The sequence below is a fragment of the Marinobacter sp. genome (assembly GCF_035268745.1).
In the GTDB taxonomy this organism is placed as follows: Bacteria; Pseudomonadota; Gammaproteobacteria; order Pseudomonadales; family Oleiphilaceae; genus Marinobacter.
Genome location: NZ_DATFKH010000057.1, coordinates 57,672 through 114,481 on the forward strand (window position 1 = coordinate 57,672; position 56,810 = coordinate 114,481).

Consider the following 56,810-nt stretch of genomic DNA (forward strand, 5'->3'; position numbering starts at 1 on the left):
CGGTCGCTACGGGCCATATCACGCAGGCGGCGGATCTGGTGTTCAAGCAACTGCTTCTGTTCCATGGAATACTGCAGGATTGGCAGCATGGCTTCGGACGGCCAGCGCTCAACCTCCGCGCGTACCCGCTGATTCAGGGTGCGGGCCTCACTGACGATGACATTGAAGAAGCGCTTGACCAGCGCGGACTGCTCCGTCAGCAGATTGGTGGGGCTGATACGGAAGCGCCGGGCTTTTTTGCGTAGTTCACGAATGGCAACAATGTGGCGACCTGTGCGTAAAGGGGTAGCCTCCAGGTGGCGCGTGCGATTGTCCTCGTTATAACGGCGATAGATGGCGTTGACCATTTTTTCGGCCAGCCTGCCCTCATTCATCAGGTGGTTGAGGTCAACTTCAAGAAGCTCGAAAAAATCCTCCATGCTGCGGTTCATGCCGGCGGTGGTCCAGCTGCTGGCCATCTGGCTGCGAATGGTCTGGGCGTGGTTTTCAAATCGTTCTGCGCTGACGAACTGCTTCAGAGGCTCGCCCTGGGATTCCATCAGGCGGCGGCTGGAGCGCAGGGTGATAAGCTTTCTGCAGTAGTAGTCGTAATCTTTCTGGGCACGATCGGCCAGCCGTTTCAGGGCCTTTTTATCAACGGTGGTGCCGGAACAGGCCTGTACTTCTTCCTTCAGGGAATCCAGCCGGGTTCTCATGGCCGCCTGACTATTCTGGAGCATGCCCAACAGATCATTGATCAGGCTCTGGGTAATCAGTTGTTCCTTGTGGGTCAGAATTCGCCTGATAATCAGTTGTTCAAGCTGGGCCAGGTTGGAGCGCTCGAGCAGTCCGTCGTCTTTTCTGACCCGGGCGGTCAGGCCCTGCTTGGCGGACAGAGGGATTACGTCTCTTTCACTTATGCCCAGGTGGTCGGCGGTATAGTTGCGGATCCGGCTGATGGCGTCACTGGTGTATTTCTCGCCCTGGAGGTCGTCCCACAGCACATCAATCTTGTTCAGCACTGCAAAGCGACCGGCACGGTGGTCGGCATGTTCGGTGTCGATGTGTTCCGTCCAGATCGTCATGTCGCTGGCGGTCACACCGGTGTCCGCACTGAGCAGAAATACAATGGCGTGAGCGCGTGGCAGCAGGCTGATGGTGAGTTCCGGTTCAGAACCCAGGGCGTTCAGGCCCGGGGTATCCAGAATGCGCAGGCCGCGCTCGAACATCGGGTGACGGATACTGATCCGGGCGTTGCGCCAGGCTGGAACCAGCACATGGCCGGGGCGGGAGCGATCGCTCTCCAGCATGTCCTCGGCAAAGCCGAGGTCGTTGGCTTCAGCGGTGGATATGCTCTTGACTCTTGCAACTTCTGCCAGTACCTCGCGCATGACATCCGGATCATGCTCGTCCAGTTCATGCCTGATCCATTGCTCGGACTGTTTGCCGAGCTGTTGCAGAGAAAGCCCGCTGGTGCGGGTTTCAATCGGCAGAAGTAGCAGATAATTCTGGTGGGTGTTGCGGTCAAAAAACAGCTCAGTCGGGCACATGGTGGTGCGCCCCGCACGGGATGGCAGCATCCGCTGGCCATATTCCGCGAAGAAAAGCGCGTTGATCAGTTCGGTTTTGCCCCGGGAATATTCGCCCACAAAGGCAATGGTGAGCTCGTCTTCAACCAGCAGCTCCAGACCATGGCGGATACGTTTGCTGACATCATCTGAAAACAGGTTATTGTCCTGAAGCCACAGGCGATAACGGCCAATCTGCCGGATCAGTTCCTTTTTCCAACTGTGGTAGGCCTCAACCTGCTGTGAAAGAGTGCCCTGGAGAGAACTCTGGTTTTTCATCTGAGAATCCCTCTGCGCGACTAGCGGGCGACGACAACGATCCTGGAATCTGTGACCGGTTAAAAGAGTGTTTTAAATATAGTCAGAGTTACGGATTTTTCATCAAAAGTCTGTAATCCTTCTGTAAATCCGCAATTCCGGGATAGTGGCTGGCTGATAATAAAAAATGCGGCCAATTCAATAAGATAAATTGGCCGCTTTGAATTCTGGCTGCTCAGGCTGGCAATGTAACAAAGCGTATTTCCGGGCGTTTTACGATCTTTTACATACCTGCAAGGGCGCCCATGCCCGCGCTGCGCTGCAGATTGTCGATTACCACCTGAAGCACGTTGAGGATCAGGAAGACGATAATCGGTGACAGATCAAGGCCGCCCAGGGATGGTATCAGGTTACGGACCGGTCGCATGACCGGCTCGGTGATCTGGGCGACCAGCTGGATCGCCGGATGGTTGCTGCCCGGGGCAATCCAGCTCACTATGACCACGGCAATGACGGACCAGAAATAGATGGTCACAATCAGGTCCAGCACGTTGAGCACTGACCATGTCAGCAATGTGAGCGGATTGAGGCTGGGCACGCCGCCATTCAGTGCGATCAGAATCAGGAAGAAGGTGATGGCCTGAATGATAACGGCAAGCACCAGCGATGCCCCATCCACGCTGCGCCATCCCGGAATGATCTGCCGGATCGGTCGCAGTAACGGATTTGTTGCCTTGACCGCGAACTGGGTGATCGGATTGTAGAAGTCCGCCCGGGCCAGTTGCAGCAGAAACCTCAACAGTACGATGGTCAGGTAAAAGCTGGAGGCAATAAGCAGGATGGTAATCAGAATGTCGGCCAGCATGAAGCTGTGTCTCCCGTTACGTTGTGACTGTTTTGGCTACAAGGCTACTGTTTGGCTGCCAGTTCTTTCGACATCTCGCCGGAGCGGTCATAGGCCGCGGAATAGGCCTTTTTCACCAATTCGCGCAGGCCGCCATCTTCAAAAGTATGGATTGCCTGCTCGGTGGTGCCTCCCGGTGACATCACATTGCGCTTCAACTGGCCGGGATCGTGCTCGCTGCGACCCGCCATTTCGGCGGCACCGGCCATCGTCTGAATGGCAAGTTTTCTGGCGGTCTCAGCAGGCAGGCCTGCACCGGTAGCGGCTTCCTCCAGCGCCTCCAGCATCAGGAAGAAATAGGCCGGGCCGCTACCCGAAAGCGCGGTGACCGCGTGCAGAAGCGATTCGTCCTCGACCCAGAGCGCTGATCCAATGCTGCTGAACACCGATTCCACCATGGTTTTCTGTTTGTCCTTGACCTGATCATTGGCATAAAGGCCGGCTGCGCCTTTGCCCACCAGCGATGGCGTATTCGGCATCACCCGGACCATCGGCATGCCGCCGCCCAGCCATTGGTCCAGCGTGGTAGCGGCAAGCCCTGCTGCGATCGATACCATCAAGGGCCGGGTGTTCTGCACAACCGGGGCAATGTCCACACACACGTTCCGCATGACCTGGGGTTTGACCGCAAGTATGACCATGTCTGCCTGCTGGGCGCAGTGGCGATTGTCGGTGGTGACGCTGACTCCGAATTTTTTGCGGATTGACTGCAGATGGCCGTCATCAGGCGCACTGACCCAGATCTTACCTGCCTCAAAGCCGCTCTCCAGCATGCCACCGATGATGGCGCTTGCCATATTGCCCGCACCGATGAATGAAATGGTTGGTGATGTGCTCAAGGTATACTCCCGCTGGTGACTGATGGCGGCCGATAGCCGCACTGAATTGGATAATAGCAGGAACTGTTCCTGTGGGCTTCCGCTTAGCCCGCGGGACACTAGTCCCTGGCGCCGAAAATCGCTGTACCGACTCTGACCCAGGTTGCCCCGGCTTCAATTGCCAGCTCCAGATCAGCCGACATGCCTATGGACAGAGTGTCCAGAGCGGTATCCGGTGTTTTGCCATGGTATTCGTTCTGCTGCAGCGCCTGCAGGGCATCTGCCAGTTTCCGGAAACTGGCCCTCAGGTCAGCCTCTGGCTGGTCCGGATCGGGAATCGCCATTAACCCCCGCAGGGATATATTTGGCAGTGTCATGACCTCCCGGGCGAGGGCTGGCAAGTCGCCAAGCAAGCAGCCTGCCTTGCTGTCCTCTTCGTTGATATTGACCTGAAGGCATACATTCAGTGGCGATCCCGACCCGCCACGCTGCTCGCTGAGCCTGCGGGCTATTTTCAGGCGATCAACACTGTGGACCCAGTCGAAGGCCTCCGCAAGCTGTCGGGTTTTATTGGACTGGATGGGACCAATAAAGTGCCATTCAATCTCGGACAGGTCGGCCAGGGCGTCAATTTTTGTCAGTGCTTCCTGCAGATAATTCTCACCAAACGCTTTCTGGCCAGCCTCGTAAGCTGCCCGCAAATCGCTGGCTTGGCGGGTCTTGCTCACCGCCATAAGCTGCACAGAGCCGGGCGCCCGGCCTGCTTTCAATGTTGCTTTTTGTATGCGTCGGGTTACGGTTCCCAGGTTGTCTGCTATGCTGCTCATAGTGCAATTCCGCCAATGCCGGTCCGCCTCAGATACGGTGACACATTACCCGTAGGTTACTGAAATGCCAAGTGAAGGCAGTAAGGGCTAGAACTCGTCGCGGGCGGAAATCAGAACCAAAGCAAACCGCCTTCCGAGGACCTCTATGGATATTACTGAACTGCTTGCCTTCTCAGCGAAGCAGGGTGCGTCTGACTTGCACCTGTCTGCCGGCCTCCCTCCCATGATACGGGTTGATGGTGATGTCCGACGCATCAATCTGCCACCGGTGGAGCACAAGGAAGTTCATGGTCTGATTTACGACATCATGAACGACAAGCAGCGCAAGGACTACGAGGAATTTCTGGAGACAGACTTCTCATTTGAAGTGCCGGGCGTTGCCCGCTTCCGTGTCAACGCGTTCAACCAGAACCGGGGTTCGGGCGCGGTTTTCCGTACCATCCCGTCCAAGGTTCTGACCATGGAAGACCTGGGTATGGGACAGGTGTTCAAGGATGTTTCCTCGGTGGCTCGCGGGCTGGTGCTGGTCACCGGGCCCACCGGCTCCGGTAAATCCACGACACTGGCGGCGATGATCGATTACATAAACGACACCCGGTACGAGCATATTCTCACCATTGAAGACCCGATAGAATTTGTTCATGAATCCAAAAAGTGCCTGCTGAACCAGCGGGAAGTCCATCGCGATACCCTGGGTTTCAGCGAAGCGTTGCGGTCGGCACTGCGGGAAGACCCGGATATCATTCTGGTGGGCGAACTTCGTGACCTTGAAACCATTCGACTGGCACTGACCGCGGCCGAGACCGGTCACCTGGTGTTCGGCACCCTGCACACCACCTCGGCGGCCAAAACCATCGACCGGGTGGTGGATGTGTTCCCGGCGCAGGAGAAGTCCATGGTTCGCTCGATGCTGTCCGAATCCCTGCAGGCCGTTATCTCCCAGACACTGATGAAAAAAATGGGTGGCGGCCGGATTGCCGCCCATGAAATCATGATCGGTACCGCTGCCATCCGGAACCTGATCCGCGAGGATAAAATCGCGCAGATGTACTCCGCCATACAGACCGGTGGCTCTCTGGGCATGCAGACGCTGGATCAGTGTCTGGAAAAGCTGCTCAAGAAGGGTCTGATTTCCCGCGATGCAGCCCGCGCCAAAGCAAAAATACCGGATAATTTCTGAACCGGATGTGTTTTAGGGGCTTGCAACACACTGGGAGGGAGTCGGGCATGGCTGCCCGGGGACGTCAAAAACATGGATGTTTTTGTCGAGCGTACATGGACGTATTTACAGCGTGCCCCGGGCAGCCATGCCCGACTCCCAGACACCGATAGTCAGCTACACGGGTGAAAAGATGGAATTTGACAAGTTATTGCGTTTGATGGTTGAAAAAGGCGGTTCGGATCTGTTCATTACCGCCGGTGTGCCACCCTCCATGAAACTGAATGGCAGAGTGCACCCGGTGACCAAGAATGCCCTGACCCCGGAACAGACCCGGGAGTTCGTATACGGTTCGATGACCGAGAAGCAGCAGCAGGAGTTCGAGGAAAGTCACGAGTGTAACTTTGCTATCAGTGCCCGGGGCATTGGCCGTTTCCGCGTCAGCGCATTTTTTCAGCGCAATATTTGCGGCATGGTGCTGCGCCGGATCGAGGTCAAGATTCCCCAGATTGATGAGCTCAATCTGCCAGGAGTGATCAAGGATCTGGCGATGACCAAACGTGGTCTGATCATGTTCGTCGGGGGTACCGGAACCGGTAAATCCACATCGCTGGCGGCAATGCTGGGGCACCGTAACAGGAACAGTCGCGGCCATATTATTTCCATTGAAGACCCGATTGAATTCGTGCATCAGCATCAGGGCTGTATCGTGACCCAGCGCGAAGTGGGTATCGATACCGAGAGCTTCGAGGTGGCACTGAAAAACACCCTGCGCCAGGCGCCGGACGTAATTCTGATCGGTGAGGTCCGTACCCGTCAGACCATGGAATACTCCATGCAGTTTGCTGAAACCGGTCACCTTTGTCTTGCAACTCTGCACGCCAACAACGCCAACCAGGCGCTGGACCGCATTATCCAGTTCTTCCCGCCGGAGCAGCACAACCAGATCTGGATGGACCTGTCCCTGAACCTCAGGGCGATGGTGGCCCAGCAGTTGATTCCAACCCCGGACGGGCAGGGCCGAAAGGCCGTCATCGAAGTGCTGCTCAATACACCACTGGTTGCGGACCTGATCCGCAAGGGTGAGGTTCACCGGCTCAAGGAGCTGATGGCCAAGTCCCGGGAGTCAGGTATGCAGACATTTGACCAGGCGCTTTATGACCTTTATGCCGAAGGTTCGATTACCTACGAAGACGCTCTGGCCCATGCTGACTCTGCCAATGACCTGCGTTTGATGATCAAGCTGGGAACCGACTCACAGGGTGCCGACAAACTGAGTTCGAGTGTCGATAAACTGTCTATTCAGAATGACTGACGTCCAATCAGATTACCAAGCTCCCTGCTAGCAGGCTTTTTGCCAGAGGGGCTGGTTGATTGATGCCCGCGGTTCGGCCTGTCTACACTTGCCGGTTTTTATGGAGAATATGGAATGCAGCAAAGGAAAAGCAGCTTCGCAAGCAGACTCGGTTTTTTTGCGGCAGCGATGCTGGTTCTGACCCCGGCCACCCTGGTGGCTGGAGGCTACGGTCTCAATGAGCAGGGCGCCAGCGCGTCCGGAGTTGCCAATGCCGGTGCCGTAGCCAATCCCGAGAACGCCTCGACCGTCTATTTCAACCCTGCAGGCATGACCAGACTGGAGGGCACTCAAGTGTCTTTTGGTGCCGCCGTGCTGGATGTCACTGGTGACTTCGAGGGAAGTGCAGTCCGGGACAACGGTACCCCAGTGTCCGGCAGTGACGGCGGCAACTTTTTGCCCACGGCAGTGGTCCCCAATTTTTACATCACCCACAAGCTCAATGAAACTGCCTCCGTTGGCATCGGCATCAATGCGCCTTATGGCTTGGCAGCGGATTACGACGACGATTTCGTCGGCCGGTTCTTCGCGGATGAAACCGATCTTCAGGTGCTGGGTTTCAGTCCGGCTGTGGCTTTCTCCAGCGACAGTGGCCTCGCGATTGGTGCCAGCGTCAATCTGCTTTATGGCGAAGGTACATTGACCAAGTTCCAGGACTTGCGCTCACTGGGTTTGCCCGAGGATGGCTATTTTGAAGTGGAAGGTGATGACCTGGCAATAAATTATACCCTTGGAATCCAGCTGCAGCCGACAGAATCCACCCGCCTGGGCATGGTGTTCCGGACCGGCACCGAGCTTGAGCTGGAAGGGCGCGCCCGGCTCACTAACGCTCCGGTATTCGGTCCGGCCGGGCCCACCGGTCAGACCCGGACCCTGACGGAAAACACCGTTGTGAAACTGGAGATTCCGGATCAGCTCAGCTTTGGTATCAGTCACAGAGTGGTGGATACGGTTACCCTTCTGGTGAGTGCCACCTGGACCAAGTGGAGCCGGTTTGAGTCACTGGATGTGCGCAGCACCCAGGCAAACGCAGGTACCCCGAATGAGACCATTTCCTTTCTTGGCGAGAATAAATACGGAGAGCCGGGGGTGATCGGGCATGTGCCGGAGAACTGGAAGGATACATGGTCGGCTGCGGCCGGTGTTTCCTGGCAGGCTACGCCAGCGGTTGCCCTGAAAGCCGGCTACGCCTTTGACTCGTCGCCGATAAATGCAAGCTTCCGCACGGCCCGCGTGCCTTCTTCAGATCGTCAATGGCTGACCCTGGGTGGTCAGTACGCCCACACCAGCTCGGGCTGGACGATGGATCTGGCAGCGGGCTACCTGATTATCGAGGATCCGACAGTGGATGAACAGGAATACACTTCTGATGGCCAGCCCACACCTGGTGGCGCACGATTGACCGGTAAATATGACATAGATGCCTGGGGCGCTGCTGTCCAGCTCAGCAAGACATTCTGATAACGGCAACGGATGGCTGCGCCTGGTTACTGCTCGACAATCTGGCCCCGGTAGATGAGTTTCTTCCGCTGTTCCGGGTTGTTTCTGCCGGGCGCAACATCCTCAGCAGTGGGTTGCCCCCGGTACATCCGCTTTGACCGGTCCGCTGAGTTTCGGTGCCCATCGTCTTCCTCGGCCGCCATCTCCAGGGTGGGGATCTGCGGTTTCAGAGCCTCCCAGATTTTTGCCAGTTGGGAAGAGCGGGTCTTGCCCGCATATTCTGCCAGTCGATGCTCCAGTTCCTCGTCCGTGGTGCGGAGTTTGACTCCGAATTCTGACTGGATCAGCCGCCGACACTGATTAAACAGTTTCAAAGCGCCAGGATTCAACAGCCAACTGCGATCGGATGCCATAGTGGACATGTTAGGCGCCTCGATAGTAGGGGTGTTCCAAAGTGGCCCCTGAACCGGGAGATAAAAGGGCCGACCAATTGCCGTGCGAAATTCATGCCGGCCCGCGAATTCCCGGCGCATGCCCGACTGGCAAGGCCCCAAGCTCGAATGGCCGGGTCTACGACAGGGCCGGGCGGCACAATTTATGGGCACGACTCCATCTTATGCACCAAAAAGGTGCGTTTATGGCGCCGCGGTCATTCGTCAAGGACGCGGTCAGTGCGCCTGGTCCCAGTTATCGCCCACGCCTGTTTCCACCAATAGCGGGACGTCCAGACTGGCGGCGGCAGACATCCTGGATTCCAGCCCCGGGCAGATGGCAGCCAGCGCGCTTTCCTTTACCTCCAGTATCAGCTCGTCATGGACCTGCATGATCATTCGGGCTTCGTCCGCATGATCATGTAACAGCCAGTCTTCCACGCTGAGCATGGCGAGCTTGATGATATCGGCGGCGCTGCCCTGCATGGGTGCGTTGATCGCAGTGCGCTCGGCAGCCTGCTGGAACTGCTTGTTGCGGGCGTTGATTTCCGGCAGATACAGGCGTCTGCCAAAGAGGGTTTCGACGTAGCCGTCGTCGTGGGCCTGCTTGCGGATGTTGTCCATGTACCTCAGGACGCCCGGGTAACGTTCGAAGTAACGGTCAATGTAGGCCTGAGCCTGGTTCCGCCCGACATCAAGCTGGCGGGACAGGCCGAATGCAGACATGCCGTAAATCAGACCAAAGTTAATGGCTTTGGCGCTGCGGCGCTGGTCGGCGGAGACGTCGCCAGGACTGATACCGAAAACCTCCGCTGCCGTGGCTTTGTGAATATCCTCACCATTTTCAAAAGCGGTCAGTAAGCCCTTGTCCCCGGAGAGATGCGCCATGATGCGCAGCTCGATCTGTGAGTAATCCGCCGCCACCAGCTTGTAGCCCCGGGGCGCCACAAACGCCTGCCGGATGCGCCGCCCCTGCTCACTGCGGACGGGAATATTCTGCAGGTTGGGCTCGGACGAAGACAGACGCCCGGTGGCGGTTACTGCCTGATGGTAAGACGTGTGAATCCGCCCGGTACGGTGATGAATCAGCTCTGGCAGGGTGTCGGTGTAGGTGGATTTCAACTTGCTGAGGCTTCGATGCTCCAGGATAAGGTGGGGCAGCCGGTGGTCGTGGGCGAGTTCCTGGAGCACGGGCTCTGCGGTGGACGGCGCGCCTTTCGGAGTCTTCTTGACCACGGGTAGCTTCATCTTTTCATAGAAGATGACCTGAAGCTGTTTTGGTGATCCCAGGTTGAAGGCTTCACCGGCTTCCTCGTGGGCTTCCTTTTCCAGCTCCGCCATACGTTCTGCCAGCTCGTGGCTGTGCTGGCGCAAGGTGCTGGCGCTGATCATCGCGCCCCGCTGTTCCATCCTCGAAAGCACCGGAACCAGCGGCAGATCGATTTTTTCATAGACGTCCCTGAGACGCCCGGTTTCGGCAAGCCTGGGCCGCAGCACCTGATGCAGTCGCAGTGTTATATCCGCATCTTCGGCGGCGTAGGGGCCGGCCTGCTCCAGGTCAATCTGGTTAAAGGTAAGTTGTTTGGCATTCTTGCCCGCAATGGACTCGAACGAAGTGGTGTGCTCACCGAGATACTCCAGTGCCAGCGCATCCATGTTGTGGCGTGTCGCCACCGAATTGAGCACGTAGGATTCCAGCATGGTGTCTTCAGCAATGCCCTGAAGGTCGATGTGGTGATTGGCAAGCACGTTTTTATCATACTTGAGGTTCTGGCCGAGTTTGGGCTGCTTCGGGTTTTCCAGCAGCGGCTTCAACTGCGCCAGCACATAGTCACGGCCCAGTTGCTCTGGCGCGCCCAGGTAGTCGTGCCCGAATGGCACATAGGCGGCTTCGCCCGGCTCGATTGCAAATGAGACTCCAACAACCTGAGCATCCATGTAGCGCAGGCTGGTGGTTTCGGTATCGAACGCAAAAAGGCTCGCTTTTTTCAGGCGTTCAAGCCACCGGTTCAGTGACGCCTCATCGGTTACCAGGCTGTAGTTCTTCTCAGGGCTGGTCTTCAGGGGTTGACCCGGGTTCTGTATCGGGTCCGGATTGCCTCCGCTTTCGCGGCCCTTGTTATCGCCCTGTTCACTGCTGCTTTCCAGTTCATTGATCCAGGAGCGGAATTCGTATTCACGGAACAGTTGTAGCAATTCATCATCATTCTGCTCGCGCAGTTGCAGATCTCCGAGACCGAAATCCAGCTCCACGTCGGTACGTATGGTCGCCAGCTCATAGCTCAGTGGCAGAGTCTCTCTGGCCTCCCGCAGGTATTCGCCGATCTTGCCCTTGATCTCGTCAGCGTGGTCGATCACCCCGTCGAGGCTGCGCCAGGTCTGGAGCCATTTAACCGCAGTCTTGGGGCCACATTTATTGACGCCCGGGATGTTGTCGACCTTGTCTCCCACGAGAGCCAGGTAATCAATGATCTGCTCCGGTTCGACACCGAATTTCTCAACTACACCTTCCCGGTCCATCCGGGTGTCCGTCATGGTATTGATCAGGGTGACATGATCACTCACCAACTGGGCCATATCCTTGTCACCGGTGGAAATCACCACATCGATACCCTTGCTGGTGGCCTCGTGCGCCAGGGTGCCGATAACATCGTCAGCCTCCACACCCTCTTCTATCAACAGCGGCAAGCCCATGGCCCGGACAATCTCATGGATGGGCTGAATCTGGACACCAAGATCCTCCGGCATGGGCGGGCGGTTGGCCTTGTAGTCTTCATAGATGTCATGACGGAAGGTTTTCCCCTTGGCGTCGAAGACCACCACCATTTTGGAGCCGGGAAAATCCTGTTCCAGCTTGCGAATCATGCTGATGACGCCCTTGATAGCGCCGGTTGGCTGATTGTTGCTGGTCATCAGCGGTGGCAACGCGTGATAGGCGCGAAACAGGTAGGATGAACCGTCTACCAGAACGACCGGAGGAGTCTTCTTTTGTGTCATGTCAAAACGGACCCGGATTGTGATTGAAGCGCAAGGTGGCTTGTGCAAATCTGTTGGCAACAGTAAACCGTTGGGTCCAGAGGGTACCATGAAACCAAAAACGATCGCCTGTTCTGCTCTGTCGCTCAGTCTTCTGACCTTTGCCGCGCCGGCTCAGGAGTCCGCCGAGCCTCCCCGCGAACCGGTGGTAATTTCGGATTACCAGCCCCCCGGCTCGGAAGCGCAGATTGTGATCCGCCCCGGTGAAGATAACGAGGTGTTCTATGAATACCGGGTCAACGGCGAGCTGGTTGAAATCAAGGTGGTGCCTGAAATCGGTCCCGAATACTACCTGGTGCCCGCCGAGGGAGGAGGCTGGATCCGCGAATCGGAAACCGACCTGCTGGTGCCAAGTTGGGTATTGTTCCGCTGGTGACCAGATGTTTTCCGCTACCCGAATTGTTTTCGCGATTAGTATGATCATTCTAATTTTTAAGCATATTCTGCATTTGTCGATTCAAAGAACGGTCCCCGAAAAGCTGGACCGGACGATGCAGAATTCAAATTCGTAAACATGCATTAAAATCTTTAAGGAGAAAACCATGGGTAAACTTAAAACATATCAGGAACAGCTCCAGGAAATCGTAGAGAACGGTATCAACGCAGCTGAAGAGCAGCAGAAGAAGCTGGCTTCCAAGCCGTTTGAGTACGCCGAAAAGCTCGAAAACGGTGTTCGTGAGTACAGTGTTACCACTCTTCGCACCCGCTACTACGGCTACAGCGAGAGCCTGTTCGAGCAATTGCGCTCACTGAACAGCCGTTTCGGTAGCTTCGCTGCCGACCTGGTTGCCAAGCTCGAGAAAGAAGTCGTTGAAGGCGCTGAAGAAGTTTCTGACGTTGCTGACGCTGTCAAAGAGTCCGCAGAAGGTCAGAAGCCAGCAGCCAAGAAGCCGGCAGCCAAGAAGCCGGCAGCCAAGAAGACCACAACTGCCTCTGCCTGATAGGGCCGGATTCAGTTGTCGAGAGGCCGCCTCCGGGCGGCCTTTTTAATGCGCACCTGTTACCGTTTTAATCGCTCTCTGATGGTACTTCGAGGGGGAGTGTGCGGGATTTACCGGTGATCACTTCCAGGCGCTCGATATCAGTGATGAACTGACGCTTCACCGCGTCGATCTCGGCCTGTTGCGCCCTGATCTCACGTTCCAGTTCGTCAATGCTGGTTTCAAGCCGGCGGATCTTTTTAAGCGTTGCTTGCGGTATCTCGCGGCCCGCACGTTCGAGGTCGGCGGCTCGCGCCTGCTCCGTATCGAGCTGATTTTCGATGATCGAAATGTTGCGGCGTTTGAGCCCGGAAAGCTCCCTGAGTGCGCCAATCTGTCGGTGCAGGGCGCGAACCGCGTCATCGGGGTGGCGGAAACGCTCGAGCAGTTTGCGATCCAGCTCCAGCTGCTGCGCCTGCATTTCTTCCTCGCGCTTTTTGGACTCCCGCGCGGCAATTTCCTCGGCCGTAGGTGCCGGATCAACGGTTTCGATAACGCGACCCTTGTTATTGAGTATGTCGTATCCACGCTTTGATGCGGCTTGCGGAATGGTATTGCTGATCACCACCTGCCCGTTTTCGTCGATATAACGGTAGATACTCGCCGAAGCTGATGCGGTAACAAGCAGCAGCGCCAGGGTAGAGGTTAGAATGGCAGGCTTAAACAGATCGTTCATGACAGAAAGACGCACTCCGTGCAACGGTTGATGCTGTCAGCAGCATACCAAAAGCAGGGCAATATGCCATGCAGCTTGATCAGATACCGTAACTGTGTCGATAGGTCGCCACCCTTGCGGCGTGATGTTCGAAACCCGGGCGGGTGTTGAGGTAGTCCAGAATTTCGTCCAGTTTGATGATACTGATCACAGGAATGCCAAAGGTCGCCTGGACTTCCTCGATCGCGGAACTGGCACCGGTACCACGCTCCTGGCGGTCCAGCGCGATCAGGACACCGGCGGGACGGGCGCCTGCAGTTTTGATCAGATCCATGGATTCGCGAATGGCAGTGCCGGCGGTAATGACGTCGTCGACGATCAGAATGTCGCCCTCTAATGGGGCGCCGACAATATTGCCACCCTCGCCGTGATCTTTCTTTTCCTTGCGGTTGAAGGCAAAAGGTTTGTTGGTGCCGCCGGCAGCAAGGGCCATGGCAGTAGCGGCAGCCAACGGGATGCCCTTATAGGCTGGTCCGAAAATGACGTCATAACATAGTCCGCTCCGGCTGAGCGCGGCGGCATAAGCTTTGCTTAGTTCCAGCAGGTCATTGCCGGTATTGAACAGTCCGGCGTTGAAGAAGTAAGGGCTGATGCGACCGGATTTCAGGGTGAACTCGCCGAAGCACAGGGCGTCACGACGAATGGCAAATTCGATGAATTTCTGCTGATAGTCATGCATGGCAAGGTGTCTGGCGAGTCTGGAACTTTAACTGAAGCGTAAAAGCAGTATGATACACACAAACAATACCAGGGAACACGTATGCGTGTCGTAACAATCAGCGTCAATGGCCTGGCCCAGGCGGTTGAAAAAGGTTTTTTTGAATGGCTGGCCCGGCAGGATGCCGACGTGGTCTGCGTTCAGGACCACCGTATGCGCGCCTACGAAGTTGAAGATTACAATCTGGTTCCCGAGGGTTATCAAGCCTACTTCATTGACGGTGAACACAACGAGGACGGCGGTGTCGGCATCTATACCCGCCACTTTCCCAAAGCCATCATGTACGGCTTTGCCAGCGAGCAGGCGGACCGGGAAGGGCGCTTTATTCAGGCGGACTTTGACCGGGTGTCGGTAGCATCGGTGCTCGCTCCCTGCGCGCTCGGTCGCGAAGAAGAACTGACCGGCAGTGACGATCTGACGATGCTGGATCATAAGGATGAGTTTATGGAGTCTTTCGGGCTCCATATGCAGAAAACCTTGCGCAAACGCCGCCAGTTCATATTCGGTGCCAACCTTCAGACTGCCCATCATGTGACCGATGCCAGCCCGTTGTACCACAAACTGGATTTCTCGGGGTTCCTGCCCCACGAACGAGCATGGCTGGACCGTCTGTTTGATGAAATGGGCTGTGTGGACGCTTTCCGGGATCTGAACAAGCAGAGTAACCAGTTCACCTGGTGGCCGGAACAGATAGAAGGTTCCGACAAAAAAGCTGGTATCCGGGTGGATTACCAGTTGCTGACCCCTGGTATCCGCAAGACGGTGGTTGACGGCTGGATTGATGATTCAACCCGGTTCTCGGATCACGCCCCGGTGATTATGGATTACGACATCGAAATCGGGATCTGATTTTGGGGTTTGGGAGTACGCGCTCCCGATAAGAGAGGCTTTCCCGGACACGCTACAAGCACATCCCTGTGCGCTCGGCTTCGGCCATCCCTGGCCGGAGACGTCCCGGAAAAGATACCCTCTCCGGACCAGCGGAACAGCGGCACCTTAATCAGACAGTGCCGCTTTCTGGACCTCAAACAGTTGATTGATGCCCAGCTTCGCCAGCTTCAGCATCCCGTCAAGTTGTTCCTGCTCGAATGGCGCAGCTTCAGCCGTTCCCTGAATCTCGATGAAACCGCCCTGATCCGTCATGATGACGTTCATATCGGTTTCCGCCTCTGAGTCCTCGGGATAATCCAGATCCAGCACCGGGGTGCCTTTGTAGACCCCTACCGAAACCGCCGCAATCATCTGCTTCAGCGGTGATTTTCTGAGCTGGCCGTCCTTTACCAGATAATTCAGTGCATCCACCAGCGCCACGCAGCCACCGGTAATGGCAGCAGTACGGGTGCCGCCGTCGGCCTGGATAACGTCGCAGTCGATGGTGATGCTGTGCTCACCCAGGGCCTTCAGGTCAACGGCGGCCCTTAGTGAACGGCCGATCAGCCGCTGGATCTCGACGGTGCGGCCACCCTGTTTGCCCCGGGCGGCTTCCCGCCCCATGCGGCTGCCGGTGGAGCGCGGTAGCATGCCGTATTCGGCCGTGATCCAGCCCTGGCCCTGGCCGCGAAGAAACGGCGGTACCTTGTTTTCCACGGACGCGGTGCAGATGACTCTGGTGTCCCCGAACTCGACCAGCACCGAACCTTCGGCGTGGCGGGTGTATTGGCGGGTAATCCGGATATCGCGGGGTTGATCGGGGCTTCTTCCGCTCGGTCTCATAGTGAATCCTGATGATGGTAGTAAGGGTGCGGAGTATAACACGCGCAGACAAACGAGGTGTTCTGCTAGACTGAGTGCAGAACCCGCTGTCAGGGCAGGGTGCCTTAAAAGGAGCGCTTTATGATTCGAAGTATGACGGCATTTGCCCGCCGGGACGCCCAGGGCGACTGGGGCGCGCTGACCTGTGAAATTCGTACCGTCAATCATCGTTATCTGGAGCCGTCTTTTCGTCTGCCTGACGCACTCCGTGAACTTGAAAGCCGGTTTCGTGAGCAATTGCGAGCCGGACTTCGCAGGGGCAAGGCCGATGTGGCGTTGCGCTTCCAGTCCACTGAAACCAGCCCGCGTCTGGAAATTGATCAAGCCATGGCGCGCGCGGTGAACGAAGCAGCCAATCATATCAATCGAATTCTGGACAACCCTGCTCACGTGGGTGCGCTGGATGTCCTGCGCTGGCCCGGTGTGCTGGCATCTCCCGAGCAGGATTACAGCGGTGCCAGAACGGCGGCGGTAGAACTGTTCGAGCAGACCATGGCAGAGCTTGTGTCAGCCCGTGAGCGTGAGGGCGAGCGCCTGCGGCCGCTGTTTGAAGAGAGGCTGGCCACCATGGGCACGCTGGTTTCCGAAGTGCGCGCGCTGATGCCGACACTGCTGAAAGCCCAGAGCGAAACCATCGCCAACCGGTTCAAACAGGCAAAAGTTGAGCTCGATCCGGATCGTCTGGCCCAGGAAATGGTACTGCTGGCACAGAAGTCCGATGTGGCGGAGGAACTGGACCGCCTGGATGCTCATATTGCGGAAGTCACCCGCGTACTTGAGAGTGACGATGGTATTGGCCGCAAACTGGATTTTCTGATGCAGGAGCTTAACCGTGAAGCGAATACTCTCAGCAGCAAAAGCATAGATGCCCGTGTCACCCGCGCAGCTGTGGACCTCAAGGTCCTGATAGAACAGATTAGAGAGCAGGTGCAGAACATCGAATAGCTGTCGCGGGGTGTTGCATCGGGTCAAAGGCCCTATAATCCCGCCTTTGCAAGTCATTCTGGAAAATGGGCGCTGTTGATGAACCACCCGATAGAACACGGCACTTTGTACGTGATTTCCGCACCTTCAGGGGCCGGGAAGACCAGCCTGGTGGCGGAAATGCTCAGGCGGGACCGGAAGCTGAGTGTTTCTGTGTCGCATACCACCCGCCCGCTACGTACCGGCGAGCAGGATGGCGTAAATTACCATTTTGTCGGTCGCGCGCAATTCGAGGCCATGATTGTCGCTGGTGATTTTCTCGAACATGCTGATGTGTTCGGAAATTATTACGGCACTTCACAGGTCTGGGTAAAACAACGCCTGGCGGCCGGTGAGGACGTTATTCTCGAGATCGACTGGCAGGGTGCCGAGCAGGTTCGTCGGCTGATGCCGGAATGCGTGGGGATTTTTATAGTGCCGCCCTCGCCGGAGGTACTCCGGGAACGCCTGACCGGTCGTGGAACGGATACCCCGCAGGTGGTGGAGCGTCGCCTTGATGAGGCTGCAGACGAATGCAGCCACGCGGGAGAGTTTGATTACCTGGTGGTCAACGATGATTTTGATACTGCGCTGGAGGGCCTGTTGGCCATCGTCAGCTGTCACCGCCTGCGCATGCGCGTGCAACAGGTCCGGCACTCAGAACTGCTGATCCGACTGTCCGAACGCTGTTGAGCGGTGCTCGATACCTGTATACAAATCGGTCCGGCAGCATTAAACTACGCGGTCTGCTGGAATCAGCCATTTTTAAACGTCGGGGAAATCATGGCACGAGTTACTGTTGAAGATTGTCTGGAACACGTTGATAACCGCTTTCAGCTGGTAATGCTGGCTACCAAGCGCGCCCGTCAGATTGCCACCAAAGGCTTTGAGCCGCTGGTGCCGGAAGAGAATGACAAACCAACGGTTATTGCCCTGCGTGAAATTGCTGAAGGCAGGATCGGCCGTGAGCTGCTTGCCGAAGACGACGACGAATAAGCGTCGAAGGAATTCAGTAAAACGTTGAAATCTGTCGCGCCGGTTTTATAGTAATGTATATAGAGGGTGCGACGAAAATGCGCTAACGGCGCATTGACGCAATAGCGTTGATGGAGTGACGTCACGGAAACCCGGATCTTTGCATTCGGGTTTTTTTATTTCTGAATATCCTGTTCTGGACGGAGGCCCGGTGTCCGCAGAGGCAACAGTAGAAGTGCTGGCTGGTGAGCTTAGCGCCTATCTTGATTCCAATCGCATCAATCAGGTGCGACGCGCCTACTATTATGCCGAACAGGCTCACGAGGGACAGATGCGTCGAAGCGGCGACCGCTATATTACGCACCCGCTGGCTGTTGCCCATATCCTCGCCAGCCTGAGGCTGGACCATCAGAGCCTGATGGCCGCCATGCTTCATGACGTAATTGAAGACACCGGTATACCCAAGGAAGCCCTGGCGGAACAGTTCGGGGAAGACGTGGCCGAACTGGTCGATGGCGTCAGCAAGCTGACCCAGATTGAATTCCGCTCCCGCGCTGAAGCCCAGGCCGAGAACTTCCAGAAGATGACGCTGGCCATGGCCCGGGATATCCGGGTAATCCTGGTGAAACTGGCGGACCGGCTGCATAACATGCGCACCCTTGGCCCCATGCCCTACGAAAAACGCCAGCGTATTGCCAATGAAACCCTGGATATATATGCGCCGATCGCCAACCGGCTGGGCATGCACTCCATCTGTACCGAGCTGGAAGACCTGGGGTTCGCTTCCCTGTACCCCATGCGCGCGAAATACATTTCCAAGGCGGTGGCCAAATTGCGGGGCAGGCACCGTGAGATTATCGATGATATTCGCGGAAAGCTGGACGAAAAACTGGAAGAGAGAGGGCTGCCGGGCCGGATTCAGGGACGCGAAAAGCACCTCAGCAGCATCTACAACAAGATGAAGTTCAAGCAGAAGTCCTTCCACGAGATCATGGACGTTTATGCTTTCCGCATCGTTACCGACACGGTAGATGACTGTTACCGGATCCTTGGGGCTGTTCACAGCCTCTACAAACCTCTGCCCGGGCGCTTCAAGGATTACATCGCCATGCCCAAGGCCAACGGTTACCAGTCGCTGCACACCACGCTGTTTGGTTTGCATGTGAATATCGAAATTCAGATCCGCACGGAAGAAATGGAGCATATTGCCAATAATGGTATTGCTGCCCACTGGATGTATAAAAATGAGCCGTCGGACATTAACTCCGCAAACCAGACCCGGGTGGACAAATGGGTCAAAGGCCTGATGGAGATGCGGGAGCGGGCGGATGATTCTCTGGAATTCATCGAGCACGTCAAGGTGGATCTGTTCCCGGACGAGATCTACGTGTTCACTCCCAAGGGCCGGATTATGGAGCTGCCCCGCGGCGCAACGCCAGTGGACTTTGCCTATGCGATCCACACCGATATCGGCAATGCCTGTGTCGCCTGCCGGATCAACCGCAACCTCGGCTCCCTGAGCCAGACATTGCAGAGTGGTCAGACCGTGGAAATCATCACGGCGCCCGGCGCCCGGCCCAATCCGGCCTGGCTGAGCTTCGTTACCACCGGCAAGGCCCGGAGCAGTATTCGCCATGTGCTGAAGAACCAGCGCCGTGCGGAATCGCTGGAACTGGGCAGGGCTCTGCTGAAGAAATCACTGAAAGGCTTTGATGCGAAACTGTCGGATATCAGTGCCGGTCAGATCGAGGCAGTGGTGAGGCACAATCAGGTAGACAGCTTTGACGACCTGGTCAGCGACATCGGCCTGGGCAACCGCATGGGCTATCTGGTCGCACGGCAACTGGTCAGTGGCAGTAATGGTGACGTCAGGACCGAGCTGACCCAGACCGGTGCCACCGCAAAAGAACCTGGCGCGGTAACGATCCGCGGCACGGAAGGCTTGCTGGTGCGGTTTGCCAATTGCTGCAAACCCATTCCTGGCGACCCGGTGGTAGGTATCATGGACTCCGGCAAGGGCCTGGTAATCCATTCTGACTCCTGCTCGCGGCTGCCGGAAGACGATGAGTCCCGCGCCAATCTGACCCAGCTTAAATGGGCCAAGGATATTGCCGATGAGTTTTCCGTGGAGCTGCGGGTAGAGCTTGAACGCCAGCGTGGCGTTATTGCCGAACTGGCGAATGCGGTGGCCATGGCGGACGGTAATATCGAGCGCATTAACGTGGAAGAGCAGAATGCGAGACTGGGTGTTGTCTGCCTGGTGGTGCACGTGCACGGGCGGCGTCACCTGGCCCGGGTGATGCGCCGGATTCGCAATATCAGAGCGGTTACCCATATTAACCGGGTCCGTAACTGACCCGACCCTGACGCCCTTGTGTTTCTGCGCGGTTCCGGCTGTTGACACGCCGGGTGCCGGAAGGAGACGATTCACGATTTGCAGGAGGAAACAGAAAGTTCATGACCAACAAATCGATAATTCAGACTGAGAACGCACCGCAGGCTATCGGCACCTACTCACAGGCGGTAAAAGCAGGGGATACGGTGTATCTGTCAGGCCAGATTCCGCTGGTGCCGCAAACCATGGAGGTAGTGGCCGGGGATTTTGCCGCCAAGACGCGTCAGGTATTTGAAAACCTGAAAGCCGTCTGTGAAGCCGGCGGCGGTGGGCTGAAAGACATCGTGAAACTGAACATCTACCTGACTGACCTGAGCAATTTTGCCACGGTCAACGAAATCATGGCGACCTACTTCCAGGAACCTTACCCGGCGCGGGCAGCTGTGGGCGTAGCGGCACTGCCCAAAGGGGTGCCGGTGGAAATGGAAGCGGTGATGGTTCTGAGCTGAAGCGGGTTGTTTTCTATTCCCGCCGTTTCATCTGTTCAATCATACTGCCATAGCCTGCCCGGTAATCCGGGTAGCGGAAGCTGAAGCCGCTGTCCAGCAGTCGCTGGTTGCTGCAGCGTTTGCTTCCGGCGCGGCCGCCCTTGCGGGCATCCGGGTCGGGTGCCTTGCACGGTAGCTGTTCACGAACCCAGGCGACGACCTCGTCCAGCCGCGCTGGCTCGCAGTCACTGGCAAGGTAACAGGACTCAACCGGCTTTCCGGCCAGAACCAGCCTGACCAGGTGGCAGACCGCATCAGCGGCATCTGCCTCATGCACCCGGTTGCTATAGGGCGCGGGCGGCTGCGGGTCCATCTCACCCTCAATCACCGCCTGCAGAAAGCGTTTTCGCGACGGACCGTAGATACCACTGAAACGCACGACCGTTGCCGGATGACCGCAAGCAACGGCGTCCTGCTCACCTTCCAGAATAATCTCGCCGCTCGACCTTGCCGGCTCGGTAGGGCTGGTTTCGTCCACCCATTCATCATTGTTCTGGGCATACACGCTGCTACTGCTGATAAAAAACAGCCGTTCAAGCGGCTTATCACCGAGGGTACTGACCAGGTTACCGAGGCCAGTGACAAACGCATTCCGATAACCCGCGTCGTCGTATTGCGAGGGCGTCAGGCAGTATATGACGATGTCCAGATCCGGGGGCAGCGCGGATGCAAGCTGATCACTGTCGAGCAGATCCGCTTTCACCGCCTGGACGCCATCAGGAACACGGTCGGGGTTCCGCCGCAGGCCGAAGACCTGATGCTCGTCTGCGAGCCTGGAGGCAATGGCGCCACCGAGGTTACCGCAGCCCGCCACCAGAATACGTGATGATTGTTTGTCTTCGATGATTGCCATAGGCAAACTCAATCCTTATGCTTTGGATAATAAATTACCGGAGCCCGCCATGACCCTTACCGAGTTACGATACGTTGTTACTCTGGCCCGTGAAAGGCATTTTGGCCGTGCCGCAGAGCGTTGTCACGTCAGCCAGCCGACCCTGAGCGTGGCGGTGAAGAAACTCGAGGACGAGCTGGGCATTCCGCTGTTCGAACGCAGCAAGAACAGCATCCGTGTTACTGAAACCGGCAAGCGGATTATCGAGCAGTCCCAGCGTGTACTGGATCAGGTTGGCCTGATCAAAGACATGGCACAGGACGGCAAGAACCAGCTCAATGCGCCCCTGAAAGTGGGTGCCATCTATACTATCGGTCCCTACCTGTTTCCTCATCTGCTACCCGAGCTGCGTCGTGGTGCTCCGGATATGCCGCTGTATATTGAAGAAAATTACACGGCAACGCTGCGCAAGAAACTGCGTCAGTCAGAACTGGACGCCATTATAATCGCGCTGCCGTTTGAGGAGCCGGAAGTGGTTACCCTGCCGCTTTACGACGAACCCTTCGTTGTCCTCCTGCCGGGCGGCCATCACCTTACAGAATACGAGACCCTGACTGCAGAGCAACTGGCCCATGAGCAGCTATTGCTGCTGGGACCGGGGCACTGCTTCCGCGATCAGGTACTGGAATCCTGTCCGCCGCTGATTGAAGCCGTGAGCCGTGCGACCGCTGACAGTGCCAGGGCACCATCACTGGTCACTGAGGGCAGTTCGCTCGAGACCATACGTCACATGGTTGCATCCGGGCTGGGCATCACGGTTCTGCCGCTGTCGGCGGCCACGGCCATGCAGTACAACGAGGAGTTCCTGGCGGTCAGACCATTTGCTGCACCGGTACCCCACCGCACCGTTGCTCTGGCCTGGAGAGTGACCTTTCCTCGTCCCAAGGCCATTGATGTGCTATCGCTTGCGGCCAATCAGTGCCGGGTCATGGAAAAAGCCAGGCTCGAAAAACCCGCTGCCGCAGCCTGCTGAGCTGACGCATGACGTCACTGGACGACATTGATGTAACCGCGCTGAAAGGCGTGGGCAGAGCGCTGGCCGATACTCTGGCGAAGCTCGGCATCCATTCGGTGCAGAATCTGCTGTTTCACCTGCCGCACCGTTATGAAGACCGGACCCGCGTTATCCCGATAGGACAATTGCGGATTGGCGACGTGGGCGTGGTTGAAGGTGAGGTGATGAAGGCGGACCTGATTATGGGTCGGCGCCGCAGCCTTCAGGTCACTCTGAAAGACAACAGCGGATTTCTGGTGATGCGGTTTTTCCACTTTAACGCCGCCCAGAAAAATCAGCTATCCGAGGGTGTCCGGGTCCGCTGTTTTGGCGAAGTTCGTCCGGGCCGTGCGGGATTCGAGTTCTATCACCCGGAATATCAGGTCAACCCGCCGCCCATGCCTGCCCGGGGTGAAGCGACGTTGACACCGGTCTACCCGTTGACTGAGGGCATCCAGCAACCCCGGGTACGCTCGCTGTGTCAGCAGGCGCTGACTTACCTCCGGCGTTACCCGGTTCATGAGTGGTTGCCGTCTCACATCATGGAGCAATATCAGTTGCCGGGCATCTCCGAGGCGGTCGAACTGGTTCACTCGCCGCCCGCCAGTGCCCAGGTTCATCTGTTAATGGAAGGCCGTCACCCCGCCCAGCAGCGGCTGGTCATGGAGGAACTGCTGGCTCACCAGCTGAGTCTGTTGAAGGTGCGGCAGCAGATCCAGGCCCGGGAGGCGCTGGCTCTGCTGCCCACCGGAGGTCTGCCTGAGCGCTTCCTTGAGGGGCTGCCATTCCAGCTGACCGGCGCCCAGCGCCAGGTCGTCAGTGAAATCCGCCAGGACCTGAGCCAGCCGGTGCCGATGCTGCGCCTGGTGCAGGGGGATGTCGGGTCAGGCAAGACCGTGGTTGCCGCGCTGGCGGCCCTCCAGGCTATCGCTGCTGGCGCCCAGGTCGCACTGATGGCACCCACCGAGATTCTGGCAGAGCAGCATCTTCAGAATTTCAAAGCCTGGCTTGAGCCACTGGGAATCCGGGTGGCCTGGTTGTCCGGGAAGGTCAAGGGCAAACCCCGTGAGTCCACGCTGGCGGAGGTGGCCAGCGGTGAAGCCGCGGTGATCATCGGCACCCATGCCCTGTTCCAGACCGATGTAGCTTTCGATCGGTTGGCCCTGGTGATTGTGGACGAGCAGCATCGCTTCGGTGTCCATCAGCGGCTGGCCCTGCGCGAGAAAGGGATAGGCGGAACCCTGGCGCCGCATCAGTTGATCATGACGGCGACTCCGATCCCACGTACGCTGGCCATGAGCGCCTATGCTGATCTGGATACCTCGGTTATTGACGAACTGCCGCCAGGTCGTAAGCCCATTGAAACCATTGTCATCCCCGACAGCCGCCGGGACGATGTCACCGATCGGGTGCGTAATGCCTGTCGCGCCGGGCGGCAGGCCTACTGGGTGTGCACTCTGATCGAGGAATCCGAAGCGTTGCAGTGTCAGGCCGCCGAGGCAACCGCCGGAGAACTGGCCGAGCGGCTGCCGGATCTGAAGGTTGGACTGATTCATGGTCGGCTGAAAGCGGCTGAAAAAGCCGAAATGATGGATCGCTTCAAATGTGGACAGCTCGATTTACTGGTGGCCACAACCGTGATAGAAGTGGGAGTGGATGTGCCCAATGCTTCGCTGATCATTATTGAAAACCCGGAACGACTGGGCCTTGCGCAGTTGCACCAGCTACGGGGCCGCGTGGGCCGGGGCGAAGAAGCCAGTTTTTGTGTGTTGATGTACCACCCACCCCTGTCCCGCAACGGTAAGGCCCGCCTGCAGGCCCTGCGGGACAGCCAGGACGGTTTCGTAATCGCCGAGAAAGACCTGGAAATCCGGGGGCCGGGGGAAGTTCTGGGTACCCGGCAGACCGGCATGATGCAGTTCCGGCTGGCGGATTTCGAACGTGATAAAGGCTGGATCGAACCGGTCCGGGTTATGGCGCCAGAGCTGATGAGCCAGCCGGACCGGGTTGATGGACTGGTCTGTCGCTGGCTGGGAGAGCGCACCCGTTACGGAGATGTCTAGGTACCCTATACTCGCGACAATCAAGTCTGTCGAACCCGATACAAGAAACAGGGGAGAAAATTATGCAACTACCTGTCGCCGTCAGGCAGGCACTGGGCGATGCCGCAGCGGAAGTGTCACTCCGCGACATCAGCCAGGCGCGAGAAGAACAACTGTTGCGGATGGTGCTTCTCAGTGATCAGCAGGGAAGCCTTCAGGTTATATGCCGGCGTGATGATCTGCTCGACATAAGCTCCCTCAACAAGCAGCTGGATCGTGATCTTCGCATGATGAGCAAGCGGGATCAGGCCCAGGCCCAGCGGCGGGCAGGTCTGAGCGAAATGCCCCCGCTGCCCTCCCTGACCGGCTGGCCGACGGTGGTTGATGAGCGCGTGGATTCGCTGTCATCCGTGGCACTCACCCTGGTTGATCAGAATCTGTGCATGGTCATGCCGAGGGAAGATTTCCAGCCGGCCATTCAGAATGCCAGTCGACATTCGTTTTCGGTGGCGGCGGATTCGATTGAGGTCAACCTCAACATGCCCGGGGAAGATCAGGCCCAGTTGCACTCGGCCATCCGGAAATTCACCAGTCTGCGAATCCAGCAGCGTCTGGAGGATACGCTGGAATTGCCCCCGCTGCCGGAAACCGCGCAACGGATTATCCATTTGCGGGTCAATCCCAATGCGGTCATGGGAGACCTGGTGGACGTGGTGGAAAGTGACCCGAGCCTTGCAGCCCAGGTGGTCAGTTGGGCGTCCTCCTCGTTCTACGCGGCAGCAGGTCAGGTGAAATCGGTTCACGATGCGATATCGCGGGTGCTGGGTTTTGATCTGGTGATGAACCTGGCGATGGGCTTGTCCCTCGGGCGTGCCCTGAAAACGCCCCAGGACAACCCGGAAGGCTATGTGGATTACTGGCAGCAGGCGATATGGCAGGCGCAGTCAGCCGGTATACTGGCAAGTATGATGCCCAGGGGTGCCCGGCCGATCTTTGGCCTGTCCTATCTGGCCGGTCTGCTGCATAACTTTGGCTATCTGGTTCTGGCCCAGGTTTTTCCGCCGCATTTCCGGCTGGTTTGCCGGACGCTGGAGGTCAATCCGCACATTGACTCAGCGGTGATTGAACACTATCTGCTGGGGGTGAGTCGCGAGCAGATTGCCTCTGAACTGATGCAGAACTGGAGTATGCCGGATGAAGTGAGTCTGGGCATCCGCTACCAGAAAAACCCGGGCTATGATGGCCCTTATGCCGTTTACGCGAAGCTGCTGTGGTTGGGGCGGCAGCTTCTGGTTGAACGTGGAGTGGCTCTTGGGGCCAGTCAGGAAGTGCCTTCAGAGCTTTACCGCGCGCTAGGGCTGGACCGGGAAAAGGTCGAGGGCCAGTTTGATCAGTTGATGGAGAGCAAGGACGAGATCATGGCGATGGCTGGCATGATGAATCCCCAGTAACAACTTCAGGTGTCACCCCACAGCCATGAAAAAAGCCGGCCCTCGGGCCGGCAAGCTCACTCGAGTGTTTCAGACCCAGAACATTTACCAGAAAAAACAGGACGTACGGTGTTTGTCAAAACACGAGGTGCCCTTTTAATCTAGCCAAAGATGGCGGAAAAGGAAGCTTCGCAGGCGGGCCTTTACAAAAAATTACAGATTCTGCTGGCGCAGAGCGGCGACGGCTTCGCGGATTCGGTCGGCGTGAGCTTCCTCAATGGCCATCCGTTCCCGGTCCATCTTTTCGACAAACCTGGTGTCTGTGTCCTGCCTGGCTTTATGGGTAGGCATGTGCTGAAGCAGGTCGTGCACTTCCTGAAAAACCCTGAACGGCGGCTGGGTGAGAAGTTCCGGCTTGACATGGTCCAACAGGCCCTTGATGCGCAGGCAGGCTTCTGAATACTCCATCTGTTCCGCTTCCACGGCCATACCCAGAACCTTCAGGCTCTCTACCATGCTGGCATGGCGTTCTTGGCGGAAGCTTTCATTCTTCTCCTGGCTGCGCCGGTGAGCTTTCAGCCGGCGCGACTGGCCCGCAATAAAACGGACTAACAGGGCACTGGCGATCAGGCCACCGATAATCAGGGTCCATTGCAGCCACTGGGGCATAAGGTTCTCCAGGTCTGAGGGTGGGAATAGCTTCAGAGCGAGAGTCAGGCACGCCTGCGTCTGCGTTCTGCGCGCCAGACTTTAATATTGACGGTCTGGCCATTGAGTACGGATGTGCCCGCTAACGGATCAATCTGTTCGTCGCTGATGACATCGTTGATGCTGGCTCCCGCGTGTTCAGTGGCAACAGTCTGAGCTGTGCCCTCACGGTCATGGCCCCAGCCGTGGGGCACTGAAACCACGCCGGGCATGATGTCGTCGGTAATCTCCACCGGCAGTACAATTGTTCCCGTGGGCGTAGTGACTTCGGCGGAGTCACCGGCCTGCAGGCCGGAGCGTGCCGCGTCCCTGGGGCTGATCATAAGGGTGCAACGTGCTTTGCCCTTCACCAGTCGCTGGCTGTTGTGCATCCAGGAATTGTTGCTGCGCACATGACGGCGCCCGATTAATAGCAGCTCGGTGGTAACCGCCTGCTGCAGAAATCCGTGGAGCCGCTCAAGGTCGGCCAGATAGCGCCTCGGGGCAAGATTGATCCGTTGATCGGAGGTGAACAGCCGCTCGGGCATGCAGGGACGAAGCGGCCCCAGGTCCACGCCGCTGGGCAGTTGCGTCAACGACCTTAGCGAGAGGCCTTTGGGAAGGTCCTGCCAGTGCCGGTTTAGAGGGCTGAGCTTGGCCAGCCCGCGAACCGGATGATTCCGGGGCAGGATATCCATCACCAGATCAATCGCCGGCTGCACCAAAACCCGCGCGGGCCCTACGTCGGCGCCGTAAGGGCCGGCGCGCAGCATCAGGTCCAGAATCGGGTCCGGCCCTAGCTGTTTGAACGCGCGCCAGCCTGCTTCCCTGCGCAGGTTCAGGCTGCCGCCTGCCCGGAGTTTCTCAAGACGGTGAGCCAGTTCCAGCATAATCTGCCAGTCGTGCCGGCTGTCCTGGCCAGCCGCGAACAGAGCCGGGCTGTAGCTGGCGGTATTGCGTACCGCGAGCATGCTGAAAATCAGGTCATAGTGGCTGCGTTCCAGCCCGGCCGTGGGCGGCAGTATCACGTCCGCATGGCGGGTGGTCTCATTCAGGAAATAATCCACTGACACCATGAAGTCGAGATTGGCAAAGGCTTCGTCGAGTCGCCGGCCGTTGGGGCTGGAGAGTACCGGGTTGCCTGCCACCGTGACAAAGGCGCGAATCTGTCCCTCGCCCGGAGTGAGCATTTCATCGGCCATGGTGCTTGCCGGAAATTCGCCGCCGAATTCGGGCAACTTTCTGACGCGGCTGACGCGGCGGCCAGAATGCCCGCGTTGCCCTGCCATGGCGCCGAGCGCCACCATATCGATGGCGGGTTGGGTGAACATCATGCCGCCGGTGGTGTCCAGCTTGCCGGTCAGAATGTTCAGCACATAAGCCAGCCAGGTGGCAACGCCGCCGAAGGCCTGGGTACTGGTCCCCATGCGGGTATAGAGCGCAGCCTTACTGGTGGTGGCAAGCTGGCGGGCAAGGCCGCGAATGGCATTGGCGGCAAGGCCGGTTTGCTCGCTCACGGTTTCAGGCCTGAAACCCAGTGAGGCCAGGCGAATCAGGTCGACATCGTTGGTCCAGTTCCCGGCATGGCCCAGGTCTACCAGATTTTCCTCGAACAGGGTGCGGACCATCGCCATCAGCAGCAGAGCATCGGTGCCGGGGCGAATAAAATGAAATTCGTCCGCGATCTTTGCGGTTTCGGTGCGCCGGGGGTCGACCACCACCATTCTGCCGCCCCGTCCCTTCAGCCTTTTCACCCGGCCCCGGAAATCCGGCACCGACATCAGGCTGCCGTTGGACGCCATGGGATTAGCGCCGATGCAGATGAACAGACTGATTCGATCAATATCCGGAATCGGGAACAGTAGCTGATGCCCGAACATTTCCAGACTTGCCAGCATGTGGGGCAACTGGTCGTTGGATGTCGCGGAAAAACGGTTGCGGGTGCCCAGTGCCTGCTGGAAGGGCAGCCCCGCGATCAGGGCGCCGTGGTTGTGGACATTGGGATTGCCCAGGTAGGTGCCGATACTGTCGCGACCATGCTCTGTACGCACCCTGTGAAGTTGCTCCGCCACCAGGTCAAAGGCCTGGTCCCACTCCATTTCCTGCCAGCCGTTGGCAGTCTGCCGGACTGGTTTGCGCAGCCGCTCCGGGTCTTCATGAAGATCCTGCAATGCCGTCGCCTTGGGGCAGATATAGCCCTGACTGAGAGGGTCTTCAGGGTCACCGCGGATTGACTGGATATGCCCGTCCTGCACCTCAATTGCGACGCCGCACATGGCCTCGCATAAGTGGCAGGTGCGGTAATGGGTGCCAGTTTTCATGGAGCTGCTCTCCGGGTGTTCATGTCAGGGTTATCGGGCTTCACGGAGCCAGACTATCAGGAAACCCGGATGATGGGAAAAGCACGGAAATAACGCTCAGGCAGTTGAGTTCGCCGCGTCGGACAGCACCGACAGCAGTCGCTGCGCGTGCTCGGCCGCTTCAGTGCCGAGACTGGTGAGGTAGCCGCCGTCCTTCTGGGTGACCAGCCCTTTCGCATAAAGTCTCTCGGCGGCCGCAATGGCGTCCTGCGAAGCGGAGTGGCTGTGCACTTTAATGCCCTCGTTAATGGATGAAAGATTGAACAGGGACAACAGGTTCATTTCTGCCAGGTGATCGGTGGTGAAGGCCATAACAGGTCCTCTGGGTGGGTTGGATTATGGGTGTGATTACAGTCTGGAAGTGAGTTGCAGGTTTCGCCAGTTTTTTATCGACTGTGCAGAGCATTGCAGGCGACCCCGGGAAGCGGGAATCGCGGGGGCCAGATCGACAGTGCCTGTGAGCCCGGAATCATGGTATTTTACAACCGCATATTTTCATTCTCAGATAAGATGCGGGCGCAAGTAAGAATCTGATTAAATCTCTGATCGATCGTGGTGTATATGAACCCAGAGAATTTTTATCTTTATGACAGATACTCCGGTTGATTCCAAAAACATACCGTCCCGGGATATAAAGCTGCTCAGGCTTACTTCACTGATTGGTGGGGTATTGATCACGCTCTTTATGATCGGTGATCTGCAATTGGTGCCCGGCGAATTATCGGCGGTTTATTTTGAAAACCGGGTCTTCTTTCAGTTGCCAATAGTTTTTGCCCTGTTTGTACTCACTTTTCACCCACGTTTTCCCGAGTTTGCGCAGCCGGCATTCCTGCTGGCGATTCTTGGCCTTACCTTCACCAATTATTACCTGATCCATGTGGCCTGGGAGCGTGCGGCGTTCAGCTTTCCGTACGAGGGAACCCTGTTATACGCATTCTTTGGCTTCTTTGTACTCGGGCTGCGACTGGGTTATTCGCTATGCCTTATGGCCCTGAGCTCGCTGGGGTTTATTGGCCTGATGTTGCTGCATCCGGTATATGGGGACCGCACGTTCATGAACGTCGGGTTTGTTGTTGGCTCCCTGTTAATAGGTGTTATCGGACGCTACCGACTCGATAATCTGATCAGCAAGCTTGAAGTTGCCAACGAAACCCTGCTTACGCTTAGCACGACCGATCCCCTGACGCAGCTGTTCAACCGCCGAGCTTTCACCAGCGAGTCAGAGCGTCTGTTCGACCTGCAGCGACGGTCGGGGCAGTCGTTGACCGTATTCATAATGGACCTTGATCACTTCAAGCAATTCAACGACCGCTATGGCCATCAGGCAGGAGATCGTGCTATCCGCTGCCAGGCCGATATCATGAGGACGGTCTTCAAACGCCAGACGGATTTTCTCGGCCGCTATGGTGGTGAGGAGTTTGTTGCAGTGACGATCGGCGACAGCCCCGCCGAATCAAGGCTCCAGGCTGAAGAGGTTCTTGCACTATGGCAGGAAATGGCCATCCCCAGCGAAAACAGCCCGAGTGGCGATTTTCTCAGCTGCTCCATCGGAGTCTGTCAGGGCTCCGCTGCTGATTTCGATTCCCTGGAGGACATGATTCTGGCGGCTGATCAGGCACTCTACCAGGCGAAAAATATGGGTCGGGGCAGATTTGTGGTCGCCGGGCCTGGCAAGCAACAAGGACAGTGGGCGCGCGATGACGCTCAGTTTTCGCAATAATCGGAGGCCAGGCGCAATGACATTCAGAACAGCAGATTCCAGAACCCGGTTGTCGTGCTCTATGCCCGCACCCGGTTTTTGCGCTGGACGCCGGGGAAACGGATTGTGAAAAAGAGCATCAAGGGTAGCCGGCGCGTCATTGACTCCGGGCTGACAGCCAGATTCAGTTTCTTCAGCCTGCTGGTGCTGCTGGTGACGATGCTGGCCATCGGTGTGTGGCTGACACTGCGCATTGAAGCAGCCACTCTTGAGCGCAGCAGTAAGCTCACCGGTACCTATATGCAGATCCTCATGGGACCGCACCTGCGCCGACTGGAGGCTGGTGGCTGGCAGGATGAAGAAGCTCTTGCGGCCCTCGACGAACACTTCCGGGATCAGGCGGTGCTTGAGGATGTCCCGGTCGTCAAGGTCTGGCGGCCCGATGGCACTGTTGTCTACAGCAACAACCCGAAGCTGATCGGTAGCCAGTTCGCGGTGACCGATGATCTGGAGCGGGCCCTGGCCGGGGAAGTGGTAAGTGGGATCAGCGAATTGGGGGACGATGAAAACCTCTATGAGCGTGAGCTGGCGCCGCAGTTGATGGAGATCTACGTGCCGGTGCGCCGCCGCCAGAATGGTGAAATCTATGCGGTGGCGGAATTCTACATTTCCGTGAGTTCCTTGGGCGCGACAATTGACGCCGCCCGTCTTCAGACCTGGGCTGTGGTCGCGGGGCTGGCGGTGATGGCGTATTTTCTGCTGCTGGGCATGATGCGCCAGGCCGGGCGTACCATGCGAAACCAGCGGAATGAGCTGCGCCGCTATTCACGCCGCCTGCAGGCGCTGCTACAGGAGAACCGGCGCATGAATGAAAAGGTGATGGCTGCCGGTGCCAATGCCATGGCGGTCAATGAGCGTTATCTCCAGCGTCTGTCGGCCGACCTGCATGATGGCGCTGGCCAGGATCTGGCGTTGGTGCTGCTGCGCCTGGAAGAACTTCGGGACCGTTGTCGCCCCTGCTTCACGCCCGACGGGGCAGTGGATGAAGTCATTGCTGCCAATGAGTTTGACACCATGATGGCGGCCCTGCAATCCGCCCTCCGGGATGTCCGCAGCCTGAGCAACGGGTTGCGCCTTTCCGCGATTGATTCGGCGTCTGTGGGCGAGATTATGCACCGTGGGGTGCGGGATTACCGGCGCAAGACCGGCCGGCAGGTGGAGGTGACGCTGGAAGGCGATGATAAAGATGCCCCCCAGCCGGTCAAGATTACCCTCTACCGGGTGGTGCAGGAGGCCCTTATGAACAGTTTCCTGCATGCCGGGGAGGCGGACCAGAGGGTCATTCTCGAAGTGACTGAGACCCGGGTCAGGCTGCAGGTCACCGATACTGGCTGCGGTTTTGAGGTGGCGGGTATCCTGGCCAGCGGCGGTCGCCTCGGCCTGGTGGGTATGCGCGACCGGGTGGAACTGCTTGCGGGCGATTTCGACTGTTACAGTGCCCCGGGTGAGGGCACCACGATCACCGTCATTCTGCCTTTAAGCTATGCCGGACTTCCGTCGTGAACGGCCCCGTTGGTCTGCCCGGAGCCCGAATAAGGCGGTCCGCGCGGGGGTCAGACCAAAGTCTATGGTCGCTGTCGAGGGCCGCTGTTATAGTCTCGATGTTGAAGTTTCCGGTTGCCTCTTGCCATGAAAAGATTTTCCGCTGTATTCGTTCGTATGCAATCCCGTAAGACTTCCTGTCAGGCTGATGACTCCCGGCAACAGGGTTGCCCGGTGCACCGGGGCTGGCGCCTGGCCGCTGGCTTGCTGCTGCTGACAGCCTTTGGTAGCACCCTGGCCCAGAGCGAGGGGGCACCCGGCGGGCAGCAGGTCTATATGGACAACTGCTCGGTCTGTCATGGTGAATCCGGCGACGGCAAAAGCGGGGCCCGCTTCGGCCTGAAGCCCCCACCGGCCTCCTTCGTGGACAATTATTCCGGCACCCGTGAGCAGATGCTGGCAGTGGCCACTCACGGCATTCCCGGAACCGCCATGGTGGGCTGGGGTACCCGCCTGAGTGACCTGGAACTTGCTGCGGCGGTTGATTATATAATCGAGGCCTTTGTCGAAAGCAGTGCCGTCAGTCAGGACCCCCACGCAGGACTGGCCGCTATGCCCTCATCTCCGCTGGTCGAAGCGCCGGGGCAGGCTCGATCCCAGGCCACCGAGGCCGCCAGGCCGTCGGGAACTGATCACCCCGGCGCTGAATCCTATGCCAGTAACTGTTCGGTCTGTCATGGCGAAACCGGTGAAGGTGCGGTCTGGGGGCGCGAGGGACTCAATCCACCGCCGGTTGATTTTACTGATGAGACGGCCACGCAGGGCCTTACCCGTGCCCGCATGATCGCTTCGGTGATTCACGGGCGCCCGGGAACTGCCATGGTGGGTTTCGGTAAACGCATTCCCCAGGATGAGATCGAGGCCATGGTTGACTATATCCGCTCGGAATTCATGGGCCTGGACTCACCGGCCAGTGCGGCGCCGGCCAGTGCTGCACCGGTCGTGGCCACTGCAACCCCCGAACTACAGCAGGCACCGGCAGTCACCCAGCCCGAAGTTGCCAAGGGCGTGACCCCCAGGGATTACATGGGCTATGAGAGCGTTCCCATGGATACCCCAATGCCGTCAGGTGTGAACGGGGATGCTGCCAGGGGTGCCGTGCTTTTTGCCGCCAGCTGCGTGTCCTGTCATGGTGCCGAGGGCAAGGGTGACGGGCCCCGGGCCTATTTCATCTTTCCCAAGCCCCGTAACTTTACTTCCCCTGAGTCGCGGCGAGCACTTAATCGCCCTGCCATTTCTATGGCCGTACAACACGGAGTCCGCGGACGGGAAATGCCGGCGTGGCGTCATGTGTTGAGCGACCAGGAGATTGCAGACGTTAGCGAGTATGTTTTCAGTGCGTTTATCGAACCCCGGTAAGACCCCGGGACCATCGCAAGGCCAGGGGCGCCAGGGAAGTGTCGGCCGGCAGTGGACGGCTCTGATGTTACTGATCGCACTGATCACGGCTGGTTGTCAGGGTGGCGGAATGCGGGATCAGTCTGCTGACTCTTCCCTGGCTGCGAGGGTGGAATTACCGCCAGGGGTTTCCGAAACCCAGCATGCGGGTGATTTCGGTAGTCATTACGATGCCAGGCAGCCGGGTGATCTTGAGTTGCAGCGGCCGTCTCAGGCGCTGTCAGATTTCCCTCGCACCCGCCTGGGCGAAGTGGACTGGGTGATCGCCATGGAGAAAGGGCTGATCAACCCTCGTAAGGGTCTGCAGGAAGATGCCGAAATGGAAGTTCTCGACCTGGATGTCATCATGCCCCGTGTCAGAGGAATGCCCGAGGTGCTATTTTCCCATAAGGTCCATACCGAGTGGCTGGGTTGTGAAAGCTGTCATGACCAGTTGTTCGCCAAAAAGGCGGGTGCCCACCGCGCCACCATGAACGACATTTTTGCGGGCAAGTCCTGCGGCACCTGTCACGACAGGGTGGCCTTCTCCACCTACACCTGTGACCGCTGCCACAGCGTGGTTCCGGGGAAAGACTAGCTGAGGTGATGTAATGAAAATACGGACTAGGTGCTTGCGCAGTATTCCGTTGGCGGCGCTCCTGGTATTGGCAGGTAACCCGGTTGCCCAGGCCCAGCAAACGGATGTCAGTGAGTCTTCGCTGACCGCCGCGGAATCAGAGTCGGGGCCAGTGGAAACCCCGGACGAGACTGTTGACCGGGCTCTGCAGATTTTTGGCTCGGGTGACATTATTCAGGCTATGCAGATTCTTCAGCCGGTGGCTGAACAGGGACACCCCCGGGCCCAGGTGCGACTTGCCTATATCTATGACCAGGCGCGCTATTACGATGAAGCCCTGCACTGGTACCGGGAAGCCGCCGAGGCAGGTAACACCGAAGCAGCCATAGGCCTGGCCGTCATGTACTCCGCCGGTGATGGCACCGAACCTGATCCGGAGGCCGCGGGCCGGTGGATGCGCAAGGCGGCAGACAATGGTGAGGTCCGTGCCATGGTGGCCATAGCCGACGCCTATGAACGCGGCGGATTGGGCATGGAGATTGATGCGGAGCAGGCGGTGAACTGGTATACGCGCGCCGCAGAACATGGTTCCCGCTCTGCCCGCGAGCGATTGTTCGAAGCCTATACCAGCGGTGAGCTGGGGTTGCCTCAGGATGCCGCAGCGGCACAGCAGTGGTCAGCCTCACCGGTCGCCGGTGAACAATGACTTATCAGGGCCTATGAGGACAGTGACCATGAGTATGACCGGATTAAAGAGCCTTGTCTGGGCGCTGCTGATCGCGCTGGTATCGACGCCATTGTTGGCGGCAGACCCCAATGAAGGGCGCCGCGTGTATAACGAGCAGTGTGCCTACTGTCATGGTGTTGATGGCAACGGGGAATTGCCGGGAATGCCCAATTTCCAGCGGGGTGAGCGGCTGATGCAGGCGGACCAGAGCCTGTTCAGGGCGATCAGTGACGGTCGCGGCAGTATGCCCTCTTTTGACGGATTGCTGGATGAGCGGGAAATTCTGGATGTGATCGCCTACCTGCGGACATTCATGGGTCAGTACTAATCGCCTGCCCCCGGGGGGCAGAACAGCGTATAGCGGAGGAAATGATGTTGCATCAAGGATTCAGGCACCGGGTCTGGCAAGGGCTTGCGGCCGGCCTGCTGATGACGCTGGCTGCGGGCGGCGCGGCGGCACAGCAGGACGTCAGCTACGGGGTGCTGGATAGCTTTAATGTGGGTGAGAATGTTTATGTCCGCTCGCTGGCCGTGGAGGAGGCGACCAGTACCCTGTGGGTCGGTACCTCGGCAGGGCTGATGGAAATCGGTCTGAACCACCTTGATGTCCGCAATACCTTCACCCGGGCCGACGGCCTGGCGAACGAGTATATTTTTGCCATCGGCATCGACAGCCGGGGCTACAAGTGGTTCGGGACCAATGCCGGAGGCGTCTCCCGCTACCGGGACGGCAACTGGCAGACGTTCTTCCCCAGGGACGGGCTGGCGGACTACTGGGTTTATGCCTTTACCGAACAGGCCAACGGCGACTTCTGGATTGGCACCTGGGCCGGCGCCAATCGGGTGGACCTTGATACTCTGGAATTCGAGACCTTCCTCAACGAACTGATCAATGAGTGGGTCTATGGCCTGGCGGTTGACTCCCGCGATCGCGTCTGGTTCGGCACCGAAGGCGGCGTCTCGATGTTTGACGGTGAAGCCTGGCAGCACTGGACCCACGATGACGGGCTGGGCGGCGATAACGAGGAGGACCTCGCGGTAAGCACCAATACCGGGCTGGGGACCCGCACCCGCCATGACCTGACAGTGCTGGAAGGGGGCGAGGATACCTTCAACCCCAATTATGTCTTCTCAATGCACGCCGACCCTCAGGACAGGATCTGGGCCGGGACCTGGGGTGGAGGCGTCAGCGTATTCGAGGACGGCAGCTGGCGTAACTACACCACGGCCGACGGTCTGGCCGGTAACCTGGTTTACAGTATTCTTCAGGACCGTGACGGTGTCTTCTGGTTCGGCACCAACCGCGGGGTCAGCCGCTTTGATGGTAAAACCTGGCAGGCCTTCGACAGCGAAGACGGCTTGCCCGGCAACCATGTCTATTCCCTGGTCCAGACCCCGGACGGCACAGTCTGGGCAGCCAGTCGTGGCGGTGTGACCCGCATTGGCCCCGTGCAGTAACCCTATCGGATCAACGACAGCAGGACTTCAGCGAATGAATATCAAACAGGTAGCAATAGTCGGCGGGCTTGTGGCAGCAGTAGCAGTGGTGCTGGTCATTTTCAATGCGAGTGAGCAAGAGGCGGCAACTGCTGCGTCAGTGCAACCGGGCCATAGCGAGACAACGGCGCAGTCTGAGCAGGCGGCACCGGATCAGGAAGCCACCGCGGATTCCTCCGGGATTCAGTTTACCCATTTCCGTGTGGGCCAGCGTAACGTCAAGGCTATTCATCCCGATGGGCCGCTGGTCTGGGTCGGTACCTCCGGGGGAGTGATCCGTTACGACAGCCGCACTCAGGACTATAAGCTGATTGATAACCGCAACGGTCTGCTTGCCAACGGTATTTTCTATGTCGGCGAACTGGAAGGCCGCACCGCAGTAGGTACTTACGGTGGTGGCCTGTCGCTGCTGACCGCCGATGGCAGTGACTGGGAAACCTATAATGTTCCGGACGGACTGGGAGATGCATTCGTCTATGACGCAGCCCTGGATGCCAGTGGTGATCTCTGGATTGCCACCTGGTCGGGTGTTAACCGGGTGCGCGGCGGTGTTGATGGCCTTGATGATCCGGGCCAGTGGGATCTGTACACGGTGGCCAATACCGATAATGGCCTGCCCAACGACTGGGTCTATGCCCTGGCACCTGCCGAGGACGGTACCGTGTGGATGGCTACGGAAGGTGGTCTGGCCGCCTGGCGTGACGGCGACTGGGAAAGCTGGAAACACGAGGACGGCCTGGGAGCCCCCTATGACTCGGTAAAGGACAGCATTACCTTCATGGACGACCCTGCCGATGTTTCCCAGCATCATTCCCGTCAGAAGCAGGACATGGGCTTCGCTGAAGTGGATATGGCCTATAACGCCAATTATGTGGTCGCCCTTGAACTGGATGGCCAGGGTGGCGTCTGGACCGGTACCTGGGGTGCCGGCCTGTCCCATTTTGATGGTGAGAAATGGCAGACCTATACCACCGAGGATGGCCTGCCGGCCAACCATGTTTTCGCTCTTCACCGGGATGCCGATAACCGTCTCTGGATCGGCACCAGTGACGGCCTGGCGAGGCTGGGGTCAGAGGGTGAGGGATTCCGGGTATATACCACCCAGGCTGGCCTGTTCGCCAACCTCGTGTTTTCAATCAGCTCGGTGCCCGACCAGGATGCCCTCTGGGTCGGTTCCTACGGCGGTGTTGCCCGGGTGATTGGCCTGCAGTGAGGCAGAGTGGGGCTATGTATCAGCATAATGTCCGAGGCCTGGTCCTGGCCGGCCTCTTTGCCTGTCTATTAATCGGCTTGCCGGTGATGGCCGGGGAGCCGGAGAGCGAAGGCAAGCGCCTCTATGATTTCTACTGCTATCAGTGCCATGCCTATTCCGGCACTGGCCAGACCGTGGCGGCCCGTACCCTTGATCCGCCCCCCAGGGACTTTACCAGTGAGCGGGCCAGGGCACTGTCCCGGGAGCAAATGCTGGATGCGGTACGCAATGGCCGCCCGGGCACCGGTATGGTTGGCTTTGGTGGCGTCATCGGCGAGGAGGGGGTGCAGGCCGTTGTGGACTATCTGACCGAGGCCTTCATGAGTGGCACGGCATCAGATGCCCGTTACCACACACCCGCCAATGGCTGGCCGGATCATGAACAACGCTACCAGACAGCTTTCCCGTTTGCTCTGGGTGAGATACCCCTGGATACCCCCGATAGCGACCTGACCAGCAAGCAGTTAAGGGGCAAGCGGCTGTTTCTTTCCGGCTGTGTGACCTGTCACGACAGTGGCGTGGTCAGCGACCCGGGGCCGGTATGGGAGACGCGGGCGGTGTCCTACCCCCGGGGCGTTTATGACCACCGTAACCCACCTACCGGGGCCGGGCCGGCTGACGCGATCAGCGCGGCGTCACCCTATCTGCATCATGAACTCGCCCCTTCGCTGCCAGAGGACAGTGAGATATTGCGCCGGGGAGAGCGTGTCTACCAGGATAACTGTGCCTTCTGTCATGCTCCCGACGGCACCGGACGGAACTGGATTGGCAGTTTTCTCGAGCCTCATCCCCGGGACCTGACAAACTCCGCGGTGATGCAGTCGATGACGCCACAACGTCTCGAGGCGGTCATACGCGAGGGTCTGCCAGGCACTTCCATGCCGGCCTGGAAGGACGTGCTTGATGATGACCGGATTACTGCCCTGGTTCACTATATTGACCGGGTTTTCCACCCCCTTGCACCGGCCACCGGCGGTTTCAGCCCTGTTACCGAGGCCTCCGGGGCGGCGCTGGGCTGGCAACGGGTATCGCCACGGTCAGAGTAGTCGAGCATTGTTGACAGAAGTCAATTTTGTATGGTTCCTGTTAGCTCATACTTGCCTTAAAGACGGACGTTAGTCGTAAAGCGGTGCCGAATTTGGTCGGTACAGCCGAATGCAGGCTCGCAGGGCAATGTAACAGGGGGACGTGCTAGTTGACCGATACCAGTGAATTAATGAAAGTGATACTTGCCGATGACCATCCGCTGCTGCGGGAGGGCGTCGCCCGATCCCTGACCGCGGAACATGGTTTTGAAGTGGTCGGGGAAACCGACAGCGGTGAAAAGGCTGTTCAGCTTGCCCGGGACCTGGTTCCCGATCTTGTGGTATTGGACCTTGGCATGGGCGGCGGTGGAGGGCTGGCGGCAGCGGCCGACATCCTTGCCCTGGATCAGCCCACGGAAGTGGCCATACTGACTGTATCCGAAGATGAGAACGACCTGTTGATGGCTCTGAATATCGGAGTCAAAGGCTATATTCTCAAAGGAGTCACTGCCCGGGAATTGCGTGAGGCCCTGCTGGCAGTGAGTCGTGGTGATGCGTTTATATCGCCGGCGCTGGCTGCCACCATGCTCATGGACTTCTCCCGTCCGCGGCACCGTCACAACGAAGGGCTGAACGAACTGACCACCCGCGAGAACCAGATCCTGAAGTTACTGGGGGATGGTCTTACCAATCGGGAAATTGCCGACCAGTTGTGTCTCTCGGAGAAAACCGTCAAGCACCACATGACCAATGTGCTGCAGAAGTTGCAGGTACGTAATCGCGTGGAGGCAGCGCTGATTTCCCGCGAGCGGTTCAGAGCAGATCAGGGACGCAAGACAGACAGTACCTCCATGTCCTCCTGATCAAGATACTGAAATATCAGTACCCGTCCGTTGAACATATCCACCAGATAGACACGCTGTTGGTCATCCACCAACACGTCGGCCGGCAGGTAGAGGCGACCGAGGGGGCTGTTGTCGGTTGCCAGCGGCATCAGGAAGCGTCCCTCCGCATCAAACACCAGCATGCGGTTGTAGTAGGATTCCACCACGTAGACATGCCCGGCTCCGTCCACTGCCACGCCCTTGGGCCGCACCAGGTTGCCCACGTAGAGTCCGCGGGTGCCAATGATCTCCAGAAGTTCACCCGCCGGGTCCAGGTGCTGAACCCGGGCATTGAAGGTGTCCGTGACGTAGATACCCTGTTTGCTGACCGCAAGGTGGCTGGGGGCATTGAAGCGCCCGGGGTCGGTTCCCGGGCCGCCGAGGGTATGCAGGTGCGCGCCCTCGCCATTAAAAACCTTGATATTGTGGGCGCCGACGTCCGCCACATACAGCAGGGAGCGTTCATCATCCCATGCCAGCCCGGCCGGGCGCTGTAACACATCGTCACCAAATCGGCCCCGGGGCGTACCATCAGCGCCGAGACGGAATACCGCCCCCATTTCGGCGTCTGCCACCAGCACATCCCCTCCGGGCAAGGCCTCAATGCCACTGGGGCCAAGGAAGGGTTGCCCTATGACTGCCTGATTCCAGACCGTTAATTCCGGGGTGGCGGTGTCAAATACAAACACCGATGGTCGGCCCATATCGGTAATAAAAATCCGTCCCCCCGGGCCTTTGGCTATGGCATTGGGGCGGCGCATCACGGTGGGTTCCCGGTCTCCGTTGCCCAGACCAACAATCCAGCGAAACACTTTTTCGGCGGTCGACATGGTGTCTGTGGGAGTCCGGAAATTCTGTTCCCCGAGCAGTTGGCCAACGTAGGCGTAGCGGGCGGGGTCCGGCGGTTCGGGCCAGGTGAGCCGTTCCCCGGAATTGGGTTCCTCCGCCGGTGTGATGTTGAAAGTGGGCGGTGCGCTGGCGCAAGCCGTCAGCAAGAGCGCAAGCAGCAATGCCAGAGACCGCTGGAAAAACACTAGCCGCCTCCGGAACGGGGGCTGTTTTCCTCACAAGCCCGGGCCGACACTCCCAGCACGTGAATGCGGCCGGCCACACCATCGGCGACATAGACTTCACCAAACCCAACAGTCAGGCCGTCCAGGCTACCCAGGGACAGTGTGGTAGGTTTCGCGTCCCGGGCATCGGTGTCCGGGGTAAATACGAACAGCTGTCGGTTGAAAGTGTCCGCTACGATAACCCGGCCCTGTTGATCCACAGCGAGTGGCCCCGGCTGAATGAGGCCGGGATGGCTGATCTCGGCCACCAGGCGGCCATCGGTAAAGGCCTGAACCCGTCGTTGTACCGGATCGGAAACCCACAGTCGCTCACCGTCTGTGGCCAGCCCACCGATGCGACTGAAGCGATCACCCTCGATAATGCCGCCGATATCCTCCCTTCCGCCCAGGCTGTTGAGTGCCAGGATACGACCGGCCATATCATCCGCCACCAGTACCCGGCCCTGGTTATCCAGGGCAAGCAGGCTGGGTGCAAAGCCGATGCCGTCGGCAAAAACCTCGGTCTGGCCGGTGGTCTCATCAAAACGCAGGATTTTGCCCTGGCGTGGGTCCGCCAGGTAGAGTTGGCCAAATTTGTCGAGGGCTAGCTGGGTATCAGCGGAAAGCCGGGCTGACAGAACAGTGGCCAGGGCATCGGTAAACGGTTCGAGCCGCAGAACAGCGCGGTGGCCGGCATCATAGAACCAGATGCCGTTTATGTCGGCGGCCAGCGCGACCGGCCGCCGAAATTGTATGAAATTGGTGCCGTCCCAGCCGCCGTCAATAGTGCGGTTGGGTTGCAGTTGCCAGCCGCAGGCGGCCTGCCCGGCAGCAGTAGTCGCCGGGCCGCTACCGGCACAGCCTGCCAGAAGCAGTGCTGGCAGCAGCAGGGTGGCGATACGGAGTGAGTTTACCACCGTCCCGGTCCCGAGGTCTGGTGTCCACCCTTGATCTGGGACTCCAGCCCTTCCTTGCCAGAGTGGCACATAACGCAGTTCTGCAGACCCCAGGCAATTTCGTCATTATGGCAGGCCCCACAGTACTTGCCTTCCTCAAGAGCGTTCATGTTCATCTCGTTGGCACCAACCCGCATTTCAAAGTCCAGCTCGGCGTGGCAGACCTTGCAGCGGAATCGAATTCGATGGAACCAGTGAGGGAAGATAACCGGAGGAACCCCCTCTTCCCCGGAAATGCGGTTAATCACCACGTCTCCATACTCCGCGGAAACAGGCGTAACAAGCAGCAGCGCCAGTGTCAGGGTGGTGGTGACTGTAACGGGCCAGCCGCGACGCTGTTGCCCGGCTTCAGTTCTGCTTTTGTTCCCGGATCTTGAGGTATTCTTCATAACTCACGCTGTGGCATCGACTGCATTCGGTAAGAGGGAACGATACTGCACCGTGGCAACTGCCACAGTATTCGCCCATCAGGATATCCAGCATGCTGAAAGAGGTGGCTCCCGCCTTCTCGGCAAAGGGCGCGGGGTGGCAGTTGCTGCAGTCCAGCCATTGCGTATGCTCCTTGTGGGGGAAGCGGACTACGTCCGCGCCAGCCGTGTCTGGAAAGTACACATCCAGATCCAGGGTGTTTATCTCGCCCTGTTTCTCAAGGGTTGCCCGGGGCTGGATATAGCCGTCCCGCACGGCTTTGTTCCAGTCTACCATATTGCCAGAGGTTGAGGACGGCAGACCTTCAAGCACCTCGCCTGGTTCCTGGAGTATGTCGATGGACGGCAGAGTGGGATCATGAAAGCCGTCCTTCGCCAGTGGCTTGTGCTTCGGCGCGTTATTGGCAGAGGGCTGCTGCGCCTGTGCGGAAAAGACCAGCGCCAGTAACGACAGGGTGAGCAGTCTCGCCAGTCTGGTCCTCATCACATTACCCCGGAATGAAAATTCCTACAGTGCGCAAGGCGCGGACCAATTGCCCGGTGGATTCGTTAAGGCTATCGACGGCGGCCTCATGGTTGCCGTCGTCTGCCTGGTTCTCCGCCTGTTGCCGCAACTCCCGGGCCTTGCCAAGGAAGTTGTCAATCATCCTTTTCATGCCTTCCGAAGTGTCAGAATCCTGCATGAACAGGCCCACCAGCTTCTGGTGAGTATCGTTGCGGGTCAGTTCATGCTGGTACTCTTCTTCCTTGGTGGCGAAGTCCAGGCTCCTGATCCGGGTTTGTCCCTCCCTCGCTGCCTGAATGCTCAGTTTCAGGGCAACGTAGGCCGCATCCAGGCGCTCCCGGGCCTGGTCAAGCTGATCCTGCTGGTGCAGGGTTTCGGCCCTGGCTACCTGCTGGCGGATTACTTCCCGGGTCTGGCTGAAGCTGGTGCCGAGTTCATCCTCTGCACCGACCCGTTCATGGGCATCCAGCAAGGCGTTGACGCTTTCCAGGCGGCGCCTGTAGTCGCGTTCGTGCTTGACTTCAATTACTTCGTCGGCTTCTGCCAGGCGCACCGCCATGAACATCATCTTGGTAGCTTTCTTGCCCAGTTCATCCGCCCGCTCGGCATCACCTGCCTCGCTGGCAGCCACGGCGCTACGGTAATAGGCCCGGGCCTCGTTGCGGCGCAGGTGCGCGGCCGGGTTGGAACTGTCACTCACCTGCTGGGCTGCCGAAGACTCTTCAATCAGGCGGGCAATGAAGGCCAGGTGAGCAGCGCCATTACCGGCTTTTTCCGGGGGGGTTACCGGATCGTTGGTCTCCTCGAGTATGGCCAGGAGAGAGGCCCCCAGAGAGGCTGACTCCAGGGGGGAGGATCTCAGCGAGCTTGACCCGACCGGGCCACCTTTTGATCTGGTGGCGGACGACTGAGACGCTGGCTCTGCGTCGGGTGTTACAGCTGCTGTTTCTGTTACCGGCGCTGCTGTCGCTGACTGATCCTGGCGGGCATCAGTGGTGCTGGCACAACCGCTGGCAAGGAGCGCTGCCAGCAGCGCAGGTACCAGACGGTGGTGGCGGGCAGACGATAACAGGGCTGAGCTGCGGATCACTGATTCGGACATGACAGTTACTGAGCCTCTTTTTGTGTGGCAGCTTCATCGGCAGGGGTTTTCGAGCGTGAATGACAGGACCGGCACTGGGTCACCGGAAAAGCGACGCGGCCGTGGCAGGCACCACACTGTTCACCCATCAGGATCGCCGCCATGCTCAGCGGGTTAGCACCACGCTGGGGTATAAAGATTGCGGGATGGCAGTTGGCGCAGTCCAGCCATTCAGTATGTTCCTTGTGGGGGAAAACCACATCCGGCATGGAGCCCTTGACCTCCCGGACAATGTCGAGATCCATGACAGTGGGTGACATGTCAGGGTCCTGGAGATCATAGCGCGGGTTGATCAATCCATCCTGCAGTGCCTCAACCCAGTCAACATAATTGCCGGCGTTTGCGTCCGGCAAAGCGGAAAAAGCCTCCCGGGGTGACTGCAGCCTGTCCGTTGCGGGATTGTCCGGATCGTGGATACCATCCTTCAGCGGCGGCGCGTTGCGGGTCTCCGGGTCTGCCATCAGTCGGTTGAAACTCAGGGGGTCCTTGCTCTGGGCACTTATGGACAATGGCATCACCAGCATGACGGCGGCCAGGGTTACGCTTGCAATTCGAAACATCATGGCAGTCCCCTTTTATTGGCCTTGATTACCCGGTGTCACCAGGCTCTTCAATGTGCTGCCATGGACGTGGGTTTCAAGACCGGGCTTACCCGAATGACACAGCTCGCAATTTTCCACGCCCCACGCAATGTTGCCGTTGTGACAGGCGCCACAGTACTCACCGTCAATGATCTTGAGCATGTTGATGTCGTTGCCCCCTGCCTGGAATTCAAAGCCCAGATCGCCATGACAGACCTTGCAGCGAAAGCGTATGCGATGGAACCAGTGGGGGAAGACGACTGGACGCATGTCGGAGTCTTCCGAATAATTGTTTATGACCACATCTCCATATTCGGCCCAGGCTTTTGATCCTGGCAGCATAACCAGTGCTGCACACATTACGCTGGCCAAGAGGCCCGCATGCAAAGCTTTGGGGTTCACCCATTTTGGGACTGACATAATCCGTCTCCCGGCAATTTTCCAGATACATCGAACACAGGTCAGTATGTTCTCTTCAGGCAAAATACGTCGCCGCCTGCAGGTATCGCCCCAGGCTGAGAATTCCGCACATAGGCGAGATGATAGCAGTGGCATGATGGCCCAACGAGGCACCAAGGTCGGTAGCAACTAGGACCTTGGTCTTACCTGGCAGGGGCTAAATGCCATGCGCTTGATGTAGCAGTGTCCCATCTGGTTAATTCGTTGACCTACTGCTTGCCGCTCGGGTCTCTGGCCGAGGCGCCAGCGCGCAGGTGTGGTGGTTCCACATCAAGGGCTGGCAACACAGGTCCAGAGGCCCGAGCGACAAGCCCTTCGGGAGCCCCTGGAAGCCTTGAGAGCGGTGTTGCGTCGGCTCGATTTACCACCAAACCTCCGCCACCGCGCCTTGCTCTCAAGGCTTTCAGGGGCTCAGTAGATCAGCGAATTAACCAGATGGGACACTAGGCTTTTCCGGTCAGTTATTGTGACAGGACAGGCACAGTCGGCTGCCGCTGTTGTCGCGGCGCAGCAGATTGGTCCGGGCCGCGTGGGGGTCGTGACAGCTGGCACACTCGATGTAGGGCGTGGCCCTGCCGTCCTGGCCTACGCGGGTGTAAAGTTGTACGTCTTCTTTTTCGCGGACGCCACCATTGCCGAGCCACCAGATGACCTGGCCATCGATTACATCGCGTTGTGGCGCATGGAAATCAGACGCCGGTTGCGCGAGCCGCTGTGAAAACCTTGCTGAACGCTGAGAGCCTTTAGCGGCGACTCCTTCGCTGTAGCGGCCGCGCGCGTACTCAATGCCCACAGGATGTTCGCCCGAGCGGTGCTGACCAGCCGAGGTGGTTTCGGCAAACCGGGCATCGCTGCCCCCGGCTTCTCCGGTTATCTGCTGGAAATCTCTGGGTATCGTGGTTGGCACTCCGGTGATGCCGGGGGCCTGGGTGCCGTCGTGGCAGGAAAGGCACGCGATCGACACGCTGCCCCGGCTACTGCCGCCCGGTTCGGTCTCGCCGCTGCGCCCCAGCGTGTCAAAGGTTTTGAAATTACGCTGTGGCAATGTGCCCTGTTGCTGCCAGAGGGGGTCGTGGCTGCCGGCATTGCCCCCGGGAATGTGGCAGGCCATGCAGACCTGTCTTTCATCGGTATTCTCGGAGGTAAGGTTATGGGGTGACTCCTGCATTGGCGACTGTGCCCATGCGGGCTGGGCCAGCAGAATCAATAGCAGGACTTTCCCGAAGATGGTGTGACGCTCAGACATCGTCCAGTCCTCTTATCCGTTCCTGCCACTCCTTGCTGTCCCACTCCTGCTCGCCCAGCACACGCTGGCGAAGGGTGCCGTCAGTACCGATCAGAAATGTCTCGGGAAAGGCCCGGACCGCGAGAATGGGGTCTGTGGCCTCGCCACTGGGATCCACCAGGACATCGAATGTAACCTCCAGGCGGCGCAAGAATTCCTCAACCAGAAAACGGTCCACGTCCACGGAAATTCCCACCACTTCATATTTTTCGGCAGGCAGTGTATCCGCCAGTCGTTGCAGGGCAGGCATTTCCTTGCGGCAGGGCGGGCACCAGGTTGCCCAGAGATTAAGTACCACCACCTGGCCCCGCAAATCTGTCAGCGACCAACTACTGCCATCAGCCCTGGTCAGTTCCAGTTCCGGCATCGGCTTACCAACCAGCTCCGGTGCAGATTCCCGGGAGCCCATGGCCATCAGCGCAACGGCCAGGGCAGTTATTACGGTCACCAGCGGCCAGCGGCGTTTCATGACTTCCCGCCTTCTGTGCCGGTGGCTGGCTCTGCACGATCCTCTGCCTGTGGTTCTGCCCCGGCTTCGGTTTCTGCCTGGGCCGGGTTCTGGGAAGCCTGCCATTCCCATAGTGCCGCCCTGGCAGTTGCCAGATAGGGCTCCTCGGCCTCACCAGCGAGGTGAATAAAACTGCGCATGGCGCCCAGAGCTGCTTCCCGGTTACCGATGCCGTCCATGGCAACGGCCAGACCATAATAAGCATTGGCCTGGTAAGTGTTCAGATCGATGGCCGTTGCGAAAAAGTCAGCGGCAGCCTCGTAGGCCTCTTCTCCGAGCAGGGCAAACCCCATGTTGACATGTGCCTCCGGCAGGCGGGGGCGCAGCTCCAGCACCCGGTGCAGAGCCTTGATGGCGTACTGGTATTCGCCAGCATGGAGCATGATGACCGCCTGATTGAACCTTTCCCGCAGTTCTGCCTCCCCGGCCTCCCGGACATGCGCCTCAGGTGTGGCTTGCGGATCGGCCTTGAGCGGCTGGGGCAGTTCCAGGACACCGCCACGGCTGCTGCCTGGCCGGCTCTCGGTGGAATCATGCACCGCTCTGGTGGCGCTTTCCGTGACCGCGTCCTCGTCCGGCACAAGGTACTCCTGGGGGACCCGGGAAAGCGCAAAACCGATGACTAGAATAGCCGCAACAGCACCCATTGCGGCTTTGAGTTTACGGTCTATGGGCTTTTTAAGAACCATCAGCATTGTCACCTGTTGGTGGGCGGTGGACGGAAAACCGTCGCACCACCATGGTCTGCCGGCTTCCAAGGGCCAGCCACATCAACATCACAAACAGTAATACGCCCATTATTGCTGCCAGACCACCCAGCCCCATCATTGCCATGCCCCCCAGGGCTGCCTCATTTAACGGCTCCCCCGGGGTTTTACGCGCCAGCCCGTGGCCGCCCGACCAGGCCAGCCCGGCCGCCATGAGTGCGACGCCAGAGCCATAGATCCCCAGTTGCAGGGTTTGCCAGCGCCGGCCGGGTGGATGGCCACCGAGTTTGGGTAACAGCCGGAAAGTAAGGCCCATCAGGGCAATGGTTACGGCACCGGTGGCAGCGTGGTAATGCGCCGGTACCAGCAGGCTGTCATCACGGATAAGGCTGCCCAGCACAGCGCCAGCGACACACAGTGCCATGGAAATTCCAAGGGCCAGGCGTGCCCCGTTGCGCTCAGTGTTTACAGTGGTCACTAATTGTACCATTAACACGGCTATGAGTGGCAGCAGCCAGTAGCCACTTGCCATCATCATCCAGGTGAAAGCACGGAAGTAACTGCTATCCTGAGGCGAGCCACTGAGCGCCACCAGTAGCGCCATAGCTACTGGCAGAACGCCCAGAGCCTGCCAGCTCGCGATCACCGCAGGGGAGACCGCTGGCCGCATTCCTCCCAGCCGGGCAAGCCACAACCAGGCCAGCGCCATCAGCTGGGCATAGGCAATCTGCAATACATGACCACTACCCCAGAACAGCTGTTCATAGAAGCTCGCGGGCGCCAGGTCCATGGGCAGTTTTACCAGCGCCAGCACCAGGATCAGGGCCGCTACCACCACGGTCAGCGCGACACTGGCAAGCCCCAGTCTCAGGGTCTGCTGATGGCTCTCGGGCCAGTGCCAGTAGCGGCCGGTCCACAGGAATCGCAGGGCAGCAGTCACCGCACCGGTGGCAAAGAGCCCCAGGCCCAGCAGGTAGGCGTCCTGCTGCAGTACCGGTACATAATTGCTGGTGATTGCATTGCCCGGACCGCTAAGCAGCGGCGTCAGTAACATCAGCAGGGCGCCGCTGCCGGCGAGACCCAATGGCAGGGCTCCGACCAGGGTGCGGGAGGGTGAGAACCAGCACCAGAGCGCAGCCGCCAGGGCCAGGCACCAGACCAGTATTGAAAAGTTGACATGCAGCACCAGGGCATCGGCAAAGGCTATGCGGCCCGCGAGCATGCCGGCAATGCCCGGGGTACGGGCGGCTACCAGCAGGACTGCCATCAGTGCGGCCAGCCCCAGGGCGGCTACCGCAAGCAACAGCCAGCCTTTCACACCACCGTTGCGGCTGGCATGGCTGGGGGCGGGATTCTGAGCTGGCTGGGGCAGGCTTCGCTGATCGGTCATTTATAATATGCTACACTTGGCTGTTGAAAAGCAGACACGGACTTTGGTCGTAATCAGGTCTTGACGGAATCACCATGATGGCTACCCTTCTCCACGATCAGCGCCTCGCAAACGCGTTGATCGGTTCCGCGCTGGTCACTTTTACCCTTCTGCTTCACATTATTTTCCCCAATACCGGCGCCAGCGGTCAGACCCTGCCTTTCAATGGCGCCATGTGGATGGGATTCTTCCTGATGGTGGCTCTGGCACTTTGGCCGGTGACACACGGAAAAGTTCAATTCAGTGCTTTTCACCAAGGCGTGGCCATGCTGCTTCTTGCCTTCTGGCTGCCGTTGTTCTGGAGCTGGAATGAGGCTTCGCTGGTAGCGCTGCCGCGGCTCCTGGGCGTTACCGCCGGCGCGCTGCTGCTGTTCGCGCTGGCTCAACCCGGCCTCTCCCGGCGGCACTGGTGGTGGCTGGGCATGGCCATACTGGCTGGCGCCCTGCTGGAAACGGCGCTGGGGTATGTCCAGCTCTATGTGCTTGAACGCACCGACCCCCTGAGTTACCTGCTTGGCTATGACCCGCTTTCGGGCCGGCCTTTCGGTGTATTTCAGCATGTCAATGTCATGGCTTCTTTCCTGGCTTCCGCCCTGGTCATTTCCGCCTGGCTGCAGGGTGAGGCCCGCAACCGGCTGGAGAAAGCGGTTATCCTGCTGGCGCCGCTGTTTATGCCAGTATTGATACTGGTAATCCAGTCCCGTACCAGCTGGTTTGCCGTCCTGATTGCGGTCCCCCTGGTACTGATCCATTTGTACAAGCTGGACCAGGCCCGTTGCCGGGAGTGGGGTGCAGCTCTGTTGGTCGGCTGCATGCTGGCCGCCATCGCCTGGTGGGCGCCCTGGGCGGAGGAGTCGGTTGCCGTCAAGGCGGTCGACAAGGCGGGGGAACGCCTGCCGGTATACCTGCATAGTTTGCGGATGATTCTGGAAGCGCCGTTTTCCGGTTGGGGTTACGGCCGGTTCCAGCATGACTTCGTGCACAGCTTTGCCGACTGGCGTGCGGCCCTGCCGGTCAATCAGCCAGTGGTTGTCGACCCCCTCATCACTGCGACCTTTTTCCATCCCCACAACGAATTGCTGTTGTGGGGGGTGGAAGGTGGACTGCTGCCAATGCTGGCAATGATTGGCTTTGGCAGTTGGGTGATCTGGCGAATCTGGAGCCATGGCCCCAGGGGCGAAAGGTTGTTGATGACCGTTCTGCCACTGCCACTGGTGCTTCATGCCATGACCGAATTTCCATTCTATTATTCCCTCGGGCACTGGCTGGCCTTCCTGCTGATACTGGGCATGATCGCGGACCGGTGCTGGCCCACCCGGGAAAAAACCATGGGTTCTGGTGCCCCGCTCCGGGTCGGTATTATTTTTGCCGTGCCGCTGTTATGGGGGTTCATGATGACGCACCTGCACGCCCTGTGGCAGATAAAACTGGTGATTGACCGGCAGGGCAGGGATATTTCATCCCTCGAGCGCATCGTTAACCCGCTGGGCATCGGTTATGAAATTGATTACCTGCAGATGAATTATGATCTGCACCGCAAGAGCCCGCAGGCCTACCGCGAATACAAGCTCTGGTGGCTGGAGGCGTCCGGCAAGTATCCTGACCGGGGTCTTTACGAAAACATGCTGGTATTGCAGCGGATGCACAATGACCGGAATCCGGTGCTCAGCTACGAGGAAGCCGCAAGGTTGTACCCGCTGATACCGGCGTGGTTGGGGCGGTAACCGTAATTATCCATGTATGATCTTTTTCAGAGCCCCTTTGAACGCATCTCTGTTCTCGCTGCATCCAGGTTGTGTCGAGCGTCAAGATAGTCAGGTTGCAACTCCACAGCTTTTTCCAGCTGCCTGATAGCGCTTTCCAGTTGTCCCAGACGCGCCAGCAGGATACCCATGTTGTTGGCAACTTCTGCGTTGGTGGGGTCAAGCTCCTGGGCTTTGCGATAATGCTCCAGGGCCTTTTCCGGCTGGTTGCGCTGTTGCGCAATCACGGCCAGTGCGAAGTATGCATAGGCTTGTTCGGGGTCGCGTGCCAGTGCCTGCCGGAAATGTTTCTCTGCCTGTTTTATCTGTCCCATCTCTGCCTGGAGTACGCCCAGGTTAAGAAATGCTTCGCCTATGGTCGGGTCCAACTCAATGATTTTGCTGTATTGCTTGATGGCCTGGGAGTTCTGGCCCTCCTGGACCAGAAGCACTGCCAGATTCTTGCGGATGGTTACCGAGTCCGGCTTTAACGTCAGGGCACGCTGGTACGCGGAAATGGCTTTCTGGGTGTTGTTGGTCTTTTTAAAGATGTGGGCAAGGTCAAGCCAGGCGTCGTACCGTGTCGGATAGAGCTCGACTGCCTGACTGGCAAACTCCAGAGCCTCATCCATTTTGCCCCGCCGCTCAGAAGAAAGCGCCAGCAGGGAGAGGATCAGCGGCGAGTTGCCAAACTCCCTCTGGCTGCGGCGCAATAATGCGTGGGCCTCTTCGAGTTTACCTCCCCAGCCAACGACTGCGGAGAGATTGATAAGTGCACGGCGTTGCTTTTCATCATTCAGGGAAGCCATGCGCTCAGCGGTTACCTGGGCAATCGTCTGCTCGTTCCAGGTCGGTGTCCGGCGTACAATCTGACGGCTGCTCAGTTCATCCAGCAACTCCAGCGCCAGTAACTTGTGCATTTCTATGGTCGGATGCACATGATCAAGGAATAATCGCTCCCCTGGCAGTTCGTGGCCCCAGCGTTGGCGGGATACATTCCCGATCAATGATGGGAAGTCAATGAGTGTTACCTGGTTTTCTGCCGCTACCTTCTGCAAGGTATTCTGCAGTTTGCCTGGCATTCTCAGCGGCGCCACGTCTTCATCCACACTGCGCTGGAAGGCCGAACGGGCATCGTCATAACGTTCCAGTTCAAATAATGCCTGGCCGCGCCAGTAGTGCAGCCCGGCGTAACGGTCATCCAGCTTTAGAGCCTTGTCGAAATGGTCCAGTGCGGCTTCATAGCGGTGTTGATTGAAGCGTTGTTTCCCCGCCCGGAAAAAGCCTTTCCAGTCTTCTCGATCCTGCCCCCTCAGCCCTTCACGATGAGTGCTTTTAAAAGGAGTTTCGTTACGGAGTTTGGCTGCCGGCATGATGAACTGAATGTCACTGCCCCGGGACCGGGCCAAACGGATCATGCGCTCAAGATTAAAGCGGTAATGTTCGGCGATCTGCTCCCTGAGCCTGTCGTCCCGTTCGTAGGAATCGGGACCTACGGTGTGTTTCAGAATGTCATCGACTTCGGCAGCCAGGGCAGTCCTCTCATCCGCTTGCCCGGCCGTGGACGTGTTGCTCGGTTGCAGGCTGCGCTTGAGCAGGCTATAGGTCCGTAGCCGGCTCAGTTGAATATTCAGGTCGCGTAACCACTCGGGCATATCGACAATACCGCGGTAGGTACGCTCCTCGAGGAACTCGTTGTGACCGGAATATACAATGTAAAGATCCGGCTGGTAACGGCCAAGTTCCGGCATCATGGCCGCAACCCGGTAGCTGGCGTAACTGATTCCGCCAAGGTTGATGACTTCCCAGCGCCGGGAGGGATCGGCTTTGCCGAGAAAGGCCTCCAGCCAGCCACAGAAGGAGGTGGTATGATCATAGGGCCGGCCATAGGTTGTGGAGCCACCCAGGCAAAAAATACGGTAGCTGCCTTGAGCCTTGCTCAAGGGGAATCGCTGATAATTGAACAGACGACGTTTTTGTGGGGCCAGCGCCATCCAGGTTTCATTACTATCAGCTTCTTCCTCGGTCACAAACATTGGCGCTTTGCCCGAGAAGCCCACATAGGGGTCGCTGTCAACGAAAAGCGGGACAATGCCGACAAGCACCAGCACCATTTCTGTCAGGGCAAAGAACAGCAGTGTCAGGAGGCTTCCCAAAAGCCAGCGATACAGAGGGCTTGGGCGTTGACTGTCAGAAGATGGCATAGATAAACGGCAACAGGACAGAGCCTTCGCTGGTAGTAATCACGATGCCCATAAGCAGCAATATAGTGATAATGGGTATCATCCAGTAGCGTTTGCCGTGGCGAATGAATTCCCAGAGATCACGTATAAGTTCAATAATAGCCATTTTCCAGGGTTCTTATGCCGGCTCAGAATGGCCGTTTCATTTCATCGGGACCGATAGGATGGCCACGCCAATGGCGGTTGACAGCACAGCGGGGATTACCTCGTCGGTCGAGCCGTGTCTGCCGGAAGAGTTGCATCAGCAAACCGGTCGGAACCATAACCAGAAACCATACCAGCGTTAGCATTACCAGAGTATTGGTAACGTGCAAGATCCTTGCAGTTTTCCGGAGACCATACTGCAGTCGCGCCTTAAACGCCCTCAGTCCGGTTCGAATGTTTGCTCCCATTCCCTACCTTTTGCTGGTTCAGGCTGATCGGATTTACTTAACAGCAAGTTATCGATGACCAGATAGTCCATTTCGGTGGCCATGAAGCACTCATAGGCCTGGACCGCCGTGGCAACCATTGGTTCCCCTCGTCGATTGAAAGAAGTATTGATCAGGACCGGCAAGCCAGTGCGCTGACTATAGGCGAGTAATAGCGCATGCAGTCTGGGATTCTGGCTCGGGTTAACCGTCTGGAGCCGGGCTGAGCCATCAACGTGGCTGATAGCTGGCAGGCGATCAATGTATTTTTTTTTGATCGGCACGACAAACTGCATATACGGGCTGGGATGGTCAATATCGAAGATTTCGGCCGCCCGCTCTTCCACCACAACCGGTGCAAAGGGTCGGAAGGATTCGCGATGTTTTATCTTTGAGTTAAGGGTTTGCTGCATATCCGCTCTGCGAGGGTCCGCCAGAATGGAACGGTTGCCCAGTGCCCGGGGGCCAAACTCTGCTCGTCCCTGTATCCAGCCCACAACCGCGCCTTCGGCAATGAAGTGGGCCACTCGGGCAATCAGCTCCTGCTCTTCCATCACCTGAAACCGGGCATTCTGGGCTAAAAACTGGGTCTCAGTCTGACTCGCGTTGCAGGCGGGACCCAGGTAGGTGTTATGCATGGTATTTTTCATGACAGTGCGGGGTTGGCCGAGTAATTGATAGTGGCCGCACAGGGCCGCTCCCAGGGCACTGCCGGCATCGCCGGCTGCCGGCTGGATCCAGATGTGCTCAAAAAGGCCGCTGCGCAGCAGCTGGCCATTGGCTACGGAGTTCAGGGCAACGCCTCCTCCCAGGCAAAGCTGGTTTTCTCCGGTTTCCCTGCTGACCGTGCGGGCGAGTCTGAACATGATCTCTTCAGTCACAGTCTGGATAGAGCAGGCGATATCCTGGTGGAAAGCTTCAATGGCGTTTTCAGGGGCGCGGGGGGACCTTCCAAAGAAGGAGTGAAAGCGGGCATTGGTCATGCTAAGACCGGTAGCAAAGTCGAAATAGCGCATGTTCAACCGGAAACTGCCGTCCTCGTCCAGCTGGACCAAAGTTTCGAGGATGCGGTCAGCGTAGCTGGGCTTGCCATAGGGCGCCAGCCCCATCATCTTGTACTCTCCGGAATTGACCCGGAATCCCAGATATTGGGTGAACGCTGAATACAGCAACCCGAGTGAATGCGGAAAGCGTTGCTCCCACAGCGGCAACAACTCCTTGCCGTTACCCAGCCAGGCAGACAGGGTTGCCCATTCCCCGACGCCATCGACACAAAGAACGACTGCCCGCTGGAAAGGGCTTGGGTAGAATGCGGCGGCGGCGTGGGACTGGTGGTGTTCGGTGAAACGTAAAGGCGGCAGCCGGGATACAGGTATCCCGCTTAGGCAACCCAGCTCCTTGCGCAGGCACGCTTTCAGGTACAGTTTCTCTTTGATCCAGACAGGCATCGCTTGAAGAAACGATCTCAGTCCCCGGGGGCTGAACGCGAGGTAGGTTTCCAGGAGACGTTCAAACTTCAGTAACGGCTTGTCATAGAAAATGATCTGGCTGACTGCCGATAGACCAATGTTGGCCTCCGCCAGGCAGTAGTTGATAGCCTCAGCCGGAAAGCAGGCATCATGTTTGCGCCGGGAAAAACGTTCCTGCTGGGCAGCCGCGACGATGCAGCCGTGCCTGTCCACAAGGGCAGCTGCACTGTCATGATAATAAGCGGAAATACCCAGTATCCAACCCGGGTTCACATCGTCTGGCGACTGCTCATGCAGATGGGCGCCAGGGGTGCTTGGTGGCATTCCTCACATTACCCCTTTATGGGGCGCGTTGGAGAAAAACGGCACTCCGTAGAAGGTAAGAAAGGCGAGTGAAAAAACCCCGATCACCAAAACCGCACTAAGTTCTGGTGAAGGCTTGAAGGTAATGCGCAGGTGAATTGCAAAGGCCAGTAAAAGCCAGGTAATGAATGACCAGGTTTCCAGGGCGTTCCAGTTCCAATAACGTCCCCATGCGTCATGAGCCCAGATAGCCCCGGCCACCAGCATCAGACTGTGAAAAATCAGGGCGATAGCCATAAACCGATAGGCAAGGTCGGCCAGACTGCCGTTTACCGGCAGCCGGGCGAAGCGTTCCCGTGCCGGTTGCAGGTGGCGAAGCAGGATGATGCCGGAGAGTCCGACCGCTACCAGCACCATTCCCGAGAACACCTTGGCAAAGCTGATGTGGATGTACAACCAAAGGGTGTTGTAGTGGCTAGGCAGGTGGCCGGGGGTGTTGTCGGAAAGCTGCATCCAGCCCATCAGCATGAAAATCACCGGCATGATTATCGCTGAGGCCGGCCGGACCACCTGATAGCGCCAGTAGACGATCAGAAAAATCAGCATGAAGCTCCAGATATTACTCGAGAGAATATCGAACATGGTCAGGTAGGGGCCATGGCCGAGGCGCACCCAGCGGATGGCCAGAAAGGCCGTATGAAGCAGTAAAGCGAGGGCAAGAATGGCCAGCACGGTGCGCTCTGGAAGACGTTTGAGTACCACGCCAATAATTGCCGCAGACCCGCCAATCACATAACCAATCAGTGCGCACCACAGTAATACTAGTTCCCACTTTTCCATTCATCACCTCTTAAAATTAGCCTGTGGCGTGTCAGGATTGTCTGTCCCCGGCGAAGTCATATGTGTCAACATATTGTGGACGCCAGGGGCGACGATCGTACTTGGCCCAGTAATGCCAGCCCAGTCCTGCGATGCCAATGGCGGCGGCGGCAAACAGCCAGTGGATGGTCCAGTCGTAGCGCACACTATAACCCATCCAGGTGGTCAGTCGCTGGTAAGTTATCCAGCCTTCTGCCAGTTTCAGCCGATCCCCGTAACGCAGTATATGGCGCTCATCATCCCGTCGCAGTATAAGGTGGTGAGCTTCAGGAATGCGAAACCTGGCGGCCTGGTCCTTGGGTAATACGTCTTCCCCGAGTTCCAGCATGACCCAAAGCTCCTGCTCGCTGCCTGGTGGCGTCCAGCTCAGGGCCTGGCGGTAATCGTTTAGCGGATAGCTGGGGAGATTGATCGTTCCTATCACTGGCGAGGAGCCATCATCTGGCTGCCACAGAAAGACAGGGGCGAACCCTTTGTTGAAAGTGGTGTGGAAGGTATAGCCTTTAAGTTCAAGTGGTGTGTTGTCGCCAATAACCGCTTGTTTTCGCTGGCCGTTGGCAATCTGCCAACTGACCCGGTTATAGGTGTTGCCGCGGCGCTGCCCCGGCATGTAGTCGATGGTGAAGCCCTCGTTGACAAATGACACCTCCTCAAGGTCCCCATTGTGCCATGGGCCAGCATCCTTTTCCGATAACTCACCTTCAAAGGCCTGGCCCGTGGCGAGCCCCACGTGGCCTTTCAGATAGGTGAGCCGGCCAGCGGTCACCAGCACCAGAATCGCCAGCAGTGCCAGATGGAACACCATCAGTCCGGGATGGCGGCGGAAGGCGGGGCTGACAATGATAGCTGCCAGCAGGTTAATGGCCACCAGCGCCAGGGGCAGGATCAGTGTCCAGGTGGTGTGAACC

54 protein-coding genes (2 of these 54 cut by a window edge) are annotated in these 56,810 nt (G+C 58.2%); 25 read left to right on the forward strand and 29 right to left on the reverse strand.

All coding sequences use genetic code 11. From position 1 onward, the window contains the following. The 4 genes from VJ956_RS05060 to VJ956_RS05075 all read right to left on the reverse strand — a co-directional run. Positions 1–1,826, reverse strand: partial view of a dynamin family protein gene (locus VJ956_RS05060; RefSeq protein ID WP_324082324.1) — the 5' portion only. The gene continues 151 nt to the left of window position 1, outside the view; the window shows 1,826 of its 1,977 coding nt (coding positions 1–1,826); the start codon lies at positions 1,824–1,826; its stop codon lies beyond the left edge, outside the window. A gap of 262 nt (positions 1,827–2,088) precedes the next feature. Continuing rightward, on the reverse strand, positions 2,089–2,670 hold the full coding sequence (locus tag VJ956_RS05065) for a YggT family protein (protein WP_324082329.1): 582 nt from the start codon (positions 2,668–2,670) through the stop codon (positions 2,089–2,091). Positions 2,671–2,714: 44 nt separating this feature from the next. Continuing rightward, positions 2,715–3,548, reverse strand: coding sequence for a pyrroline-5-carboxylate reductase (gene proC / locus VJ956_RS05070; RefSeq protein WP_324082343.1), 834 nt, complete (start codon positions 3,546–3,548; stop codon positions 2,715–2,717). A gap of 98 nt (positions 3,549–3,646) precedes the next feature. Further along, positions 3,647–4,354 (reverse strand): YggS family pyridoxal phosphate-dependent enzyme, encoded by a 708-nt coding sequence (locus tag VJ956_RS05075; protein ID WP_324082351.1) that lies wholly within the window; start codon positions 4,352–4,354, stop codon positions 3,647–3,649. A gap of 145 nt (positions 4,355–4,499) precedes the next feature. Here VJ956_RS05075 and VJ956_RS05080 point away from each other — a divergent pair, with 145 nt between their 5' ends. From VJ956_RS05080 to VJ956_RS05090, 3 genes are all read left to right on the forward strand, one after another. Further along, on the forward strand, positions 4,500–5,534 hold the full coding sequence (locus VJ956_RS05080) for a type IV pilus twitching motility protein PilT (RefSeq protein ID WP_324082357.1): 1,035 nt from the start codon (positions 4,500–4,502) through the stop codon (positions 5,532–5,534). A 172-nt stretch (positions 5,535–5,706) separates the two neighbouring features. Further along, on the forward strand, positions 5,707–6,828 hold the full coding sequence (locus tag VJ956_RS05085) for a PilT/PilU family type 4a pilus ATPase (protein WP_324082620.1): 1,122 nt from the start codon (positions 5,707–5,709) through the stop codon (positions 6,826–6,828). A 114-nt stretch (positions 6,829–6,942) separates the two neighbouring features. Continuing rightward, positions 6,943–8,328, forward strand: coding sequence for an OmpP1/FadL family transporter (locus VJ956_RS05090; protein WP_324082372.1), 1,386 nt, complete (start codon positions 6,943–6,945; stop codon positions 8,326–8,328). A gap of 26 nt (positions 8,329–8,354) precedes the next feature. Here VJ956_RS05090 and VJ956_RS05095 read toward each other — a convergent pair whose 3' ends face one another. Then, positions 8,355–8,729 (reverse strand): hypothetical protein, encoded by a 375-nt coding sequence (locus tag VJ956_RS05095; protein ID WP_324082375.1) that lies wholly within the window; start codon positions 8,727–8,729, stop codon positions 8,355–8,357. 246 nt (positions 8,730–8,975) lie between these two features. Further along, complete coding sequence (polA, locus tag VJ956_RS05100; RefSeq protein ID WP_324082377.1) at positions 8,976–11,735, reverse strand: DNA polymerase I; 2,760 nt, start codon at positions 11,733–11,735, stop codon at positions 8,976–8,978. Positions 11,736–11,823: 88 nt separating this feature from the next. Here polA and VJ956_RS05105 point away from each other — a divergent pair, with 88 nt between their 5' ends. Continuing rightward, positions 11,824–12,150 (forward strand): DUF2782 domain-containing protein, encoded by a 327-nt coding sequence (locus VJ956_RS05105; protein WP_324082378.1) that lies wholly within the window; start codon positions 11,824–11,826, stop codon positions 12,148–12,150. Between the two features lie 166 nt (positions 12,151–12,316). Then, the gene (locus VJ956_RS05110) at positions 12,317–12,715 is read left to right on the forward strand and encodes a hypothetical protein (RefSeq protein WP_324082380.1); all 399 of its coding nucleotides are present in this window, start codon (positions 12,317–12,319) and stop codon (positions 12,713–12,715) included. A gap of 67 nt (positions 12,716–12,782) precedes the next feature. Here VJ956_RS05110 and VJ956_RS05115 read toward each other — a convergent pair whose 3' ends face one another. Both VJ956_RS05115 and pyrE read right to left on the reverse strand, forming a co-directional pair. Continuing rightward, a complete protein-coding gene (locus VJ956_RS05115) occupies positions 12,783–13,430 on the reverse strand; it encodes a DUF4124 domain-containing protein (protein WP_324082382.1) in 648 nt (215 codons plus the stop codon). 79 nt (positions 13,431–13,509) lie between these two features. Then, the gene (gene pyrE / locus VJ956_RS05120; RefSeq protein ID WP_324082383.1) at positions 13,510–14,148 is read right to left on the reverse strand and encodes an orotate phosphoribosyltransferase; all 639 of its coding nucleotides are present in this window, start codon (positions 14,146–14,148) and stop codon (positions 13,510–13,512) included. Positions 14,149–14,229: 81 nt separating this feature from the next. Here pyrE and VJ956_RS05125 point away from each other — a divergent pair, with 81 nt between their 5' ends. Beyond that, complete coding sequence (locus VJ956_RS05125) at positions 14,230–15,036, forward strand: exodeoxyribonuclease III (protein ID WP_324082385.1); 807 nt, start codon at positions 14,230–14,232, stop codon at positions 15,034–15,036. 147 nt (positions 15,037–15,183) lie between these two features. On the opposite strand, the gene rph is transcribed toward VJ956_RS05125, so the two are convergent. Beyond that, positions 15,184–15,900 carry a ribonuclease PH gene (gene rph, locus VJ956_RS05130; protein WP_324082387.1) on the reverse strand — a complete coding sequence of 239 codons (717 nt, stop codon included), beginning with the start codon at positions 15,898–15,900 and terminating at the stop codon, positions 15,184–15,186. 120 nt (positions 15,901–16,020) lie between these two features. Here rph and VJ956_RS05135 point away from each other — a divergent pair, with 120 nt between their 5' ends. The 5 genes from VJ956_RS05135 to VJ956_RS05155 all read left to right on the forward strand — a co-directional run bounded on the left by VJ956_RS05135 (position 16,021) and on the right by VJ956_RS05155 (position 20,721). Further along, positions 16,021–16,884, forward strand: coding sequence for a YicC/YloC family endoribonuclease (locus VJ956_RS05135; protein ID WP_324082389.1), 864 nt, complete (start codon positions 16,021–16,023; stop codon positions 16,882–16,884). Between the two features lie 78 nt (positions 16,885–16,962). Next, the gene (gene gmk / locus VJ956_RS05140) at positions 16,963–17,595 is read left to right on the forward strand and encodes a guanylate kinase (RefSeq protein WP_324082391.1); all 633 of its coding nucleotides are present in this window, start codon (positions 16,963–16,965) and stop codon (positions 17,593–17,595) included. 90 nt (positions 17,596–17,685) lie between these two features. Next, positions 17,686–17,898 (forward strand): DNA-directed RNA polymerase subunit omega, encoded by a 213-nt coding sequence (gene rpoZ, locus VJ956_RS05145; RefSeq protein WP_324082393.1) that lies wholly within the window; start codon positions 17,686–17,688, stop codon positions 17,896–17,898. A gap of 190 nt (positions 17,899–18,088) precedes the next feature. Next, positions 18,089–20,233: a RelA/SpoT family protein gene (locus tag VJ956_RS05150; protein ID WP_324082395.1), complete on the forward strand. Its 2,145-nt coding sequence runs from the start codon at positions 18,089–18,091 to the stop codon at positions 20,231–20,233. 101 nt (positions 20,234–20,334) lie between these two features. Then, positions 20,335–20,721 (forward strand): RidA family protein, encoded by a 387-nt coding sequence (locus tag VJ956_RS05155; protein ID WP_324082397.1) that lies wholly within the window; start codon positions 20,335–20,337, stop codon positions 20,719–20,721. Positions 20,722–20,734: 13 nt separating this feature from the next. Here the strand turns inward: VJ956_RS05155 and VJ956_RS05160 are convergent, their stop codons facing one another. After that, positions 20,735–21,613 (reverse strand): NAD-dependent epimerase/dehydratase family protein, encoded by an 879-nt coding sequence (locus VJ956_RS05160; protein ID WP_324082398.1) that lies wholly within the window; start codon positions 21,611–21,613, stop codon positions 20,735–20,737. A gap of 49 nt (positions 21,614–21,662) precedes the next feature. Here VJ956_RS05160 and VJ956_RS05165 point away from each other — a divergent pair, with 49 nt between their 5' ends. The 3 genes from VJ956_RS05165 (at position 21,663) to VJ956_RS05175 (ending at position 26,139) form a co-directional block, all read left to right on the forward strand. Continuing rightward, complete coding sequence (locus VJ956_RS05165; RefSeq protein WP_324082400.1) at positions 21,663–22,625, forward strand: hydrogen peroxide-inducible genes activator; 963 nt, start codon at positions 21,663–21,665, stop codon at positions 22,623–22,625. A gap of 8 nt (positions 22,626–22,633) precedes the next feature. Further along, entirely contained in the window at positions 22,634–24,709 is a 2,076-nt protein-coding gene (gene recG, locus VJ956_RS05170; RefSeq protein ID WP_324082402.1) for an ATP-dependent DNA helicase RecG, read from the forward strand. Between the two features lie 62 nt (positions 24,710–24,771). Beyond that, on the forward strand, positions 24,772–26,139 hold the full coding sequence (locus VJ956_RS05175; protein WP_324082403.1) for an aminoacyl-tRNA deacylase and HDOD domain-containing protein: 1,368 nt from the start codon (positions 24,772–24,774) through the stop codon (positions 26,137–26,139). Positions 26,140–26,331: 192 nt separating this feature from the next. Here VJ956_RS05175 and VJ956_RS05180 read toward each other — a convergent pair whose 3' ends face one another. From VJ956_RS05180 to VJ956_RS05190, 3 genes are all read right to left on the reverse strand, one after another. Continuing rightward, positions 26,332–26,787, reverse strand: a complete 456-nt coding sequence (locus VJ956_RS05180) for a DUF2489 domain-containing protein (RefSeq protein ID WP_324082405.1) — start codon at positions 26,785–26,787, stop codon at positions 26,332–26,334. A 44-nt stretch (positions 26,788–26,831) separates the two neighbouring features. Further along, positions 26,832–29,126, reverse strand: a complete 2,295-nt coding sequence (locus VJ956_RS05185; protein ID WP_324082408.1) for a molybdopterin oxidoreductase family protein — start codon at positions 29,124–29,126, stop codon at positions 26,832–26,834. 96 nt (positions 29,127–29,222) lie between these two features. Continuing rightward, complete coding sequence (locus VJ956_RS05190; RefSeq protein WP_324082410.1) at positions 29,223–29,477, reverse strand: TIGR02647 family protein; 255 nt, start codon at positions 29,475–29,477, stop codon at positions 29,223–29,225. Positions 29,478–29,751: 274 nt separating this feature from the next. Here VJ956_RS05190 and VJ956_RS05195 point away from each other — a divergent pair, with 274 nt between their 5' ends. The 10 genes from VJ956_RS05195 to VJ956_RS05240 all read left to right on the forward strand — a co-directional run bounded on the left by VJ956_RS05195 (position 29,752) and on the right by VJ956_RS05240 (position 39,784). Beyond that, positions 29,752–30,885: a GGDEF domain-containing protein gene (locus VJ956_RS05195; RefSeq protein WP_324082412.1), complete on the forward strand. Its 1,134-nt coding sequence runs from the start codon at positions 29,752–29,754 to the stop codon at positions 30,883–30,885. 105 nt (positions 30,886–30,990) lie between these two features. Beyond that, complete coding sequence (locus VJ956_RS05200; RefSeq protein ID WP_324082414.1) at positions 30,991–32,427, forward strand: sensor histidine kinase; 1,437 nt, start codon at positions 30,991–30,993, stop codon at positions 32,425–32,427. Between the two features lie 126 nt (positions 32,428–32,553). Further along, entirely contained in the window at positions 32,554–33,825 is a 1,272-nt protein-coding gene (locus tag VJ956_RS05205) for a c-type cytochrome (protein WP_324082416.1), read from the forward strand. A 64-nt stretch (positions 33,826–33,889) separates the two neighbouring features. Further along, entirely contained in the window at positions 33,890–34,441 is a 552-nt protein-coding gene (locus tag VJ956_RS05210; RefSeq protein ID WP_324082417.1) for a cytochrome c3 family protein, read from the forward strand. A 13-nt stretch (positions 34,442–34,454) separates the two neighbouring features. Further along, positions 34,455–35,126, forward strand: a complete 672-nt coding sequence (locus tag VJ956_RS05215) for a tetratricopeptide repeat protein (protein WP_324082420.1) — start codon at positions 34,455–34,457, stop codon at positions 35,124–35,126. Between the two features lie 28 nt (positions 35,127–35,154). Then, positions 35,155–35,475, forward strand: a complete 321-nt coding sequence (locus VJ956_RS05220) for a cytochrome c (protein ID WP_324082422.1) — start codon at positions 35,155–35,157, stop codon at positions 35,473–35,475. 41 nt (positions 35,476–35,516) lie between these two features. Further along, positions 35,517–36,605 carry a ligand-binding sensor domain-containing protein gene (locus tag VJ956_RS05225; protein ID WP_324082424.1) on the forward strand — a complete coding sequence of 363 codons (1,089 nt, stop codon included), beginning with the start codon at positions 35,517–35,519 and terminating at the stop codon, positions 36,603–36,605. A 34-nt stretch (positions 36,606–36,639) separates the two neighbouring features. After that, entirely contained in the window at positions 36,640–37,857 is a 1,218-nt protein-coding gene (locus VJ956_RS05230) for a ligand-binding sensor domain-containing protein (protein WP_324082426.1), read from the forward strand. Positions 37,858–37,871: 14 nt separating this feature from the next. Next, positions 37,872–38,942, forward strand: coding sequence for a c-type cytochrome (locus tag VJ956_RS05235; RefSeq protein WP_324082428.1), 1,071 nt, complete (start codon positions 37,872–37,874; stop codon positions 38,940–38,942). A 149-nt stretch (positions 38,943–39,091) separates the two neighbouring features. Continuing rightward, positions 39,092–39,784 carry a response regulator transcription factor gene (locus tag VJ956_RS05240; RefSeq protein ID WP_324082430.1) on the forward strand — a complete coding sequence of 231 codons (693 nt, stop codon included), beginning with the start codon at positions 39,092–39,094 and terminating at the stop codon, positions 39,782–39,784. Here VJ956_RS05240 and VJ956_RS05245 read toward each other — a convergent pair. From VJ956_RS05245 to VJ956_RS05295, 11 genes are all read right to left on the reverse strand, one after another. After that, positions 39,745–40,839: a hypothetical protein gene (locus tag VJ956_RS05245; RefSeq protein ID WP_324082432.1), complete on the reverse strand. Its 1,095-nt coding sequence runs from the start codon at positions 40,837–40,839 to the stop codon at positions 39,745–39,747. The two genes, VJ956_RS05240 and VJ956_RS05245, sit on opposite strands and share 40 nt — an antisense overlap. After that, entirely contained in the window at positions 40,839–41,774 is a 936-nt protein-coding gene (locus tag VJ956_RS05250; RefSeq protein ID WP_324082434.1) for an NHL repeat-containing protein, read from the reverse strand. Before VJ956_RS05250 ends, VJ956_RS05245 begins: the two co-directional genes overlap by 1 nt. Beyond that, positions 41,768–42,202, reverse strand: a complete 435-nt coding sequence (locus VJ956_RS05255) for a c(7)-type cytochrome triheme domain-containing protein (protein WP_324082435.1) — start codon at positions 42,200–42,202, stop codon at positions 41,768–41,770. Before VJ956_RS05255 ends, VJ956_RS05250 begins: the two co-directional genes overlap by 7 nt. Then, complete coding sequence (locus VJ956_RS05260; RefSeq protein ID WP_324082438.1) at positions 42,162–42,725, reverse strand: c(7)-type cytochrome triheme domain-containing protein; 564 nt, start codon at positions 42,723–42,725, stop codon at positions 42,162–42,164. Before VJ956_RS05260 ends, VJ956_RS05255 begins: the two co-directional genes overlap by 41 nt. 4 nt (positions 42,726–42,729) lie before the next feature. Beyond that, on the reverse strand, positions 42,730–43,848 hold the full coding sequence (locus VJ956_RS05265; RefSeq protein ID WP_324082440.1) for a hypothetical protein: 1,119 nt from the start codon (positions 43,846–43,848) through the stop codon (positions 42,730–42,732). Between the two features lie 5 nt (positions 43,849–43,853). After that, a complete protein-coding gene (locus tag VJ956_RS05270) occupies positions 43,854–44,450 on the reverse strand; it encodes a c(7)-type cytochrome triheme domain-containing protein (RefSeq protein ID WP_324082441.1) in 597 nt (198 codons plus the stop codon). 12 nt (positions 44,451–44,462) lie between these two features. Further along, positions 44,463–44,738 carry a c(7)-type cytochrome triheme domain-containing protein gene (locus tag VJ956_RS05275; RefSeq protein WP_324082443.1) on the reverse strand — a complete coding sequence of 92 codons (276 nt, stop codon included), beginning with the start codon at positions 44,736–44,738 and terminating at the stop codon, positions 44,463–44,465. Between the two features lie 646 nt (positions 44,739–45,384). Beyond that, positions 45,385–46,173, reverse strand: coding sequence for a cytochrome c3 family protein (locus VJ956_RS05280; RefSeq protein WP_324082446.1), 789 nt, complete (start codon positions 46,171–46,173; stop codon positions 45,385–45,387). Next, positions 46,166–46,681, reverse strand: a complete 516-nt coding sequence (locus VJ956_RS05285) for a TlpA disulfide reductase family protein (RefSeq protein WP_324082448.1) — start codon at positions 46,679–46,681, stop codon at positions 46,166–46,168. The genes VJ956_RS05280 and VJ956_RS05285 overlap by 8 nt, the downstream gene beginning before the upstream one ends. Then, positions 46,678–47,409 carry a hypothetical protein gene (locus tag VJ956_RS05290; protein WP_324082450.1) on the reverse strand — a complete coding sequence of 244 codons (732 nt, stop codon included), beginning with the start codon at positions 47,407–47,409 and terminating at the stop codon, positions 46,678–46,680. The genes VJ956_RS05285 and VJ956_RS05290 overlap by 4 nt, the downstream gene beginning before the upstream one ends. Next, positions 47,399–48,817, reverse strand: coding sequence for a cbb3-type cytochrome c oxidase subunit I (locus tag VJ956_RS05295; RefSeq protein ID WP_324082452.1), 1,419 nt, complete (start codon positions 48,815–48,817; stop codon positions 47,399–47,401). The genes VJ956_RS05290 and VJ956_RS05295 overlap by 11 nt, the downstream gene beginning before the upstream one ends. A gap of 74 nt (positions 48,818–48,891) precedes the next feature. Here VJ956_RS05295 and VJ956_RS05300 point away from each other — a divergent pair, with 74 nt between their 5' ends. Beyond that, complete coding sequence (locus tag VJ956_RS05300; protein ID WP_324082454.1) at positions 48,892–50,580, forward strand: PglL family O-oligosaccharyltransferase; 1,689 nt, start codon at positions 48,892–48,894, stop codon at positions 50,578–50,580. Positions 50,581–50,606: 26 nt separating this feature from the next. Here VJ956_RS05300 and VJ956_RS05305 read toward each other — a convergent pair whose 3' ends face one another. From VJ956_RS05305 to VJ956_RS05325, 5 genes are all read right to left on the reverse strand, one after another. Next, entirely contained in the window at positions 50,607–52,754 is a 2,148-nt protein-coding gene (locus tag VJ956_RS05305; RefSeq protein ID WP_324082456.1) for a tetratricopeptide repeat protein, read from the reverse strand. A gap of 34 nt (positions 52,755–52,788) precedes the next feature. Next, positions 52,789–52,947 (reverse strand): DUF5989 family protein, encoded by a 159-nt coding sequence (locus VJ956_RS05310; RefSeq protein WP_324082458.1) that lies wholly within the window; start codon positions 52,945–52,947, stop codon positions 52,789–52,791. A gap of 258 nt (positions 52,948–53,205) precedes the next feature. Continuing rightward, positions 53,206–55,044, reverse strand: a complete 1,839-nt coding sequence (locus VJ956_RS05315) for a carbamoyltransferase (protein WP_324082460.1) — start codon at positions 55,042–55,044, stop codon at positions 53,206–53,208. Positions 55,045–55,047: 3 nt separating this feature from the next. Next, positions 55,048–55,863, reverse strand: coding sequence for a cytochrome c biogenesis protein (locus tag VJ956_RS05320; RefSeq protein WP_324082462.1), 816 nt, complete (start codon positions 55,861–55,863; stop codon positions 55,048–55,050). Between the two features lie 31 nt (positions 55,864–55,894). Continuing rightward, positions 55,895–56,810: the 3' portion of a cytochrome c biogenesis protein ResB gene (locus VJ956_RS05325; protein ID WP_324082464.1), read on the reverse strand. 83 nt of this gene lie beyond the right edge of the window; the window shows 916 of its 999 coding nt (coding positions 84–999); the start codon falls outside the window, past its right edge; the stop codon is at positions 55,895–55,897.

What these genes read in the sequence shown, in the direction of transcription:
- gmk (WP_324082391.1), top strand. Translation starts at nt 16,963, where the DNA reads ATGAACCACCCGATAGAACACGGCACTTTGTACGTGATTTCCGCACCT.
- VJ956_RS05285 (WP_324082448.1), bottom strand. Translation starts at nt 46,681, where the DNA reads ATGAAACGCCGCTGGCCGCTGGTGACCGTAATAACTGCCCTGGCCGTT.
- VJ956_RS05190 (WP_324082410.1), bottom strand. Translation starts at nt 29,477, where the DNA reads ATGGCCTTCACCACCGATCACCTGGCAGAAATGAACCTGTTGTCCCTG.
- rpoZ (WP_324082393.1), top strand. Translation starts at nt 17,686, where the DNA reads ATGGCACGAGTTACTGTTGAAGATTGTCTGGAACACGTTGATAACCGC.
- VJ956_RS05260 (WP_324082438.1), bottom strand. Translation starts at nt 42,725, where the DNA reads ATGAGGACCAGACTGGCGAGACTGCTCACCCTGTCGTTACTGGCGCTG.
- VJ956_RS05220 (WP_324082422.1), top strand. Translation starts at nt 35,155, where the DNA reads ATGAGTATGACCGGATTAAAGAGCCTTGTCTGGGCGCTGCTGATCGCG.
- VJ956_RS05175 (WP_324082403.1), top strand. Translation starts at nt 24,772, where the DNA reads ATGCAACTACCTGTCGCCGTCAGGCAGGCACTGGGCGATGCCGCAGCG.
- VJ956_RS05265 (WP_324082440.1), bottom strand. Translation starts at nt 43,848, where the DNA reads ATGTCCGAATCAGTGATCCGCAGCTCAGCCCTGTTATCGTCTGCCCGC.
- VJ956_RS05185 (WP_324082408.1), bottom strand. Translation starts at nt 29,126, where the DNA reads ATGAAAACTGGCACCCATTACCGCACCTGCCACTTATGCGAGGCCATG.
- VJ956_RS05085 (WP_324082620.1), top strand. Translation starts at nt 5,707, where the DNA reads ATGGAATTTGACAAGTTATTGCGTTTGATGGTTGAAAAAGGCGGTTCG.
- VJ956_RS05320 (WP_324082462.1), bottom strand. Translation starts at nt 55,863, where the DNA reads ATGGAAAAGTGGGAACTAGTATTACTGTGGTGCGCACTGATTGGTTAT.
- VJ956_RS05075 (WP_324082351.1), bottom strand. Translation starts at nt 4,354, where the DNA reads ATGAGCAGCATAGCAGACAACCTGGGAACCGTAACCCGACGCATACAA.
- VJ956_RS05215 (WP_324082420.1), top strand. Translation starts at nt 34,455, where the DNA reads ATGAAAATACGGACTAGGTGCTTGCGCAGTATTCCGTTGGCGGCGCTC.
- VJ956_RS05065 (WP_324082329.1), bottom strand. Translation starts at nt 2,670, where the DNA reads ATGCTGGCCGACATTCTGATTACCATCCTGCTTATTGCCTCCAGCTTT.
- VJ956_RS05230 (WP_324082426.1), top strand. Translation starts at nt 36,640, where the DNA reads ATGAATATCAAACAGGTAGCAATAGTCGGCGGGCTTGTGGCAGCAGTA.
- VJ956_RS05125 (WP_324082385.1), top strand. Translation starts at nt 14,230, where the DNA reads ATGCGTGTCGTAACAATCAGCGTCAATGGCCTGGCCCAGGCGGTTGAA.
- VJ956_RS05155 (WP_324082397.1), top strand. Translation starts at nt 20,335, where the DNA reads ATGACCAACAAATCGATAATTCAGACTGAGAACGCACCGCAGGCTATC.
- VJ956_RS05275 (WP_324082443.1), bottom strand. Translation starts at nt 44,738, where the DNA reads ATGCGTCCAGTCGTCTTCCCCCACTGGTTCCATCGCATACGCTTTCGC.
- VJ956_RS05295 (WP_324082452.1), bottom strand. Translation starts at nt 48,817, where the DNA reads ATGACCGATCAGCGAAGCCTGCCCCAGCCAGCTCAGAATCCCGCCCCC.
- VJ956_RS05310 (WP_324082458.1), bottom strand. Translation starts at nt 52,947, where the DNA reads ATGGCTATTATTGAACTTATACGTGATCTCTGGGAATTCATTCGCCAC.
- VJ956_RS05255 (WP_324082435.1), bottom strand. Translation starts at nt 42,202, where the DNA reads ATGAAGAATACCTCAAGATCCGGGAACAAAAGCAGAACTGAAGCCGGG.
- VJ956_RS05280 (WP_324082446.1), bottom strand. Translation starts at nt 46,173, where the DNA reads ATGTCTGAGCGTCACACCATCTTCGGGAAAGTCCTGCTATTGATTCTG.
- VJ956_RS05165 (WP_324082400.1), top strand. Translation starts at nt 21,663, where the DNA reads ATGACCCTTACCGAGTTACGATACGTTGTTACTCTGGCCCGTGAAAGG.
- VJ956_RS05225 (WP_324082424.1), top strand. Translation starts at nt 35,517, where the DNA reads ATGATGTTGCATCAAGGATTCAGGCACCGGGTCTGGCAAGGGCTTGCG.
- VJ956_RS05235 (WP_324082428.1), top strand. Translation starts at nt 37,872, where the DNA reads ATGTATCAGCATAATGTCCGAGGCCTGGTCCTGGCCGGCCTCTTTGCC.
- VJ956_RS05290 (WP_324082450.1), bottom strand. Translation starts at nt 47,409, where the DNA reads ATGGTTCTTAAAAAGCCCATAGACCGTAAACTCAAAGCCGCAATGGGT.
- VJ956_RS05300 (WP_324082454.1), top strand. Translation starts at nt 48,892, where the DNA reads ATGATGGCTACCCTTCTCCACGATCAGCGCCTCGCAAACGCGTTGATC.
- VJ956_RS05095 (WP_324082375.1), bottom strand. Translation starts at nt 8,729, where the DNA reads ATGTCCACTATGGCATCCGATCGCAGTTGGCTGTTGAATCCTGGCGCT.
- VJ956_RS05080 (WP_324082357.1), top strand. Translation starts at nt 4,500, where the DNA reads ATGGATATTACTGAACTGCTTGCCTTCTCAGCGAAGCAGGGTGCGTCT.
- rph (WP_324082387.1), bottom strand. Translation starts at nt 15,900, where the DNA reads ATGAGACCGAGCGGAAGAAGCCCCGATCAACCCCGCGATATCCGGATT.
- VJ956_RS05205 (WP_324082416.1), top strand. Translation starts at nt 32,554, where the DNA reads ATGAAAAGATTTTCCGCTGTATTCGTTCGTATGCAATCCCGTAAGACT.
- VJ956_RS05315 (WP_324082460.1), bottom strand. Translation starts at nt 55,044, where the DNA reads ATGCCACCAAGCACCCCTGGCGCCCATCTGCATGAGCAGTCGCCAGAC.
- VJ956_RS05210 (WP_324082417.1), top strand. Translation starts at nt 33,890, where the DNA reads ATGTTACTGATCGCACTGATCACGGCTGGTTGTCAGGGTGGCGGAATG.
- VJ956_RS05090 (WP_324082372.1), top strand. Translation starts at nt 6,943, where the DNA reads ATGCAGCAAAGGAAAAGCAGCTTCGCAAGCAGACTCGGTTTTTTTGCG.
- VJ956_RS05180 (WP_324082405.1), bottom strand. Translation starts at nt 26,787, where the DNA reads ATGCCCCAGTGGCTGCAATGGACCCTGATTATCGGTGGCCTGATCGCC.
- VJ956_RS05135 (WP_324082389.1), top strand. Translation starts at nt 16,021, where the DNA reads ATGATTCGAAGTATGACGGCATTTGCCCGCCGGGACGCCCAGGGCGAC.
- polA (WP_324082377.1), bottom strand. Translation starts at nt 11,735, where the DNA reads ATGACACAAAAGAAGACTCCTCCGGTCGTTCTGGTAGACGGTTCATCC.
- VJ956_RS05160 (WP_324082398.1), bottom strand. Translation starts at nt 21,613, where the DNA reads ATGGCAATCATCGAAGACAAACAATCATCACGTATTCTGGTGGCGGGC.
- pyrE (WP_324082383.1), bottom strand. Translation starts at nt 14,148, where the DNA reads ATGCATGACTATCAGCAGAAATTCATCGAATTTGCCATTCGTCGTGAC.
- VJ956_RS05270 (WP_324082441.1), bottom strand. Translation starts at nt 44,450, where the DNA reads ATGATGTTTCGAATTGCAAGCGTAACCCTGGCCGCCGTCATGCTGGTG.
- VJ956_RS05105 (WP_324082378.1), top strand. Translation starts at nt 11,824, where the DNA reads ATGAAACCAAAAACGATCGCCTGTTCTGCTCTGTCGCTCAGTCTTCTG.
- VJ956_RS05110 (WP_324082380.1), top strand. Translation starts at nt 12,317, where the DNA reads ATGGGTAAACTTAAAACATATCAGGAACAGCTCCAGGAAATCGTAGAG.
- recG (WP_324082402.1), top strand. Translation starts at nt 22,634, where the DNA reads ATGACGTCACTGGACGACATTGATGTAACCGCGCTGAAAGGCGTGGGC.
- VJ956_RS05195 (WP_324082412.1), top strand. Translation starts at nt 29,752, where the DNA reads ATGACAGATACTCCGGTTGATTCCAAAAACATACCGTCCCGGGATATA.
- VJ956_RS05115 (WP_324082382.1), bottom strand. Translation starts at nt 13,430, where the DNA reads ATGAACGATCTGTTTAAGCCTGCCATTCTAACCTCTACCCTGGCGCTG.